The following is a 50,957-nucleotide window of genomic DNA, read 5'->3' as shown; positions in this document are numbered from 1 at the left end:
CGAGGTCCGTCGCCCCGGGCGCGTAGATGCCCCAGCCCTGGTTGTGGTCGGCGACGTTGTCCTGCAGCGACGTGCCCCGATCCTGGCGGTTGTGCTGAAAGTGCTGCCTCCGGTGCGATGGGTCTGGGCACTTGAGGTGCGGCGAGGACGGTCGTGAGCCCGACCTCACTGCCCGCACACCGATAAGGAATGACCCGTTCACAGATCACATTCCATGGAGCGAGCGTAAGTCTGCATTTTCGACGAAATTCACCCAAATCTCCTGCGTCAAGCCGCCGCGATAAATACTCCCAGGCTCGCCACCTTTCCACGGTTCACAATCGCCTTATCGCAAAAAGGACGATGGTACGGGTTCGTATGCAAAACGTGGGCCGTCGCCTAGCCGAAGCAGGGCCGATGCCGGGCGCTCCGACACCCCTGCGCTCACCCCGCACGAGTTAAAGCTACAGTCGCTAAACGAAGCGCCCGGGCCAATTAGTTCGCCTTTTCGGATCGAAAAGAGCAGTCCGTTCGCGAAGATCTCTCCCCGGGTTACCCGCAGAGCACCTTCCTCGAACACAATCTCCATCCCGATGCCCCTCGAGCCCGACCACATTTTCAAACGGTTGGCTTCAAATGTAACGTCCCACCCGTCCGCCGCGTGACGCAATTCGTTATCACGAATGAGCAAGACCGGCCGATTATCCCGATCTCGTATCGCGGCACGCACGACGATCTCGTTGTCTCGCAGGCGGGCGGCCAAGACTGGTCCCCCGTCGACAGAAAGCGCAGCACCCTCTGAGTACCCTTGATGCACACGTGTTTTTACATGGTTCGACCCTAGGTAGAATGCGAACTCTTCTCCGTAGAAGGTGGTTAGTGGATAGACGCCTGTCAGCATGGCGCCCTGGTTATGGGGTTTCGCGTTGGCTTGAGCCACCTTCGCCAGCGGCAATCGGTCTCTCGACTTTGCGTCGTGGTGCGCGGGGCAGAGAAGTGTGATATTGCTCTCCTCGTGTGCGAGCCTCGAAGAGTACTCGACCATATGGTCGTAGTGATAGATGGGCATCCCGCAGAGAACACATCCAAACCAACACCGCTGCCGCACTGCTCGTTTCATGGCATCCGGGATTTCGTCGCGCTTTTGCATATGGCAACACGCTCCTTTGCAGAGTCTGGGGCCGAGCACGCTTTGGTGGCGAATCAGGACTGCGGGCGCGACCCGCAGACGACGCCGACGCACTGCGGCTCGTTGCCGTTGCCGCGGGCCTGGTTGCCGCCGAGGTCCGTCGCCCCGGGCGCGTAGATGCCCCAGCCCTGGTTGTGGTCGGCGACGTTGTCCTGCAGCGACGTGCCCGGCTGCTCGACGACGACCGCGTCGACGTTGCGCACGAACCGGTTGCCGACGAGCGTCGAGGCGAAGTCCGGCGCACCGCCGTCCGAGGTGAAGGCCAGGGTGTTGCCGCGGAAGACGTTGCCCGTCAGCGTCGCGTTGCTGATCGACAGCGTCACGGCGGTGCCGTTGTCCTTGAACGTGTTGCGCTCGAGGTTGCTCAGGCCCCAGACGAGGAACGACGAGAACGCCGTGTCGTTGCCCTGCAGGACGCTGTCCGCGATGTCGGCGCCGAACTGGCGCGCGTCGACCCCGACGCCGTTGTCGACGATGCGCGAGCGCAGGATCCGGCACCCCGACTCGTCGCAGCTGACGCCCGTGCCGTTGCCCTCGAGCCGCGAATCCTCGAGCAGGAAGCCACCCGTGATGAAGCCGAGCGCCGTGCCGTTGTCGGTGAACGTCGACCGCACGACGTGCGCCCCGCCGTAGATCCCGCCGACGCCCGTGCCGTTGCCGGTGAAGGTCGACCGGCTGATCTCGTGCACCTTGCCGGTGCTGCCGAGCTTGCCCGACGTGTTGACGCCCTCGCCGTTGCCGCTGAACGTCACTCTGCTGACGGTCACGGTGCCGCCCACCTCGTCCCAGGTGTCGAAGGTCCGCATGCCCTCGCCCCAGCCGGCGATGGTGCCGTTGCGGATCGTGACGTCGCCCAGCGAGGGCAGGACGACCGCGACGGCCCCCGACGACCCGCTCAGCGTGTGGCCACGCAGGTCGAGCGTCACGCCCTCGGCCAGGACCAGCCCGTCGCCCTCGGGGCACGTGAGGTCCGCGGTGAGCCGCGCGTCGGCGGTCAGGACGGCGCCGCAGCCGGGCACCGGTGCCGGAGCGGCGTGGGCCGGAGCGGCGACCAGCACGCTCCCGCCGACGAGTGCGATGACGCTGAGGACCGCGGACCTGCGCATGTCTCTTCCCCCTGCCGGCGCTCGGGGCGCCGTCCGGACGCCTCGGGCGGGCGTCGTCGGCGCAAGCCTGCCCAGCGTCAGCGGTGCTCCGCTGCCCTGTTTGCCCGAAGATGCAGGGATTTTCGTCCGCTCCGGCCGCGGACGGTCTCAGGCGAGCGGTGGCGCGAGCAGGTGGACCGCCACGACCGGGGGCGTGGTCCCGTCGACGGCGACGAGGGCGACCTCGTGGGACCCGGCGGCCACCGGCAGGTCGACCGACCGCAGCCCGCCATCGGCGTCACCGACCTCCAGGACGCCCACCTCGGCGCCGTCGCGCAGCACGCGCGCGCGCCCCGGCTCCGCGAGGTAGGTGACCCGCAGGACCGCGCCACGACCCTCCGGGTCGGCGAGCCGGTAGGAGAAGCGGTCACGCGTGGCCCGCCAGTGCCGTCCGTCCCCCGCGCCCGTCCACGTCGCGGAGCCCGCGTAGCCGTGGTCCGTCTCGGGCTGCTGCTGCCCGCACGCCACGGCGTCGAGGGTGCGGGCCGCGAGACCGAGCTGCGCGTCGTCGGCGGCGGCGAGCACCGCGCGGCGGCGCGCGACGTCGGACACGTCGGCGACGACCGGGAAGTAGAGCGTGTACCGGGCGTCGTGCAGACCGTGCAGCGGCTCGAGGACCAGCGGGTCGGCGGCGGGGCGGTCGAGGCGGAACGTCCCGTCACCGCGCGGGCGCAGCGCAGCGGCGAGGTCGTCGTCCGACCCGACGAGCAGGGGCGCGTCGGTCAGCGGCCGCAACGGGCCGTGCGCGACGTGCCCCATGCGCGCGTCGTCGGCCCGCAGCCCGTCGAGGTCGTCGGCGTCGCCGCGGGCCACGAGCGCGACCGGGCCCCACAGGAGCGCGACCCAGCCGTCGTCCCCGGGCAGGCGCTCCGCCGACGGGCCGGCGACGAGCCGCCAGGCGACCGTCTCGCCGCCCCGCCACGTGCGCCGCACGGTCAGGTAGCCCTCGCGCTCGTCCGTGGGCGCCACCTCGACGCCGTCGACCGTGAGCACGACCTGCCCGCGCGCCCAGGCGGGGCGCCGCACGTGCAGGCCGAACGCCGTCGGTTCGTCGACCTCGACCGTCAGCGCCACGTCGGTCACGGGCGCCGGGACGGGGTACGTCGACGCGAGCCGCACCCGCACGCCGCGCTCGGGCCAGTGCAGCCGCGACGGCACGGGCAGGTTGACGAGCAGGTCGGCGTCGTCGTGCGCGTACGCGAGCTCGCCCAGCCGGGCGTAGGTCTCCAGCGCGGTGCCCACGCAGCACCACATGCCCTCGTCGCGCGTCGAGTAGACGCGGTAGTGGCCGGGCCGCGCGGGCGTGAAGTAGACGAAGCCGCCGTCGGGGTGCTGCGCGGACAGCACGTGGTTGACGAGCTGACGCTCGGCGGCGTCGAGCAGGCCCGCGTCGCCCGTGGCGGCGTAGAGGCGCCGCTCGACCTCGAGCATGTTGGCGGTGTTGCACGACTCGGGGCCCTCACGGTGCAGGACGTGCGCCTGCGGGTCGGGCGTGAAGTGCTCCGCGACCGAGTTGCCGCCGAAGACCAGGGTGCGACGGTCCAGCACGGTCGCGACGAACGCGGCCGCCGCCGGCGTCTCGCCGATCCCCGGCCAGCCGACGACCTTGGCGATCTGCGTGTTGGCGTGCAGACCGTCGAGCGCGTCGCGCCCCGCACGCAGCGGGGCGAGCAGCGAGGCGTCGGCGAACCGGCGCGCGAGCCTCGCGTACCGCGCGTCGCCGGTGAGCTCGGCGAGGTCGCCGTACGCCTCGCACATGCCGCCGAACTCGGTGCGCAGCATGCGGGCGAAGGCCTCGTCGTCGAGCCGGTCGGACAGCGCGACGCCCCAGTCCCCCAGGCGCACGACGGCGGCCCGCGCGCGCGACGCGACGTCGGCCGGCGCGTGGCGGGCCGCGTCGAGGAGGCCCGCGTACGTCTTGTGGACGTTGTACCAGGGCACCCACGCACCGCCGAGGTCGAACGAGCCCGCCTCGGCGCCGCCGGACGCGACCGACTCCCACAGCGCGACGCCGCCCGGGACGCCGCCGACGTAGCCCGTACCGAGCGCGTCCTGGCACTCCACGAGCCCGTCGACGAGCGCGCGCGCCAGCACGGCCGCACGCTCGTCGCCCGTCGCGGCCCACTGCAGCGCCGCAGCCGACAGCGCGTGGCCGCCGATGTGCCCGTCCAGCCCGATCGACTCCCAGCTGCCGTAGGGCTCGGCCACGGGCGGCAGACCGGCCTCGCGGCGGAACGGCGCCAGGAGGCGCTCGCGTCGCAGCCCGAGCAGGTACTCCAGGGCGGTGCGCTGCGCCGCCGCGAAAGGACCGTCGGTGAGCCGCACGGCCGACAGGCCGAACGGGACGGCGACGGACGACGAGGGGGTGGCGACGGTGCTCACACGGTCAGCCTCGCATCCGGCGGCGCGTTCGTCACGTCCCGCAGAGATCGATCTCCGATCCGTCCCGGAGGGCTCGCGCGTGGCAGCATGCCCCCATGGCCCGGTCCGCACGTCCCACGCTGCTCGACGTCGCGCGCGCCGCCGGCGTGTCGCGTGCGACCGCGTCGCGCGCGCTGGCCGGGCTCCCGAGCGTGGACGGCGACCTCGTCCGGCGCGTGCGCGCCGCGGCCGCCGACCTCGACTACCGCACCAACACCGCGGCGCGCGCCCTGCGCAGCGGCGCGACGGGGTCGGTCGCGCTCGTCGCGCCGAGCAGCGAGCTCGAGGGCCAGGGCGGGCCGTTCGTCGGCGCGCCCCTGCGCGGCGCCACCGCGGTGCTGTTCGCCCGGTCCGTGCAGCCGGTGCTCCTGCTCGACGACGGGCGCGACCGCGCGCCGCTGCTGCGCTACCTGACGTCGGGCCACGTGGACGCCGCGGTCGTCGTGCTGCAGCGCGAGTCGGAGCCGCTGTTCGCCGAGCTCGGCGACCTGCCCCTGCCGGTCGTGTTCGTCGGACGGCCCCGCGCCACCATGGACGAGGCGCTGACCTCGGTGGACAGCGACCACTACGGCGGTGGACGCCTCGCGGCCCGCGCGCTGCTCGAGGCGGGCCGCCGCCGGATCGCCTCGGTCGCGGGCCCCGCGGGCTACGCACCTGCCGACGCGCGCACGCGCGGCTTCCGCGACGAGCTGGCGGCGTGGGACGTGGCGCCGGGGCCCGTGGTGCACGGGTCGTTCTCGATGTCGTCGGGTGCGTCGGCCGCGGCGTCCGTGCTGCGCCGGGACCCCGCGGTCGACGGCCTGTTCGCAGGGTCGGACCTCATGGCCCTCGGCGCGCTGCGGGTGCTGGAGGCCGGCGGCCGCCGCGTCCCGGACGACGTGTCGGTCGTCGGGTTCGACGACACCGTGGTCGCCGAGACGTGCGACCCGCCGCTCACGTCGGTGCGCCAGCCGCTGCGCGAGCTGGGGGCGCGCGCGGCCGAGCTCGTGCTGGAGGTCCTGGCCGACCCGCGCGTCGAGCCGCAGCACGTGGTGCTGCCCACGACGCTCACTGCACGCGAGTCCGTCTGAGCCCCTGGCCTTCCCGGCGCTCCCCGGGTAGCGTCCGAGAGATCGATCTCTCACCGGTGCGAGATCCCCACGGAAGGCTCCACGTGAAGCAGGCTCTGGTGGTCCGGGGCGGCTGGGACGGGCACGCACCCGTCGCCGCGACGGACATGTTCCTCCCCCACCTCGAGGCGACGGGCCACACGGTCCGCATCGTCGACACCCCCGAGGTCTACGCCGACGACGCGATGTCGGACGTCGACCTGATCGTGCAGTGCTACACGATGGGCGAGGCGTCCGGCGCGGCCGTCGCCGGGCTGCGCAGGGCCGTCGCGGCCGGCACGGGCCTGGTCGGCTGGCACGGCGGCATCGCCGACTCGTTCCGCAACAGCTCCGACTACCTGCAGCTCATCGGCGGACAGTTCGCCACGCACCCGTCCAAGCACCCCGACGAGTGCCACGGCGACCAGTCCGACAACTACCTGCCGTACACGGTCGACATGCTGCCTGCGGCCGCCGACCACCCGGTCACCGCCGGCATCGCGTCGTTCGAGCTCACGACCGAGCAGTACTGGGTGCTCACGGACGACCTCAACGACGTCCTGGCCACCACGACGCACCCCGCACCGCCGTGGCATCCCTGGCACCGCACGATCACCTGCCCGGCCGTCTGGACGCGCCAGTGGGGCGAGGGACGCATCTGCGTCGTCACGCCCGGCCACAGCCTCGACGTCCTCGAGCACCCCAGCGTCCGCACGATGATCGAGAGGAGCATGGTGTGGGCGAGCCGCTGAGGGTCGGGATCGTCGGCTGCGGCGTCATCTCCGAGGCCTACCTGACGACCGCCGCGAGCACGTCGGAGCTCGAGGTCGTCGCCGTCGCGGACCTGGACCGCACGCGCGCCGACGCCACGGCCGCGCGCCACGGCGTCCGCGCGCTCGACCTGCCGGCGCTGCTCGCGCACGACGACGTCGAGTGGGTCCTCGACCTGACGACGCCCGCCGCGCACGAGGAGGTCGCCCTGGCGGCGATCGCGCACGGCCGCTCGGTCTACAACGAGAAGCCGCTGTGCGCCACGGTCGAGGAGGCCCACCGGGTGGTCGAGGCCGCCCGGGCCGCCGGCGTCGCGGTCGGCGGTGCACCGGACACGGTGCTCGGCACGGGTGTGCAGACCGCGCGCGCGGCCGTCGCGTCGGGCGCGATCGGACGACCGGTGGCCGCGACCGCGACCATGGCGTGCGGCGGCCACGAGGCGTGGCACCCGCAGCCCGACTTCTACTACGCGCCGGGCGGCGGGCCGCTGCTCGACATGGGCCCGTACTACCTGACGACCCTCGTGCACCTGCTCGGGCCGGTCACGGCCGTGCAGGGCCTCGCGACGCGGCCGCGCACCCACCGCACGATCGGCCAGGGCCCGCGGGCCGGCGAGCAGGTCCCCGTCGGCGTCGCGACGCACGTGACGGCCCTCGTCGAGCACGCGTCGGGCGCCGTCACGACGCTCCTCATGAGCTTCGACGCCCCCGCGTCGCTCGCGCGGCCCATCGAGGTGCACGGCGAGGAGGGCTCGCTGCTGGTCCCCGACCCCAACCGGTTCGACGGCGAGGTGCGCGTGCACGCGCGCGGCGACGAGTGGCGCACGCTGCCGCCGTCGGCGGGCTACCGGGACGCCGGGCGGGGGGTCGGGCTCGTCGACGCCGCCCGCAGCGCGGACCGGCGCACCACGCGCGCGTCCGCGGACGTCGCGCTGCACGTGCTCGACACCATGGAGACGGTGCTGCGCGCCGCCGACGCGGGCACCAGGCTGGAGGTCGCCAGCACGTGCGACGTCCCGCCGCCCGTACCGCTGACCGACCTCGACGCCCCCGGGAGGCCCGACATGGCCCGCACCACCCCGCCGACGCGGATCGCGTCGTGAGCGCCCCCCGCCTGGGCGTCGGCATGATCGGCCACGCGTTCATGGGCCTGGCCCACTCGCACGCCTGGCAGACCGCGCCCCGCTTCTTCGACCTGCCGCTGCGTCCCGACCTCGCGGTCGTCGCGGGGCGCGACGCGCAGCGCACGGCCGCGGCGGCGGACCGGCTGGGCTGGCGGTCGTCGACGACCGACTGGCGCGAGCTGCTCGACCGCGACGACGTCGATCTGGTCGACATCTGCACGCCGGGCGACACGCACGCCGAGATCGCGATCGCGGCGCTGCAGGCCGGCAAGCACGTGCTGTGCGAGAAGCCGCTCGCCAACTCCGTGGCGGAGGCCCGCGCGATGGTCGCGGCCGCCGAGGCCGCGCCCGACCAGGTCGCGATGGTCGGCTACTCCTACCGCCGCGTCCCCGCGATCGCGCTCGCGCGCCGGCTCGTGGCCGAGGGGCGCATCGGGACCGTGCGGCACGCGCGCGGCCTGTACCTGCAGGACTGGCTGTCGGACCCGGCGACGCCGCTGTCGTGGCGGCTCGACAAGGCCGTGGCCGGGTCGGGGTCGCTCGGCGACATCGGTGCGCACGTCATCGACCTCGTGCAGCACATCACCGGCGAGCACCTGACGGGCGTGTCGGCGCAGCTCGCGACGTTCGTCGAGGAGCGCCCCGTGGCGTCGTCGTTCGGCGGCCTGTCGGGCGTCGGGGACGCGGGCGGGGCGACCGGGCCCGTGACCGTCGACGACGCGGCGGTGTTCACGTCGCGCCTCTCGGGCGGCGGGCTCGCGCTGTTCGAGGCCACCCGGTTCGCGCTCGGCCGCCGCAACGCGATCCGCGTCGAGATCAACGGCACCGACGGGTCGCTCGCGTTCGACTTCGAGGACATGAACGTCCTGCACGTCTACGACGCGCACGACCCCGCGGACCTGCAGGGCTTCCGCCGCGTCTACGTCACGGAGCCCGAGCACCCGTACACGGGCAGCTGGTGGCCCACCGGCCACGGGCTGGGCTACGAGCACGCGTTCACGCACCAGGTCGTCGACCTGGTCGAGGGCATCGCGGCCGGCACGCACCCGGCCCCGACGTTCGCCGACGGGCTGCAGGTCCAGCAGGTGCTCGACGCGGTCGAGCGCTCGGCGGCCGACGACTCGCGGTGGACGCCCGTCGCGACGTGACGCGACCCTGACGGCCGCGGGGGCGGGCGTCGACCGGTCAGCGACCGGCGCCCGCCCCCGCGCGCACGTCGTCGACGCCGCGGTTGGCCAGCGCGTCGGCGCGCTCGTTGCCCGGGTCACCGGCGTGGCCCTTCACCCAGACCCACGTCACGTGGTGCCGCTCGACCTCGGCCTCGAGCGCCTGCCAGAGCTCCTTGTTCTTCACGGGCTTCTTCTCCCCCGTGCGCCAGCCGTTGCGCTTCCAGTTCGGCAGCCACTTGGTGAGCCCGTTCATGACGTACGTCGAGTCCACGTGCAGCGTCACGCGGCAGGGCCGGCGCAGCGCGCGCAGCCCCTCGATGACGGCCGACAGCTCCATGCGGTTGTTGGTGGTGACGGCCTCACCGCCCCACAGCTCCTTCTCCTGGTCGCCGAAGCGCATCCAGGCACCCCACCCCCCGACGCCGGGGTTGCCCTTGCAGGCGCCGTCGGTCCACATCTCCACGGGGGGCATGTCGTCGGTCTCGCTCACGCGGACACGGTACTTCGGTCCGTCACCGGCTCGTCGCGCGCGGCGGGGCGCAGGCGGGTCAGGACTTCTTGGCGGACTTCTCGAGCACCTGCTCGCGCACGACCCGGCGCAGCACCTTGCCGACCTGCGAGCGCGGCAGGTCCTTGAGCACGACGACCCGGCGGGGCAGCGCGTACCGCGCGAGGCGCGTCTCGCACCACTCGCGCACTGCCGCCAGGTCGATGCCGGCACCGGACCCGTCCTCCTGCAGGACGACGGCGGCCACGACGTGCTCGCCCATGTCGCCGGCGGGCTCGCCCACGACGGCGACGTCGAACACGCCCGGCATGCCGCGCAGGTGGTCCTCGACCTGCGACGGGTACACCTTGAAGCCGCCGGTGACGATCATCTCCTTCATCCGGTCGACCAGGACGACCATGCCGTCCTCGTCCACGCGGACCACGTCGCCGGTGCGCAGCCAGCCGCCGTCGAGCAGCTGGTGCGCCGTCTCCTCCGGCCGCTTCCAGTAGCCCTGGAACACCTGCGGCCCGGAGATGAGCAGCTCGCCCTGCTCCCCCGTCGGCACGTCGCGCGAGGGGTCCTCCTGGTCGACCACGCGGATGCGGGTCGAGGGGAAGGGCAGTCCGAGCGAACCGGGCCGCCGGTCGGGGCTCAGCGGGTTGCCGAGCGCGACGGGCGAGGTCTCGGTCATGCCGTAGCCCTCGGAGACGATCCCGCCGGTGACCCGCTCCCAGCGCTCGGCGGTCGCCCGCGGCAGGGCCATCGCGCCGCTGATCGAGTAGCGGAACGACGTGAGGTCCGCCCCGGCCTCCTCCGCGGCGACGGCGAGACGGTCGAGCATGGGCGGCACGGCAGGCAGGAACGTGCCGGGCCGGCGGCGCTGCGCGGCGAGCACGCGCGCGGGGTCGAACGACGGCAGCACGACGAGCGTCGCGGCGATCCGCACCGAGTAGGTGAGGCACAGCGTCAGGCCGAACGCATGGAAGAACGGCAGGACGCCGTAGACGACCTCGGTGCCGGACCGGTGCTGCGTCCACGTCTGGCCCTGGAGCGCGTTGGCGACGAGGTTGCGGTGGGTCAGCACGGCGGCCTTCGGGGTGCCCGTGGTGCCGCCGGTGTACTGCAGGAGCGCGACGTCCGACGCCTCGGGTGCGTCCGACGGCCGCAGGGGCTCGGCCGCGTCGAGGAGGCGGTGCCAGTGCGGCACGCCGGCGGGCACCGGTCCGCGCATCGCCGCGCGCGTCGCACGCGCCTTGGCCACGGGCAGCCGCAGCGCCCAGCGCGACGTGCGCGGCAGGTCGGCGGACAGGTCGACGGCCACCACGTGCCGCAGGTCGGTGCGGTCGCGGGCCTCCAGCACGCGCGGGACGGTCTGCTCCCAGACGATCGCGACGGTCGCGCCGGAGTCGGCCAGCTGGTGCGCGAGCTCGTCGGCGGTGTACGTCGGGTTGTGCTCGACGACGACCGCGCCGAGGCGCAGGACCGACCAGAACGCGACGACGTGCGACGTGCAGTTCGGCATGACCAGCGCCACGCGGTCGCCCGCGCGCACGCCCAGGTCGCGCAGGACGCGGGTGCCGCGCTCGACGCGCGCACCGAGCTCGCGGTAGGTGGTGGGCCGGCCCAGGAAGTCGACGGCGACACGGTCCGGGTGGTCGCGCACCGCCCGGTCGAGGGTGGCGGTGAGCGGCTCGTCCGGGATCTCGATGTCGCGAGGCACGCCCTGCGGCCAGGCGGCGGGAAGATCGGCAGGCACGGGGAGCATCACTACGCCAGCGTAACCTACGTGACCGTAGGTTACTGGTCCGTACGTCCTAGGGGCGACCCCTCCCCACGCCCCGCGTACGCTGCCAGGGCCGACCGCCGGGACGGTGGCGCCGACCCGGTCGGCACCGTCCCGCGCACGACGTGAGGAGGCGGCATGCCGGACCACACCGACGCCACGGCGACCGCGGAGGGCTCGCCCGCGCTGCGGGACCTGCGCGCACGCATGGCCACCCTCGACGTGCCGGAGGTCGTCCACGAGCTGGGCCGGCTCGGGGCCACCGACCGCGCCGTGGCCTTCCGCCTGCTCGCCAAGGACCGTGCCGTCGAGGTCTTCGAGGACCTCGACCCGTCGCTGCAGGGCGAGCTCGTCGCGTCGCTGCACGGCCACGTCGCGTCGATCTTCGCCGCGCTCGACCCCGACGACCGTGCCGCGCTGCTCGACGAGGTCCCCGCCGGCCTCGCACGGCGCCTGCTGGCGGCCCTGCCCCCGGACGAGCACGCCGCGACGACGGCCCTGCTCGGCTACCCCGAGGACAGCGCCGGGCGGCGCATGTCGCCCGAGGTCGTCGCCGTCCCCGTCGGCACCACGGTCGGCGCGACCATCGACCTGGTGCGCGCCGCGGGCGACGACGCCGAGACCGTCTACGTCGTCCCCGTGGTCGCCGACGGGCGGCGCGTGCGCGGCGTCGTGTCGCTGCGCCGGCTCGTGCTGACCGACCCGGCTGCACCGGTCGACGCCGTCATGTCACCCGCCACGACGGTCCGCGCCACCGACGACGCCGAGCACGCCGCGAACGTCCTGCGCGACGGCGGCTTCGTCGGCGTGCCCGTCGTGGACGCCGAGGACCGCCTCGTGGGCGTGCTCACCGTGGACGACGCCATGCGCGTGCTCGAGGCCGAGGACGACGAGGACTCCGCCCGCACCGGTGGCACCGAGCCGCTGCGCCGGCCGTACCTGTCGGTCTCCGTGCTCGGCCTGGTGCGGTCGCGCGTCGTGTGGCTGCTCATGCTCATCGTCGCGGCCTCGCTGACCGTCGGCGTGCAGTCCTACTACGAGGACGAGCTCGCGCAGGTCGTCGCCCTGGCCCTGTTCGTGCCCCTGCTCATCGGCACGGGCGGCAACGCCGGCTCCCAGGCCGCGACGACGGTGGTTCGCGCGAGCGCCGTGGGCGACGTGCGCACGGGCGACGTCGCGCGCGTCGTCGGCCGCGAGATGGTCACGGGTCTCCTGCTGGGCCTCACGCTGGCGACCGTGGGCGTGGGCCCGGCGATGCTCGTGGCCGGGCCCGCGATCGGCCTGGTTCTCGCGCTCACCGTCGTGGCCGTGTGCACGCTCGCCACGACGGTCGGGTCCAGCGTCCCGCTGCTCGCCAAGCGGGTCGGCATCGACCCGGCCATCGTGTCCGCACCGTTCATCTCGACCTTCGTCGACACGACCGGCCTGATCGTCTACTTCTCGATCGCCAAGGCGGTGCTCGGGATCTGAGCGGGTGGCAGGATCGGCCCGTGCCGCCCGAGACCCCCGCGCCCCGTGAGATCCGAGGCCTGCCCGAGGGGCCGGTCCCCGTCCCGGCGGCGGTGGCCGACCTCGCCGCCGGTGTGCCGCTGGAGCCGGTGTGGGTCAACAGCCTGGGTGGCCGCACCTTCCGGCTCGGCACCTCCCGCTACGTCAAGTGGGCCCCCGCGGACGTCCCCGAGATCGACCTGCCCGGCGAGGCCGCTCGGCTGCTGTGGGCGCGCCCGTTTACGCCCGTCCCGGAGGTCCTCGACGGCGGCGCCGACGAGGAGGGGACGTGGCTCGTGACGGCCGCGCTGCCGGGACGCAGCGCCGTCGTGCCGCCGTGGGTGGACCGCCCCGCCGAGGCCGCCGCCGCGATCGGGGCGGGCCTGCGCGCCCTGCACGACGCCCTGCCGGTCGGCGAGTGCCCCTTCGACTGGTCGCTCGACGCACGGCTGGCGACCGCGCTGGAGCACCTCGACGCCGGTGACACCCCGGCCGCGTGGTCGCCCGAGCACCGTGAGCTCACGGCGGCCGACGCCCGTGCCCGGCTGCTCGACCCGCCGCCCCTGGACCAGCTCGTCGTGTGCCACGGCGACGCGTGCGCACCGAACACCCTCGTCGGCACCGACGGGCGCTGGTCCGCGCACGTCGACCTGGGCCGCCTCGGCGTCGCGGACCGCTGGGCGGACCTCGCGGTCGCGACCTGGAGCACGGTGTGGAACTACGGCCCGGGCTACGAGGACCACGTGTACGCCGGGTACGGCGTGACACCGGACGACGAGCGCGTCACGTACTACCGGCTGCTCTGGGACGCCACCTGACCTGACGGCCTCCGGCCCGACGGCCGGGCCGCGGCCGCCCCGGCACCACGTGGGAGGATCGCCCGGTGCCCGACGCTGCGAACCTGACCGACCGCCTGCCGACAGGGGACGCCGCGCACGACCCCGACGCGCTGTACGAGGTCTTCTCCTCGTGGGCGGCGGACCAGGGCCTGACGCTCTATCCGCACCAGGAGGAGGCGCTGCTCGAGCTCCTCACCGGCGCCCACGTGATCCTGTCCACGCCCACGGGCTCCGGCAAGTCCCTCGCAGGCGTCGCCGCGCACGCCGTGGCGATGGCGCAGGGCCGCCGCTCGTACTACACCGCGCCGATCAAGGCGCTGGTCAGCGAGAAGTTCTTCGCGCTCGTCGACGTCTTCGGCTCGGCCAACGTCGGCATGGTGACGGGCGACTCGGCGATCAACTCCGACGCCCCGATCGTCTGCTGCACGTCCGAGATCTTGGCCAACCAGGCGCTGCGCGAGGGCCCCGACGCCGACGTCGGCCTCGTCGTCATGGACGAGTTCCACTACTACGCCGACCCCCAGCGCGGGTGGGCGTGGCAGGTGCCGCTGCTCGAGCTGACGCGCACGCAGTTCCTGCTGATGTCGGCCACGCTCGGCGACGTGTCGTTCTTCGTCGAGGACCTCGCGCGCCGCACGGGCCGTGACGTGGCCGTCGTCGCGAACACCGAGCGGCCCGTGCCGCTGACGTTCACGTACTCGGTCGAGCCGCTGCACGAGCTGCTCGACGAGCTCGTCAGCACCCGCCGCGCACCGGTGTACGTCGTGCACTTCACGCAGAAGGAGGCCGTCGAACGCGCGCAGTCGCTGCTCTCGACGCCCCTGGCCAGCCGCGAGCAGCGCGACGCGATCGCCGCGGAGCTGGGCGGGTTCCGGTTCGGTCCCGGGTTCGGCAAGACGCTCTCGCGCCTGCTGCGGCACGGCGTCGGCGTGCACCACGCGGGCATGCTGCCCAAGTACCGCCGCGTCGTGGAGCGCCTCACGCAGCGCGGGCTGCTGCCGGTCGTCTGCGGCACCGACACCCTGGGCGTCGGCATCAACGTGCCGATCCGCACGGTGGTCCTGACGAGCCTCGTCAAGTACGACGGGGTCCGCATGCGGCACCTGAGCGCGCGCGAGTTCCACCAGATCGCGGGCCGCGCCGGACGCGCCGGCTACGACACCGTCGGCGAGGTCGTCGTGCAGGCGCCCGACCACGTCATCGAGAACCGCAAGGCGCTCGCCAAGGCCGGCGACGACCCGAAGAAGCAGAAGAAGATCGTCCGCAAGCAGGCGCCGTCGGGCCACGTCAACTGGACGGACAAGACGTTCGAGCGCCTGCGGGACGCCCCGCCGGAGCCGCTCACGTCGAGCTTCCAGGTGTCGCACGCGATGGTGCTGCACGTCCTGCAGCGCGGCCGCGACGGCCGCGCGGACCCCGTGGCGGTCATGACGCACCTGCTGACCGACAACCACGAGCCCGCGCGCGCGCGCGCGCGCCACGTGCGGCGTGCCGTCGACGTGTACCGGTCCCTGCGCGCGGGCGGCGTCGTGGAGCGCCCGTGGGTCGACGACCCGTCGGCGCTGGGCGGCCGACGCCGGACCGTGCAGCTCGTCGCCGACCTGCCGTTCAACTTCGCGCTCGACCAGGCCCTCTCGCCGTTCGCGTACGCGGCGCTCGACCTGCTGGACCCCCAGGACCCCGGTTACGCGCACGACGTCGTCTCGGTCATCGAGGCCACGCTCGACGACCCGCGCCAGGTGCTCGCGGCCCAGGAGAACAAGGCCCGCGGCGAGGCCGTGGCCCGCATGAAGTCCGAGGGGCTGGAGTACGACGAGCGCATGGCGCTGCTCGAGGGCGTCACGTACCCGCGTCCGCTGAGCGAGCTGCTCGAGGCCACGTTCGCGACGTACCGCCGCACCAACCCGTGGGTCGCGGACCTCACGCTGTCGCCCAAGTCCGTGGTGCGCGAGATGCACGAGCGTGCCGCGACGTTCGCCGAGTACGTGCAGCTCTACTCCCTGGACCGCACCGAGGGCGTCCTGCTGCGCTACCTCGCCGACGCGTACCGCGCCCTGCGCCGCACGGTCCCCGAGGACCGCCGCACCGAGGAGCTCGAGGAGCTCATCGCGTGGCTGGGCGACCTCGTGCGGCGCACCGACTCGAGCCTGCTCGACGAGTGGGAGCGGCTGTCCGACCCGACGGCCGCCCTCGAGGACGACGCCGACGTGCCCGGCGAGGACGCTCCCCCGCCGCCCGTCACGGCCGACCCGCGCGTCTTCCGCGCGCTCGTGCGCGGCGCGATGTTCCGGCGCGTCGAGCTCGTCGCGCGCGAGCGCTGGGGAGCCCTGGCGGCGCTGGGCGACGTGGACGCCGAGGGTGAGCCGTGGACCGCCGACCGCTGGGCCGACGCGGTCGAGCCGTACTTCGACGACCACGACGACATGGGCACCGGCGCCGCCGCGCGCGGGCCCGCCCTGTTCCAGGTGACGCCCGGGACGGCCGCCGACGCGCACGGGCCCGCGGCCGGCACCTGGCACGTCCGGCAGGTCCTCGACGACCCGGCGGGCGACCACGACTGGCGCATCGACGCCCTCGTGGACCTCGCGGCGTCGGACGAGGCCGGCGAGGTCCGCCTGCGCATCCTCGACGTCGGCCCCCTGTGACCCGAGACCCCGGCTGACCGGATCGCTCTCTCACGCACAAGAGCGCAGCCCCCTCAGGCGCGAGAGAGCAATCCAGTCACCCCCCTCAGGCGCGAGAGAGCGATCCGGTCCCCTCGGTGGGGGCACCCGCCGGGGCGCGGCTCAGGGTAGGCACACCTGCGTCGTCGCAGGTCAGGCCAGCCTTTCCTGCGGTGACAGGACCGCGCGCGGGTGCCTACGGTGGCCTATGACCACGACCAGCGACCGCATCGTCGGGCTCGGGGCGCTGCTGCGCCGCACGCCGGGACGCGCGTCCGCGGCGTCGAACGCGGGCCTCAACCGGCTGCGCGCCGGGGTCCTCGGCGCCAACGACGGCATCGTGTCCGTCGGCGCGACCGTCGTCGGTGTCGCAGGCGCGGCCGCGTCCACGTCGACGGTCGCCCTGGCCGGCGGCGCCGCGCTGCTCGCCGGTGCCCTGTCCATGGCGTCGGGCGAGTACGTGTCGGTCTCCAGCCAGCGGGACGCCGAGCGCGTCGCCGCCGCGGCCGGCCGGCCGATCACCGACGCCGACGAGGACTTCACCAACCCGTGGCAGGCCGCGCTGGCGTCCATGCTGGCGTTCACGGCGGGCGCGCTGATCCCCCTGCTGGTCGTGCTGGCCCCGTGGCCCACGGCCGCGCGGGTCCCCGCGACGTTCGCGGCGGTGCTCGTCGCGCTCGTCCTGACCGGCTCGGCGTCGGCGCGCTTCACGGGTGCGTCGCACGGCCGCTCGGTCCTGCGCAACGTCCTGGGCGGCTCGCTCGCGATGGCCGTCACCTACGGCATCGGCGCGCTGGTCGGCGTCGCGCTCTGACGTCCTACCCTGGGCGGGTGGCCAGGAAGGACGCACGCACCAGCAGCGGCACCCCCGCCCTCGTCGCGCTCGCGGAGGCCGGCGTGCCGCACACGCCCCGCACCTACGAGCACGACCCCGCGAGCGACCTCGGCTACGGCCTGGAGGCCGCGCACGTGCTGGGTGTGCCGCCCGAGCAGGTGTTCAAGACCCTCGTCGCCGAGGTCGACGGCGTCCTGACCGTGGCCGTCGTGCCCGTGACGGGCCGGCTCGACCTCAAGGCGCTCGCCGCGGCGGTCGGGGGCAAGCGGGCCGCGATGGCGGATCCGCACGCCGCCGAGCGCGCCACCGGCTACGTCCTGGGCGGCATCTCGCCGCTGGGCCAGCGCACGACGCTGCGCACCGTGGTGGACGAGACCGTGTGGCTCTTCGACACCGTGCTCGTGTCCGGCGGGCGGCGCGGGCTGGACGTCGAGCTCGCGCCCGACGACCTCGTGCGCCTCACCGACGCGGTGGTGGCGGACGTCGCGCGGGACTGAGCCGCACCACCCGCGCGCAGGTCAGTGCCCGTACGCCGCGAACGGGCTGTCGGTCGGCACGATCTGCTTGCCCAGCGGCACGAGCGACACCGGGATGAGCTTGAGGTTCGCGATGCCCATCGGGATGCCGATGATCGAGACGAACAGCGGGATCGCTGTGGCGACGTGCCCGATCGCGAGCCAGATGCCGGCGACCAGCACCCAGATGACGTTGCCGATCGTGGACAGGGCGCCGGCGGTCGGCTTCTCGACGATCGTGCGCCCGAACGGCCACAGCACGTAGCTCGCGATCCGGAACGACGCGATGCCGAACGGGATCGTCACGATGAGCACGCAGCAGACGACACCGGCGGCCACGTAGCCCAGGGCGAGCCACGCACCGGCGAACACGAGCCAGATGACGTTCAGCAGGGTCTTCACGGGTCCACGGTCCCACGGCGGCGCGCGGGACGACATCGGGGATCCCCCGGACCCGACCCTCAGTTGAGCGACGCGTCGTCCGGCGCCGTCGACAGCAGCGCCAGGTCGCCGGGCTGACGGCGCAGCACGCGCCGCCACAGGCCGCGCGGGTCGGCGCTGAACACGTCCCCCGGCTCGGCGTCGACGACGAACCAGCCGCCCACCTCGATCTCGTGGTCCAGCTGCCCCGCGGACCACCCGGCGTACCCGATGAAGACGCGCAGCGCCCGGACGGCGTCGACCACGAGCGCGGGCGGCGCCTCGAGGTCGACGACCCCGAGCCGCGGCGACAGGTGCCGGACGCCGGGCGGCGCGTCCGCGTCGGGCAGGTCGGCGAGCGCGAGGGCCGTGTCGCGCGCCACGGGGCCGCCCTGGAAGAGCCGGCCGGGTGCGCTCAGGTGGTCCTGCCACTGCGGCAGCACGGCGCTCGCGTCGACGTCGAGCGGCCGGTCGAGGACGACCCCCAGCGCGCCCTCCTCGGTGTGCTCGAGGACGAGCACGACCGAGCGCCGGAAGCTGCCGTCCTGCAGCCCCGGTGTCGCGACGAGCAGCCGTCCCGTGCACCCCTCCATCCCGCCAGCATGCGACCCGGCGACACACGTGCGCCACAGGGACGGCCTCCGGCGCACGCGTTTCGCCCGCCCGGCGCGGGGGCACGCCGCGCGGGCGGGTACGGTCAGGCTTCGTGAGCAGCGAGGACGTGGCGCGCCGTCTGGCGCAGGTGCGTGACCGGGTCGCCACGGCGTGCACCGCGGCGGGGCGTGGTGCCGACGAGGTCCAGGTCCTGCTCGCCTCCAAGACGATGGACGTCGCCACCGTGCGCGCCGCGCTGCTGGCCGACGCGGCCGCGCGCGACGCCGGATCGACCGCGCCGCCGGTGCTGCTGGGCGAGAACCGGGTCCAGGAGCTCGTCGCGAAGGCGCCCGCGCTGGTCGACCTCTCGCCGACGTGGCACGTCATCGGGCCGCTGCAGTCCAACAAGGTCAACGCGGCGCTGCGGTGGGCGTCGGCGGTCGAGTCGGTCGCGGACGACGCGCTGGCGCGGCGCCTGTCCGACCGGGTGCGGGAGCGCGACGTGCCGCTCGACGTCTGGGTCCAGGTGAACGTGTCGGGCGAGGCCACCAAGCACGGCGCCGAACCTGCCGCAGCCGCGGACCTCGCGGCACGCGTCGCGGCACTGCCCGGGCTCCGACTCGCCGGGTTCATGACCGTGGGTGCGCGCAGCACCGACGAGCGCGTGGTGCGCGCCGGGTTCGCGCGCCTGCGGGACGTGCGCGACGAGGTCGTGCGGTCCGGCGCACCGGGCACGGGCGACGCGCACGGGCTGTCGATGGGGATGAGCGGCGACCTCGAGATGGCGGTCGCGGAGGGTGCGACGGTCGTCCGGGTCGGTACCGCCGTCTTCGGGTCACGCCCGGCCCCCGCCGCTCCTGCGGCCGGGTGACCGCGGCGGTGACCGGGCCGACGGGTGAGGAGGATGGGCGCATGGACCACGAGCGACCCGTGCCCGAGGGGCGCGCACCCGATGAGCGCACACCCGACCGGCGCTTCCCGCGCTGGGTGTACGGCGTCGGTACCGAGCCCGACGCGCGCTTCTCGCTCGCGAACGAGCGCACCTTCCTCGCGTGGGCGCGCACGGGTCTCGCGCTGCTCGCCGGCGGGGTGGCCCTCGAGGCCCTCGACCTGCCCGTGGAGCCCGCGCTGCGGCTCGCCGCGGCGGTCGTGCTCATCGCGCTCGGGACCCTCGCGCCCGCGGTCGCGTGGTGGGGGTGGTCGCGGGCCGAGCGGGCGATGCGGCGCAGTGACCCCCTGCCCGCTCCCGTCGGCTTCGGCCTGCTCGTCGGCGGCGTCGGCGTGGCCGGTGTGCTGGTCCTGCTCGGTCTGCTGCGCGCGTGACCGCGCCGGCGCACCCGTCGCTCGCCGCCGAGCGCACCGCCCTGGCGTGGCGCCGCACGGCGCTCGGCCTTGTCGGCGGCTCGGTGGCGGCCGGGCGCCTGCTCGTCGAGACCTGGGGGGTCGTGGCGTGGGCCGTCACCGCCGCCGGCACCGTCATCGCCGTGGTGCTGCTGCGCGCCGCACGCCGGCGCCGGACGGGCGTGCACGGACGGCAGCGGTCGCACCTGGACACGGCTGCGCAGCGGACCGTCGGCCGCGACCCGGGCGGTCGCCTGGTCACGGCGTGCGCCGCGGCCCTCGTGCTCCTGGGTGGCGCCGCGCTCGTCGTCGTGCTGACCTGGCACGGGTGACCGGACCGTCCCGCCGCCCGGGCCGCCTGGTCACGGCACGCGCGCGGTCCACGCCGGGTCGGTGAACCGGGTCGCCATGAGCTCGCGCGCGCGCTCCAGCTCGGCCGGGCGCAGCACGTCGTCGACCGTCCGGTAGCGGGACCGGAAGTGCGCCACGAAGGCCTCGACCACCTGCTCGCGGGGAAGCCGCGTCTGCGAGCGCACGGGGTCGACCCGCTTGTTCGCGGAGCGGGTGCCCTTGTCGGAGAGCTTCTCGCGGCCGATGCGCAGCACCTGCGTCATCTTGTCGGCGTCGATGTCGTACGCCATGGTCACGTGGTGCAGCACCGCCCCGTGCGCGAGGCGCTTCTGCGCGGACCCCGCGAGCTTGCCGGCGGCGGACGAGATGTCGTTGAGCCCCGTCGTCGTGGCCGTCACGCCCACGTCGGCGAGCGCCCCGAGGACCCAGGCGTTGAGGAACGCGTACGACTCCTCGAACGACATGCCGTCGACCAGCGACCCCGGCACCACCAGCGAGAACGTGATGCAGTTGCCCGCCTCCATGAACATCGCCCCGCCGCCGGAGATGCGCCGCACGACCGTGACGCCGTACCGCGCCGCCGCCTCGAGGTCCACCTCGTTGCGCAGGGACTGGAACGAGCCGATGACGACGGCGGGCTCGTCCCACTCCCAGAACCGCACGGTGGGGCCGCGGCGCCCCGCGTCGAGCTCCTCGGTGAGCACCTGGTCGAGCGCGACGTGCATCGCCGGGGGCAGGGGGCCGGTGTCCAGGAGCGCGAACTCGTGGTCCGCCCACGCGGTGGACAGCCCCAGGGCGCGGCGGACGGCGAGCGCGACCGCGCGGACGTCGAACCCGACCATCGTGACGGGCCCGGCGATGCGGCCCTGGTCGACCGCGAGCCGCAGACCGTCCTCCAGCACGCCGACGAGCTGCGTGACCCCCGCGTCGGCCGGCACGCCGTCCAGCGCGCGCGACAGCACCTCCAGCGCGTCGTCGGGCTCGAGGAAGAAGTCGCCCGACAGGCTCACGTCCCGCAGGCGTCCGTCACCGACCTCCAGGTCGACCACCACGAGCTTGCCACCGGGGACCTTGTACTCACCATGCACGCCGTCAGCCTAGGCGTCGACACCGAGGTGTCAGGGCAGACCGCGCACAGCGGCGAGAGCCCGCCGTTCCACCATCTTGCTGAGCTGGGCAGGATCGCCCAGCACGGCGCGGGCGTCCTGGCGGTCGCTCGCGTCGAGCGCGGTCGCGGTCCACGTGAGGATGGCGTTGCCGACCAGGACGTGGCCGGTCGTCTGCTGGTAGGTGTCGTCGTCGACCTGCGCCGTCAGGTCGTGCACGATCGCGGGGAAGACGCCCTGGCCCTCGAGCGCGGGCTCCGCCGTCCACCGCGTGCTCTCGGCGCCGGGCACGTCCTGCGTGTAGCGCGGGCACTCGTCCACCGTCGTGACCAGCGCGCGGAACGCTGCGCGCGCCGCCGCCGGGTCGAGCAGCACCACGACGTCCTGCTCGAACGTCAGCTCGTCGTTGACCCAGGAGGTCGCGTCGTGGACCGAGGGCGGCACCGACACGACCGTCACGGCCGTGGTGCAGGCCGCGGGGTCGATGCTCGCCCCCTCCGGCAGCCCCCACGGCCGGCTCCCGGGCTCCAGCCCGCGCGACACGCCGGCCGCCGCCCCGGGGACGTCCCGCTCGAGGTCCGCGCTCGTCGCGAACAGGCTGCCCGCCGTCGCCTGGTCGAAGATGGCGTCGGCCCCGGGTGCCGGCACCGCGCTCGCCGTCGGCGTCCGCGAGGGCTCGGGCGTCGCCGTGACCTCGGGCGTCGGCGTCGGCGTGGGCGTGGGCACGGGGACGGGGTCGCCGGCGTCCCACGGGCGCCACACGAGCACCGCCGCGAGCACGGCGACCACGACGGCGACGAGCCACCACCGGCTGCGCGGACGCGCCGGAGGCAGGCCGTCGCGGTCGTCGTCGGGCGTGGGCGGGCCGACGGGCGTCCTGGACGCGTCGAACGGCTCGGGGGCGGTGCCGGACACGCGGGGACTCCCTTCCGTCGGTCGGGCCTCGGGTGCATCCCCGAGGCTAGGTCGTGCGCGCGCCCCCTGCGCGACGACCCGCGGGACGTGCCCCCGTCAGCGTGGCGCGACCCCGTGGTGGCGCAGGCCCCAGATGGCGGAGTCGGTCAGGGCCTCCCACGAGGCCTCGATGAGGTTGGGACCCACGCCGACCGTGCTCCACGACGTCTGGCCGTCGGTGCTCTCGATGAGCACGCGGGTCACCGCGTCGGTCCCCTGCATCTGGTCGAGGATGCGCACCTTGAAGTCGATGAGCTCGAACTCCGCGAGCTCGGGGTACACGCGTCCGAGCGCCGTCCGCAGCGCGTGGTCCAGCGCGTTGACGGGTCCGTTGCCCTCGCCGGTGGTGACGATGCGCTCGCCGCCCGCGTGCAGCTTGACCGTCGCCTCGGCCGTCGCGGGCGTCCCGCGGCCGCCGTTGCGCTCGACGATCGCGCGCCACGACTCGACCCTGAAGTACGCCGGGCGCGCACCCTCGAGCTCCTCGACCAGCACGAGCTCGAACGACGCGTCCGCCGCCTCGTAGGTGTAGCCGCCGGCCTCGGCGTCCTTGATGCGGTGCATCACGCGCGACAGGACGTCCGGGTGCTCCGCGAGGTCGATGCCGAGCTGACGGCCCTTGAGCTCGATCGAGGCGCGGCCCGCCATGTCGGAGACGAGCATGCGCATGTCGTTGCCGACGAGCTCGGGGTCCGCGTGCTGGTAGAGGTCGGGGTCGACCTTGATCGCCGACGCGTGCAGGCCCGCCTTGTGCGCGAACGCGCTCGCACCCACGTACGGCTGGCGCGCGAACGGCGAGATGTTCGTGAGCTCGCTGATCGCGTGCGCGATGCGGGTCAGCTCGGGCAGGCCGCCCGGCGCGTCCGCGTGCCGCGCGAGCACCTGCCGGCCGAGCTTGAGCTCGAGGTTCGCGACGACCGAGAGCAGGTCGGCGTTGCCCGTGCGCTCGCCGTACCCGTTGACGGTGCCCTGCACGTGCATGCAGCCCGCGTCGACGGCGGCGAGGGTGTTGGCGACCGCGCACCCGGAGTCGTTGTGGGCGTGCATGCCCAGCAGCGCGTCGGGGCCGGCGGCCGCGCGGACCTCCTGCACGATCTCCCGCACCCAGTCCGGCAGCATGCCGCCGTTGGTGTCGCACAGCGCGACGACCTCGGCACCGGCCCCGAACGCGGTGAGCACGGCGCTGCGCGCGAAGGCGGCGTCGTACCGGTACCCGTCGAAGAAGTGCTCGGCGTCGACGAACACGCGCCGGCCCTCCTGCCGCAGGAGCGTCACGGTGTCCGCGATCATCGCCAGGCCCTCGTCCGGGGTGGTGCGCAGCGCACGTTCGACGTGCCGCACGTCGAACTTGGCGACGAGCGTCACGACGGGCGCCTCGGAGTCCAGGAGCGCCCGGACCTGCGGGTCGTCGGCCGCACGCACGCCGACCTTGCGCGTGGCGCCGAAGGCGGCCAGCTCCGCGTTGCGCAGGTCCAGCTCCTTCGCCGCGCGCCTGAAGAACTCCGTGTCCTTGGGCACGGCGCCCGGCCAGCCGCCCTCGATGAACCCCACGCCCAGCTCGTCGAGCATCGGCGCGATCGTCAGCTTGTCGGCGACCGACAGGTTGATGCCCTCCTGCTGGGCGCCGTCACGCAGCGTGGTGTCGTAGACGTGGAACGGCGACGACGCGGTGGGCGCGGTCGACGTGGGTGCCGTGGACTGTGTCACGGAGGGGCTCCTCGGGGCGGTGCGGGCGTGCGTCGGCGGGGCGGCAGGGGGTGCGCGTCCGGCGGGGGTGGTGCCGGTGCCTCGTCGACGTGTCGTGCGGGCGGGGGTGGTGCCCACGGACGTCTGGACCAACAAAAAGACCCCCCGGGGTACGGGAGGTCTGCGCGTCGGCTGGTCGGCCGACGCGCTACACGATGATGAGCGTGAAGCGGGTCACACGGCGATGGTGGCACAACGCGGCCGCGCACGGCACCCCGTCCATCATGCGGACGAGTGGTTCCTGCCCGACGCGGACCGGGCATCGGGGACCAACCGGTGCCGAACGGGCACCCGGTCGCTACCGTGTGCGCTGACGTCACGCGTGCGCGCGACCCGACGTCCCGTGCGAGACAGGAGCCGACGATGTCGATCCCCACCTCCGGCCGGCCGCAGGACGAGCCGACCCGCAGGTACGAGGCGGTCCCCCCGACCGCCGCACCCCCGACCGTGCCCGCGTCGGCGCCCGCGGTCGCCCCCGCGTCCACGGCGCCGCCGCGCACCGAGACCCGTCTCACCGTCGAGACGGGCCGGTTCTGGGCCGGCGCCGCCGCCACCGCCTTCGTCGCGGCCCTCGTGGGCGTCGTCGGCGTCATCGTCCTCGAGAGGATCCTGCGGATCGAGCTCGTGCTGCGCGACCCGTTCGGCACCGGTTCGGCGATGGGCGCGTACATCCTCGGGGGCATCCTCGTCGCCGTGGCCGCCGCCGCGCTGCTGCAGCTGCTGGTCCTGACGACACCGCGCCCCCGCGCCTTCTTCGGCTGGATCCTGGGGCTCGCGACGGTCGTGGCGACCCTGCTCCCGCTGACGTGGACCGACGAGGCCGGGTCGGCGATCGCGACCGGCATCGTCAACCTGCTCATCGGCATCGCGGTGTGGTCGCTGCTGACCGGCGTGCTCGGCTGGACCGTGCGGCGCGTCGCCGTCTGACACGCACCTGGACGACGCTCCCGGACGACGAGGGGCGGGCACCCGTACAGGTGCCCGCCCCTCGTCGTCGGTCCGCCGCTCAGACCAGGCGGTGCATCCACCCGTGCGGGTCGGACGCGCGCCCGTACTGGATGTCGGTGAGCTGCGCACGGATGCGCGTGGTCACGGGCCCGGCCGTCCCGTCGCCCACGACGAGGTCGAAGTCGTCGCTCGCGAGCCGGCCGATGGGCGTCATGACGGCCGCGGTGCCGCACGCGAACACCTCCGTGACGCTGCCGTCCGCGAGACCGGCGCGCAGGTCCTCGAGCAGCACGGGGCGCTCCGAGACCTCGTGGCCCGCCTCCTCGAGCAGCGTGAGGATCGACGCGCGCGTGACGCCCTCGAGGATCGTGCCGGACAGCGGCGGGGTCACCACGGACCCGTCGGCGTGCACGACGACGATGTTCATGCCGCCCAGCTCCTCGAGCTGCGTGCCCGTCCGGGCGTCGAGGAAGCACACCTGGTCGAAGCCCTGGGCATGGGCCTGCTGCTGCGGCAGGAGGCTCGCGGCGTAGTTGCCGCCGCACTTCGCGGCGCCCGTGCCGCCGCTCCCGGCGCGCGCGTACTCGCGCGACACCCAGATCGACACCGGCTTGACCCCGCCGGCGAAGTACGGGCCCACGGGCGAGGCGATGACGAGGAACTCGGCCTCGAGCGACGGCCGCACCCCCAGGAACGGCTCCGAGGCGTACATGAACGGACGCAGGTACAGGCTGGTCTCGTCCCCCGGCGGGATCCAGGCGCTGTCGACCTCCACGAGGGCCTTGATCGCTCCGAGGAAGTCCGCCTCGGGGAGCTCGGGCAGCGCGAGCCGGTACGCCGAGCGCGCGAAGCGTGCCGCGTTGGCCTCCGGTCGGAACGACCACACCGAGCCGTCCGGGTACCGGTACGCCTTGAGCCCCTCGAAGACCTCCTGCCCGTAGTGCAGGACGGCGGTCGCGGGGTCGAGCTGGAGGGGGCCGTACTTCTCGACCCGGCGGTGGGTCCAACCGGCGTCCTGCGACCAGGAGATGCGCGCCATGTGGTCGGTGAAGGCGACACCGAACCGCGGTGCGGCCAGGGCCGCCTCGCGCTCGGCGGTGGAGGCGGGGGTGTCGCTGAGGTGGATCTCGAAGGTCGGGGACGTGGGGGTCGTCACGGTGCTCATCAGGAGGCCTTTCACCAGGGTCGACGTCGACGGTACCGGTGCGGACGGCCGGGTGGACAGGTGCAGGCGCGCGCCTGCGGACCGACGGACGTGCCGTGCGCGTCGTCGTCGGCGTGCCCCCGCGAAGGGGCTCAGCCGGCGACGCGGGCGGCGAGGTCCTTGCCCACCTCGGCCGTCGACCGTACTCGCTCGGCGGAGCCGCGCTCGGCGAGGTCGGCCGCGACGGCCTCCTCCACCGCGCGGGCCGCGTCCGGCAGCCCGACGTGGTCGAGCAGCATGGCGACCGACAGCACCGTCGCGGTGGGGTCGGCCTTGCCCTGGCCCGCGATGTCGGGCGCGGAGCCGTGCACGGGCTCGAACATGCTCGGCGCCGTGCGGTCCGGGTTGATGTTCGCCGACGCCGCGAGGCCGATACCGCCCGTGATGGCCGCCGCCAGGTCGGTGAGGATGTCACCGAAGAGGTTGTCGGTGACGATCACGTCGAAGCGCGACGGGTTCGTCACGAGGAAGATGGTCGCGGCGTCGACGTGCAGGTAGTCCACCGTGACGTCCGGGAACTCGGCGTTGACGGCCTCGACCGTGCGGCGCCACAGGTGGCCCGCGTGGACCAGCACGTTGTGCTTGTGCACGAGCGTGAGCTTGCGACGGGGGCGCGCCGCGGCGCGGGCGAAGGCGTCGCGCACGACGCGCTCCACGCCGAAGGCGGTGTTGACGCTGACCTCGTTGGCCACCTCGTGCGGGGTGCCGACGCGGATGGCGCCGCCGTTGCCGACGTACGGACCCTCGGTGCCCTCCCGCACGACCACGAAGTCGACGTCTCCGGGGGCCGCGAGCGGGCTCGTCACGCCGGGGAAGAGCTTGCCGGGGCGCAGGTTCACGTAGTGGTCGAGCGCGAAGCGCAGCTTGAGCAGCAGCCCGCGCTCGAGCACGCCGGAGGGCACCCCCGGGTCGCCGATGGCGCCGAGGAGGATCGCGTCGTGCACGCGGATCGCGGCGAGGTCCTCGTCCGTGAGCGTCTCGCCCGTGGCGTGCCAGCGGCGTGCGCCGAGGTCGAAGTCCGTCGTGCGCACGGTGGTGCCCGTGCCGTGCAGCGCCTGCTCGAGCACGAGGAGACCCTGCTCGACGACCTCCGTGCCGATGCCGTCGCCGGCCACGACGGCCAGGTTCAGAGAAGAGGGGGAGGTCGCGTCAGCCATGGGGACAGCCTAGACCCGTGTCCACGCCTCGGAACGAGCGTCTCACGATCCGATCAGTCGACGGGCGGCGTCGGCCCCTGCGTCGGGTACACGAGCTCGAAGCGCTCGACGACCACGTCCATGGTCGGCGAGAACCCCTCGTCCCCCAGCACGCGCCGCCAGTACACCTCGTGCTCGCGCCGCCAGGACTCCAGCGTCCCGTCGTCCTCGCCCTCGGCGGCGGCGTGCGCCGCGTCCACCCGGTCGAACGGCACGACCTCGACCTCGGTCGTGCGCAGCAGCGCGCGGGGGTCGCCGGACGAGTCCAGCACGATCGAGACGCCGCCCACGCGCGGCAGCGGCTCGTCGCCCGACGTGAACTCCACGAGCGCGGTCGCCGTCGCCGTCTTGCGGCCGTCGAGGACCAGCGCCAGCAGCTCGTCCGCGAGGCGCGCGTCGTCACCGAACGACCAGGCGGGCGGCGGCACGGCACCGTCGACCGACTCCCCCAGCACGGTGTCGAGCTTGCCCCAGCCCAGGTGACCGCGAGCGGCGTCCCAGAAGTCCGCGATCCGCGTGTCCTGCGTACCGGTCCCGGCGTCCACCGTCGGCTGCTCGGTCATGGTCACCCCTCGTCGTCGTGCGCGATCGTCCACCCCGTCGGACGGGGCCGCGCGGCGATCCTCCCCCACACCCTGCGTCACCGCACCCCGCCCCACCCCGGCAGGGGCGCGAGAGAGCGATCCGGTGCGACCGGATCGCTCTCTCGCGACCTTCCTTCGGGCAGGTGGGTCAGCGCGCGGCCGAGCCCTCCTGGTAGTCCGTGTCGGACGGCTTGACCCACGCGAACAGCTTGCGCAGCTCGCGGCCGACCGGCTCGATCGGGTGGTTCTGGCCCTTGGTGCGCAGCTCGTCGAACTCCGGCGCGCCGGCGTCCTGGTCGGCGATGAAGCGCTCCGCGAACGCACCGTTCTGGATGTCCTTGAGGACGGCCTGCATGTTGGCCTTGACCTCGGGCGTGATGATGCGCGGGCCCGAGACGTAGTCGCCGTACTCAGCGGTGTCGGAGACCGACCAGCGCTGCTTGGTGATGCCGCCCTCCCAGATGAGGTCGACGATGAGCTTGAGCTCGTGCAGCACCTCGAAGTACGCGACCTCGGGCTGGTAGCCGGCCTCGGTCAGGGTCTCGAACCCGTACTGGATGAGCTGCGAGACGCCACCGCACAGGACGGCCTGCTCACCGAACAGGTCGGTCTCGGTCTCCTCGGTGAACGTCGTCTTGATGCCCGCGGCGCGCAGGCCGCCGATGGCCTTGGCGTACGAGAGCGCGAGCTCCCACGCCGTGCCCGACGCGTCCTGCTCGACCGCGACGATGACCGGCACGCCGCGCCCGTCGACGTACTCGCGGCGCACGAGGTGCCCCGGGCCCTTGGGCGCGACCATGAGGACGTCGTGGTCCGCGGCCGGCTTGATGTAGCCGTAGCGGATGTTGAAGCCGTGGCCGAAGACGAGCGCCGCGCCGTCCTTGAGGTTCGGCTCGATCTCGTCGCGGTAGATGATCCGCTGGACCTGGTCGGGCGCCAGGATGACGACGACGTCCGCGCCGGCGACGGCCTCGGTGACGGTCGCGACCTTCAGGCCCTCGTTCTCGGCCTTGGCCTGCGAGGACGAGCCCTCGCGCAGACCGACGGTGACGTCGACCCCGGAGTCGCGCAGGTTCAGCGCGTGCGCGTGCCCCTGGCTGCCGTAGCCGATGACGGCGACCTTCTTGGACTGGATGACGGACAGGTCGGCGTCGTCGTCGTAGAACAGCTCAGCCACGGTGGATCTCCTCGGTTGTGTCTTCGGTCGTGCGTACGGAGGTGGTGCGGGGGGAACGGGTGGGACGCAGGGTCACGCGGAGCGGCTCACGCGCTCGAGCGCGCGGTCGGTGATCGACCGCGAGCCGCGGCCGATGGCGACGGTGCCGGACTGCACGATCTCACGGATGCCGAACGGCTCCAGGGCCGCGAGCAGCGCGTCGAGCTTGCCGGGGCCGCCCGTCGCCTCGATGACGACGGTGTCCGGCACGACGTCGACGACGTGCGCGCGGAACAGCTGGACGACCTCGAGGACGTGGGTGCGCTGCGCGACGTCGGCCTTGACCTTGACGAGCAGCAGCTCGCGCTGGACCGACGCGGCGTCCTCGAGCTCGACGATCTTGATGACGTTGACCAGCTTGTTGAGCTGCTTGGTCACCTGCTCCAGCGGCAGCGCGTCGACGTCGACGACGACCGTGATGCGGCTGATCTCGTCGTGCTCGGTCGGGCCGACCGCCAGGGAGTGGATGTTGAAGGACCGCCGGGCGAACAGGCCGGCGACTCGCGTGAGCACGCCGGGCTTGTTCTCGACGAGGACGGACAGGGTGTGGCGGGTCATGGCTCGGCTACCTTCCTCAGTCCTCGCGGTCCCACGCGGGGCTGATGCCGCGCGCGTACTGGATGGCGTCGTTGCTGACGCCGGCGGCGACCATCGGCCACACCATGGCGTCGCGCGACACCGTGAAGTCGACGACGACGGGCTGGTCGTCGATCTCCATCGCGCGCTTGATCGTCGCGTCGACGTCCGCCTTGGTCTCGCACCGCAGGCCCACCGCGCCGTACGCGTCGGCCAGCTTGACGAAGTCGGGGACGCGCGCCGTGCCGTGACCCGTGTGCAGGTCGGTGTTGGAGTAGCGCGACTCGTAGAACAGCGTCTGCCACTGCCGGACCATGCCGAGCGAGCTGTTGTTGATGACCGCGACCTTGATCGGGATCTCGTTGATGGTGCAGGTGGCGAGCTCCTGGTTGGTCATCTGGAAGCAGCCGTCACCGTCGATGGACCACACCGTGCGGCTCGGGTCGCCGACCTTCGCGCCCATCGCCGCGGGCACCGAGAAGCCCATCGTCCCCAGGCCGCCGGAGTTGATCCAGGCGCCGGGCCGCTCGTACTTGATGAACTGCGCGGCCCACATCTGGTGCTGCCCGACGCCCGCCACGAAGATCGACTCCGGACCGGAGATGTCCCCGATGCGCGAGATCACGTGCTGGGGCGCCAGGTGGCCGTCCGACGGCTCGTCGAAGCCCAGGGGGAACGTCTCGCGCCAGGCGTCGAGCTGCTGCCACCACGCCTCGAGGTCGGGCAGGCCGTGCTGGCCGTGCTCGCGCTCGAGCTCGGGCAGCAGGTCGGCGATGACCTCGCGCAGGTCCCCGACGATCGGCACGTCGGTGCGCTTGTTCTTGCCGATCTCCGCCGGGTCGATGTCGGCGTGCACCACGGTCGCCAGCGGCGCGAACGACGACAGCAGGCCCGTCACGCGGTCGTCGAACCGCGCGCCGAGCGCGATGACGAGGTCGGCCTTCTGCAGCGCGGCGACCGCCGCGACGGTCCCGTGCATGCCGGGCATGCCGAGGTTCTGCGGGTGCGAGTCCGGCAGCGCACCGCGGGCCATGAGCGTCGTGACGACGGGCGCGCCCGAGGCGTCGGTGAGACGACGCAGGAGCTCGGAGGCCCCCGCACGCACCACGCCGCCGCCCACGTACAGCACCGGCCGGCGGGCCGTCGCGAGCAGGCGCGCGGCCTCACGGATCTGCTTGGCGTGCGGCTTGGTGACCGGGTGGTAGCCGGGCAGCGCGATGTCCTGCGGCCAGGAGAACGTGGTCTGCGCCTGCATCGCGGACTTCGCGATGTCGACCAGGACGGGACCCGGGCGGCCTGTCGAGGCGATGTGGAACGCCTCGGCGATCGTGCGCGGGATGTCGTCCGCGTCGGTCACCAGGTAGTTGTGCTTGGTGACCGGCAGCGTGATGCCGACGATGTCGGCCTCCTGGAACGCGTCCGTGCCGATCAGCGACGCGCCGACCTGGCCGGTGATCGCGACCATGGGCACCGAGTCCATGTTGGCGTCGGCGATGGCGGTCACCAGGTTGGTCGCACCCGGCCCGGACGTCGCCATCGTGACGCCGACCTTGCCCGAGGAGTACGCGTAGCCGGCCGCCGCGTGCCCGCCACCCTGCTCGTGCCGCACGAGGATGTGCCGGACCCGGGTCGAGTCCATGAGGGGGTCGTAGGTGGGCAGGATCGCGCCACCCGGGATGCCGAAGACGACCTCGACGCCCGCCTCCTCGAGCGAGCGGACGATCGACTGCGCGCCCGTGACCTTCTCGGGCCCGATGCGTCGCGGCGCGTCGGCCGGCGACTCGGCGGGGCGGGGCAGCCCGTCCGCTGCCGGGCGCACGGGGCGCACGGGGCTGCGGGGGGGTGCGGGATGGGGACCCTGGACCATGGTCGTCTCCTGCGGGTCGAGTGCGGGTGTGGTCGTCCGGTGCGAGGGGGCCGCGCCGGACGGACGTCGGGCACGAAAAAGCCCCTCGACCCGGGCACCGGGTTGGACGAGGGGCGAGCGCGCGCGACGTGCGACCTGGGCGGGTGGCGTCAGCCGGCGCGCTCAGGAAGTACTACGAGGATCATCTGCACGCCGTCACCCTACGCCCGGGACCGAGGGATGTCACGCGACCATCGGGTCGTCTCGCATCGTGGTTCACGAGTCCACGACCCGGACGGCGGCTGCGGTCACACGGCCGCGCCGCGCGCGCCGCCCGCGAGCAGCGCCACCACGCAGAGCGCCGCCACGACCATCGCCAGCCCGAAGGGCCACCTGCTGCGCTCCCGCAGCAGCCCCGCCGTGCCGGCGGCGAGCGCCACCCCGACGGCCACCACCCCGACGACGACCGACGCGGCACCGGGCGGCCCGGGCGGCCCCGCCACGGCGACGACCACGGCCGCGGCGAGCACGGCCGGTGCGAGCACGCCCGTCACCCGCCTGCCCCACCGGTGGGGCAGGCCGCGGACGCCCGTCGCGGCGTCGTCCTTCAGGTCGGGCAGGACGTTCGCGAGGTGGGCACCGACGCCGAGCAACGCGCCGACGGCCAGCAGCCAGCCGGCCGGGACCGCGTCGTCCGGCCTCGCGAGCACGACGAACGCGGGGAACAGCGCGAAGGCGACCGCGTACGGCAGCCACGACGCGGCCGTGCTCTTCAGCCCCAGGTTGTAGGCCCACCCCATCACCACCGCCGTGGCGTGGGCGAGCAGCGCGGCCGCGCCCGTCGGTACCGACAGCAGCACGCTCGCCCCCAGCGCGAGCAGGGCCGCGGTCCGCAGCTCCGGCGGCGTCACCGCGCCGGCCACGACCGGCTTGTCGGCCCGGCCCACGGCCTGGTCGCGCGCGGCGTCCAGCCAGTCGTTCGACCACCCGATCGAGAGCTGGCCCGCCAGCACGACGCCCAGCACGAGCAGCACCGTGCCGGCCGGCGCGTCGAGCGCCAGCGCGAGCGCCGTGCACAGCACCGTCACGACGACCGTCGGCCCGGGGTGGCACGCGCGCACCAGCGCCGCCGCACGCGTCCGTGCGCCCCGGACCGCGGGAGCGCGGCGCGCGGGACCGGTCGGGGCGTCGGGCACGGTCCGACCGTAGTCCCCCGTGCCGACACGGGCCGTGCGTGCCACGCTTTCGGGATGTCACGCGTGCTCGCCGTCGCACCGGCCCTCCCCGGCCCCCCGCGTGACCAGCGTGCCATCACGGACATCGTCGCCCCGATCGTCGCGGGCGCGGACGACCGCCGCGGAGCGCTGCTGCGACGCGTGCACCGCAGCAGCGGCGTGACGACCCGGCACCTCGCGCTCGCGCCCGACGAGTACGCGGGCGTCCGGGACTTCGGGCACGCGAACGACCTGTACCTCGCCATCGGCACCGACCTCGCGGCACGGGCGGCGCGCGACGCCCTGGACCGGGCCGGGGTCGACCCGCAGGACGTCGACTTCGTGCTGTTCACGTCCGTGACCGGCATCGGGGCGCCCTCGGTCGACGCCGCGCTCGTCGGTCTGCTCGGGCTGCGCGACGACGTCACGCGGCTGCCCTCGTTCGGCCTGGGGTGCGGCGGTGGCGCCGCCGGCCTCGCCCGCGTGCACGACTACCTGACGGGCCACCCGCAGGACACCGCGCTGCTCGTGTGCCTCGAGCTGTGCTCGCTCACGCTGCAGCACGGCGACGCGGACCCCGCCGCGCTGGTGGCCAACGGCCTGTTCGGCGACGGTGCCGCGGTCGCCGTCGTCGTCGGTGACGCCCACCCCGCCGCGGCCGGCGCGACGGGCCCGCGCGTCGTGGCGAGCCGCAGCAGGCTGTACCCCGGCACCGAGGGCGACCTCGGCTGGCGGATCGGCGCCTCCGGGTTCCGCATCGTCCTGTCGGCCCGGCTGCCCGACGTCGTGCGCGCCGGGCTCGCGCCGGACGTGGAGGGGCTCCTTGCGGCGCACGGCCTCAAGACGGGGGACGTGGGTCGCTGGGTCGTGCACGCCGGAGGGCCGCGGATCCTCGACGCCGTCGAGGAGGCGCTGTCCCTGCCGGACGGTGCCCTCGACGTCAGCCGGGCGTCGCTGTCCGCGGTCGGCAACCTCTCGTCGGCCTCCGTCCTGGACGTGCTGGACCGCACGCAGCGCGCCGGCGTGCCCGACGGCACGCCCGGTGTCCTGCTCGCGTTCGGGCCCGGGGTGACCGCAGAGGTGGTGCTCCTGCGGTGGTCCACGGCAGGCTGAGCCCATGCTGACCCTCTACCTGGTCGTCGTCGGCCTCACGGCCGTCGAGCGCCTCGCCGAGCTCGTGGTCTCGACGCGCAACGCCCGCTGGTCGTTCGCACGCGGCGGCGTCGAGAGCGGGCGCGGGCACTTCCCCCCCATGGTGCTGCTGCACACCGCCCTGCTCGTGGCGTGCGTCGTCGAGGTCCTCGTCGCGCACCGGCCCTTCCTGCCGTGGCTGGGGTGGCCCGCGCTGGCGCTCGTCGTGGCCAGCCAGGCACTGCGGTGGTGGTGCATCGCGACGCTCGGCCCGCGCTGGAACACCCGGGTGATCGTGGTGCCCGGGCTGCGTCTCGTGGGCGGCGGGCCCTACCGGTGGCTCCGGCACCCCAACTACGTCGCCGTGGTCGTCGAGGGCATCGCGCTCCCGCTCGTGCACACCGCGTGGGTCACCGCGCTCGTCTTCACGGTGCTCAACGCGGTCCTGCTGCTGCGCTTCCGCATCCCTGCGGAGGAGCGGGCGCTGCAGGCCGCGCCCGCCCCCGCGTAGGGCACGACGTGCCCGACACGGACGTCCTGGTCGTCGGTGGCGGGCCCGTGGGTCTCGCGGCGGCCGTCGAGGCACGCCGCCGCGGCCACGAGGTGGTCGTGCTCGAACCGCGCACGGGGACGGTCGACAAGGCCTGCGGCGAGGGCCTCATGCCGGGTGCGCTGCGCCTGCTGCACGCGTGGGACGTCGACCCCGCGGGCCACCCGATCGCGGGAATCAGCTACCGCTCGCCCGCCGGGCACGTCGACCACCGCTTCCGTGACGCCATCGGACGCGGGGTCCGCCGGACGGTCCTGCACGACGCGCTCCGCGAGCGTGCCGCGACGCTCGGCGCGGTCACCGTCACCGGACGCGCGGACGACGTGCGCGTGACGCCCGCCGGCGTCGAGGTGGCCGGGATCTCGGCGCGTCACCTGCTCGCGTGCGACGGCCTGCACTCGCCCGTCCGGCGCCTCGTCGGGCTGGAGGCCCCGGCCCGACGAGGCGCCGGCCGCGCGGACGGCCGTCGCTACGGCCTGCGCCGGCACCACCGCCTCGCGCCGTGGACGGACCTCGTCGAGGTGCACTGGTCGCCCGTGGCCGAGGTGTACGTGACGCCCGTCGCGCCGGACCTCGTCGGGGTCGCCCTGCTCGGACCGCGCGGCGCGTCGCTGGACGACGCCCTCGCGGCGCTGCCCGAGCTCGCGCAGCGCCTGGCGGGCGCGCCGGCGGGGCCCGTGCGCGGGGCCGGCCCCCTGCGGCAGCGCAGCACGCGGCGCACCGCGGGACCGGTACGGCTCGTCGGCGACGCCTCGGGCTACGTCGACGCGCTCACGGGTGAGGGCCTGCGCGTGGGCTTCGCGCAGGCCGTGGCCGCCGTGGCGACCCTCGACGACCCGGCCGCCTACGAGCGCGCCTGGTGGGCCGCCACGCGCGACTACCGCGTCCTGACGTCCGCCCTCGTGGCGTGGGCGGCCTCGCCCCTGCGGCCGACGATCGTGCCGCTCGCGCGCCGCTCCCCCGGTCTCTTCGCGGCCGTCGTGGAGCGACTCGCCGCGTGAGGCGGGCGTCGCGCCCGGTGACGGTGCCGGACCGTACGGTGGGGCCAGGCACTGCGACGACGGCAGAGGGACGGTGGACCGTGCGCACGACGACAGGCGGGCTCGGCACGGCGACCGGGGCGCTCGCGCTCGCGCTCGCGCTGGCGGCGTGCGGCAGCGGGTCCGGGACGCCCGCGGGGTCCGCGACGCCGACGTCCAGCCCGTCGCCCGCCGTGACGTCCGCCCGCCCGACCGCGTCGAGCACGCCCGCACCGACGTCCGCCGCGACGACCGCGGCCGCCGAGCCGACGGGCGACCTGGGCGGGTTCACCGCGCCGGGGACCGAGGCCGCCACCGACGGCGACGCGGCCGGCTACGTGGTGACCCAGGTGCGCACCGGCTCGCACGACGGGTACGACCGCGTCGTCTACGAGCTCACGGGCGGCCAGGGCACGCCGGGCTACCGCGTCGGCTACGTGGACCGCGCCGTGGAGGACCCCAGCGACGAGGTCCGCGACGTCGACGGGGACGCGGTGCTGCAGGTGTGGCTGGTCGGCACGACGTACCCGGTGGAGGGCGGCCCGCAGGAGTTCTCCGAGGACCTGCGCCCGGCCGACGGCGATGTCGAGCACGTCGTGCGGCCCCTGACCTTCGAGGGCATGACGCAGTCGTTCGTCGGGGTGGACGACGGACCGCGGCCGTTCCGGGTCCTCGTCCTGTCCGACCCCGTGCGCGTCGTCGTGGACCTGCAGGACGACTGACCCGTCGAGGACCGGACGACGTCAGGTCACGTCACGCAGCCGGAACGACAGCCAGCCCGCCAGGAGCGCGAGCGCGACGAGCACGCCGATGACCAGGGCACCCTGGCCGGCCCCGACGTAGTGGACCACCAGCTCGCACACCTCGCCGCCGGACGCCCGGGGGTCGGGGACGCACGCGGGCACCTCGTACATCGCCTCACCCGTGGTCCACGCGCGGACGTTGGTCGACAGCGGCAGCCAGCGCGCGGGCGGCAGCACGAGCGCGAGCGTGCTCTCGACCGCGGCGACCCACCACACGACGATGCCGGTCACCGCGGCCGCGTGCCGCACGGCGAACGCGAGCCCGACGCCGAGCGCGGTGGCACCGAGGCCGACCGCGAGCCACCGCGCCGCCCGCCCCGCGAGCTCGGCGGCCACGGCCGCCTCGACCGTGGTCCCGGTGCCGTGCAGCGCGCACACCGCGGCCAGGCCCGCGAGCGCGAGCACGGTGGGCACGACCGCGACCACGAGGGCGGCCACGCAGGCCGCGGCGAGCTTGCTGACGAAGACCCGCCCACGGCGCGGCGTGAAGGTCAGCCACGTGCTCATCGCACCCGTGGCGAACTCCGCGGACACGAGGCCCACGCCGGTCATGAGCATGCCGATGACCACCATCAGGCCCGTGGACGTGAGCCGCTGCTCGAGCAGGTCGGCCAGCGCGGGGCGGTGCGGGAGGAACTGCTCGAGGACCGGGCCCATCACGTCGCACCCGAGGTCGACCCCGTCCCCCTCGTCGGCCCGGACCTCGTCCTGCAGCTCGAGGCACCGCGCGACGAGTGCCGCGCCGTCCGCGTCCCACCGCTCCTCGGCCTCGGCGAGGGCGACGTGGGCCTCGTCGACCTGCGCGGACGTCGGTGGGCGCGTGTCCCACCACCCGATCAGCACGAGGCCCACCGCGCCGAGCGTGACGGCCGCGACGACGCCCCAGACGAAGGGCCGGGCACGCGCCCGCGCGAGCTCGGCGCGCAGCAGCCCGCTCACGCGGCACCCGCCGCGGAGGTGACCGTGGGCGCGGGAGCCGCGCCGGGATCCGGAGCCGTCAGCTCGAGGAACGCGGCCTCGAGGTCGCGGCGCACGAGGGCGACCTCGTGCGCGTACACGCCCCCGCGGGCGAGCGCCTCGTTGACCTGCGCCGCGCCCGGCGACCCCCCGACGAGCAGCGTGACGCCGGCTCGGCGCACGGTCCAGCCCGCGGCGCCGAGCAGCGCCTGCGCCCGCGCCGCGTCGGCGACGCCGACCCGCACGTCGGCAGCGGCACCCCCGCCGAGCAGGTCCGCCACCGTGCCCTCGGCGACCAGCCGGCCGCGCGCCACGACCGACACCGTGTCCGCGACCTGCTCGACCTCCGCGAGCATGTGGCTCGAGACCAGGACGGTGCGGCCCTCGTCGGCGAGGCCCCGCATCGTGGCGCGCACGTCGCGGATCCCGGCGGGGTCGAGCCCGTTGGTGGGCTCGTCGAAGATCAGCAGGTCCGGGTCCTTGAGCAGCGTCGCCGCGACGGCCAGCCGCTGCTTCATGCCCAGCGAGTAGCGGCGGAACTGGTCCTGCCCGCGGTCGCGCAGCCCGACGCGTTCGAGGACCTCCTCGACCCGCGTGTGCGGCACGTCCACCGCGGTCGCGAGCAGCCGCAGGTTGCGCCGGCCGGAGAAGCCCGGCACGAACTTGGGGTTCTCGACGATCGCACCGACGCGTGCCACGACGTCGGGCAGCCGGGACGGCACGGGCGTGCCGAACAGGTGCACGGTGCCGGCGTCCGGACGGACCAGCCCCAGGAGCATGCGGATCGTCGTGGTCTTGCCCGACCCGTTGGGACCGAGGAAGGCGTGCACGCCGCCCGAGGGCACCGTGAGGTCGAGCCGGTCGACGGCGACGACCTCCCGCAGCGTGAACGTCCGGTAGCTCTTGCGCAGCCCCCGGACCCTCACGGCGGGCTCACCGGCGGCCGTCCGTGCAGCAGTCATCCCCCCGGGCTACGGCACGCCCGGCGCCGCGCACGAGGGGACGCGCGCGGTTTCACCCGTCCGCGGGGTCCATGTCGAACGCGGGCAGACCGTCGATGCTCGTGCGGTTCTTCAGCCGGCGGTAGGCCGCTCGCCCCTCGACCCCCTTGCGGGCCATGTACGCGGGCAGCAGGTCGCGCTCGCCGCGGTGCTCCATGAGGGGCACGCCGTACCCGCAGGAGTCGGAGACGCGCTCGACGTCGACGACGACGACCGCGCGCGCACCACGGGCCTCGTCGACGCCGCCGTCGAAGCGCGCGAGCAGGTCGTCGAACCCGTCGTCGTACAGGGTGACGAACCGGCCGCGGCCGTGCAGGCGCACGATGTCCGGCGGGCCCTCGAAGGCGCAGAACATCAGCGTGATGCGGCCGTTCTCGCGCAGGTGCGCGATGGTCTCCGACCCCGACGCGGTGAGGTCCACGTAGGCGACCGTGCGCTCGTCGAGCACCGCGAACGTGCCGCCGACGCCCTTCGGCGACACGTTGACGTGCCCGTCCGGCCCGCTCGGCGCCGTCGCGACGAAGAAGACGTGCTGCGCGAGGAGCCACGCGCGCATGCGTTCACCGATGTGCTCGTGGACCTTCGCCATCGGTGCATCGTGCCAGCAGCCGCCCGCCCGCGCCCGGCACGTCCGTCACCCGGTCGGCGTGCCGGCCCGCAGCACCACGGCCTCCCACGGACGCAGCGTGACCGCGCCGGCCGCCGGCCGGGCCGGCTCGGCGTGGTTCCCCAGGACGACCTCGGCGTCGTCCCACCCCGGACCGACCTCGACCGTCTGCTCGTCACCGGTGAAGCTGCCCAGCACGAGCAGCCGCACGCCGCCGAGCGCGCGCGTGAACGCGTAGACGTGCTCGTGGTCCGGCAGCAGCATCGTGAAGTCCCCGAGCCGCACGACCGGGTCGTCGTGCCGCAGGGCGATCAGGCGGCGGTAGTGGTGGAACACCGAGGACGGGTCGGCGCGCTCCGCCTCGGCGTTGACGTGCCGGTGGTTGGGGTTGACCGGCAGCCACGGCCGGCCCGTCGTGAAGCCCGCGTGCGGCGAGGCGTCCCACTGCACGGGGGTGCGCGCGTTGTCGCGGCTCATCGCCGCGAGACCCGCGAGGATGCGCTCCTCGGGGACGTGGCCCAGGGTGCGCGCCTCCGCGGCGTAGCGCAGCGCCTCGATGTCCCGGTAGTCGTCGAGCGACGTCAGGTGCGCGTTCGTCATCCCGAGCTCCTCGCCCTGGTAGACGTACGGCGTGCCCCGGTGCAGGTGCAGCACGGTCGCGAGCATGCTGGCTGACTCGCGGCGGTACTCGCCGTCGTCGCCGAAGCGCGACACGATGCGCGGCTGGTCGTGGTTGTCCCAGTAGAGCGAGTTCCAGCCCACGTCGGCGAGGCCCGCCTGCCAGCGGCCGAGCACGGCCTTGAGGTCCCGCAGGTCCAGGGGCCGCGGGTCGTACTTGCCGCCGGGGCCGTGGTCGAGGCCGACGTGCTCGAACGTGAACACCATGTCGAGCTCGCGGCGCGCGGGGTCGGTGAACAGGACGCCGTCCTCGACGGTCGCACCGGGCGTCTCCCCCACGAGCAGCAGGCCGTCACGACGCCCGTCGAACACCTCGTGGTGCATCTCCTGCAGGTACTCGTGGAGCCGGGGGCCGTGCATGTACTGCGCGGAGCCGTCGCCGAGCGCGCCCGTCGTCGCCGGGCCGTCGGCGAGCGAGCCGTCCTCGGCGACGACCTTCGAGATGAGGTTGATGACGTCCATGCGGAACCCGTCGACCCCGCGGTCGAGCCACCAGCGCATCATCGCGTAGACGGCCTGGCGGACCTGCGGGTTCTCCCAGTTGAGGTCGGGCTGCTTGCGGCTGAACAGGTGCAGGTAGTACTCGCCCGTCGCCTCGTCGTACTCCCAGGTCGGCCCGGAGAAGAACGAGCCCCAGTTGGTCGGCTCGGCGCCGGGCGTGCCGGGCGCCATGCCGGGGCGGGCCGGGCGCCACCAGTACCAGTCGCGCTTGGGCGAGTCGACGGACGACCGCGACTCGACGAACCACGGGTGCTCGTCGCTCGTGTGGTTGACGACCAGGTCCATGACGACCTTGATGCCGCGGTCGTGCAGCGCGCCGATCACCTCGTCGAGGTCGGCGAGCGTCCCGAACAGCGGGTCCACGTCCTGGTAGTCGCTGATGTCGTAGCCGTTGTCGTCCTGCGGGCTGCGGTAGATCGGTGAGAACCACACGACGTCGACGCCGAGCTCGACCAGGTGGTCGATGCGCTGCAGGACGCCGCGCAGGTCGCCGATCCCGTCGCCGTCGGAGTCCTGGAAGGACCGCGGGTAGATCTGGTACACGACCGCACCGGTCCACCAGGGGGCGTCGTCGGGCGTGAGGTCCACATGTGCTCCTCGGGGTCGTCGGCCTCGGGAACTCGACCCTCGCACGCGGTCGCCGTCCGCACATCCCGAGGTCGGGCAGATCGGGACGTTCGGCCCATTGTCCCGTTGACACTCTGTCAATAGCGTGGAGCCATGACCAGCACGCAGCGCCGGAGCGTCAAGGCACCGGCGGTCCGCCTCGAGGAGATCGTGCGCGCCGCACGCGACCTGTTCGCCGAGCAGGGGGTGCGCGCGACGACCTTCCAGCACGTCGCGGACCGCGTGGGCGTCACCCGCGGGCTGGTGTACCACTACGTCGGGGACATGGGCACGCTCGTCGACCGCGTCCTCGACTCCTACGTCGAGGACTTCGTCGCGGACCTGCGCCGGTGGGACGCCGCGCGGCAGCCCGGCGACATCGACGGCGCCGTCGTCGACTACGTCGCCCTGCTGCGCCGGCACGTGCCGACGAGCCACGCGGGCGCGGCACCCGTCCTCGACGACGCGGCACTGTCCGTGCGGTTCGTCGACGCCGCCGTCGAGGCGCTCGTCGACACCCTCGAGACGACCACGATCCCGGCGTACGCCGCCCGGCACACGATCGAGATCGCACACGTGCGCACGACGTTCGTCGTGCTCACGCACGGGCTCATCGCCCTGCTCCGCACCCGGCCGGAGACCGACGACGACGTGCTCGTCACGATCGTGCGCCAGACCCTGCGGCTGGCCCCCACCACCCCTGCCGCCGCCTGACGACAGGGCTCACCTCAAGGAGAGAGATGTTCCTGTTCGAGAGCATCACACCCGCAGCGGCGGTGATGTTCGTCGTGGTGCTCGCGGCCCTCATCGGGCTCAACGAGCTCTCGCGGCGCAGCAAGGCCGCGGGCCTGACGTTCTTCGTCGCGATCCCCCTGCTGCTCACCCTGTTCGTCTGGCCGCACACCGCCGGGTCCGGGTCGTCCACGGGCACCTGGTTCCACTGGGTCAAGGTCTACTCGGCGCTGGCCGGGTGCCTCGGCTTCATGGCCATCCGCTACGTCCCCCGGCTGGCGTCGAACCGCTGGGCGCTGATGTTCCCGCCCGTGATCCTGTCGATCAACATCCTCGAGGCCGTCATCCGCGACTTCCAGGTCGCCGGCATGGAGCAGGGCGTCGTGGACGGCGTCATGATGGTGCCCGGCCCGTGGAACGTCATGAACGGCGTCGCCGGCATCCTCAACATCGTCACGATCTGCGGCTGGGCGGGCATCTACGTCAGCCGTGACAAGACCCAGGACATGATCTGGCCGGACATGCTGTGGTTCTGGATCGTCGCGTACGACCTGTGGAACTTCGCCTACGTCTACAACTGCGTCGGCGACCACGCCTTCTACGCGGGCCTCGCGCTCCTGCTGTCGTGCACCATCCCGGCGTTCTGGCTGCGCCGCGGCGCCTGGCTGCAGCACCGCGCCCACACGCTGGCGTTCTGGATGATGTTCACGATGGCCGTCCCGGCCTTCGTCTCCGACTCGCCGTTCGCGGTGCAGTCCTCGCACTCGCCGGCCGCGCTCATGACCGTGTCGGCGCTCTCGCTGATCGCGAACGTCGCGGTCCTCGTCTACCAGGCGCACCGCATCGTGACCCGGCGGCTGAACCCGCTGCGTGACGAGCTGTGGACCGACCTGCCGACGTACCGCCGCGTGGTCGAGACGATCCCGGGGCACCGCGACCGGACCCCCGTGTCCCTCCCGGAGCCGGTCCCGGCTCTGAGCGGCGCACGCTGACCCCACGGTCACCCCGCCCCCTCGGCGACGCCCGGACCCCGTCCGGGCCGAGCCGGGGGGCTTCGCCGTTCCCGGGCCGGGCACGTGCCCCGCGCACGAGCGGTCAGCCGGTGCGGTCCGCCAGCCGCGGCGAGCGCGGCACCGGTGCCGTCGACCGGCCCACGCTGAAGACCGCGAGCGCGACCTGCGAACGCCGCAGCCCCAGACGGCGGCGCAGCCCGGCGACCGCGTGCGGCGAGTCGACCACCTCGGAGTGGGGTGCGACGGCGAGCCCCGCACGTCCCGCGTGCAGCCACGTGCGCTGCAGCGCCCGCCCCGCCTCGACGACGTCCGCCGGCGGCAGCCCGAGCCGCGCGTCCAGCGCCTCCGTGGCCCCGAGCACCCCGGGCGTGCGAGCGACGAGCACCAGGTGCTGCGGGCCCTCGAGCGGCTCGCCGGGTCCGGGCGCGGGCGGCAGCGGCCGCGAGCGGAGCACGGCCTCGACGGCCCGGCCCGCCCATCCCGCCACCGTCAGCGCCGCGTCGTGCAGCGCCGGGCGACGCGTGAGCGGTGCGGCCACGCGGGCCACCACGGGCGGCAGCCGCAGCATGCGGTCCGTCATGCCGTCGCGTGCGTACCGCGGGTGGGTCGGGCTCAGGCGCAGCCACCGGACGAGCTCGGCGGCCACGGCGCGCCGCGACGCGGTCCACGCGGTGCCCAGCCGCACGAGGTGGCGCATGGCCGGGTCGTCCACCTGGAGCAGCACGAGCCACGGCGGCAGCGCGGGGAGGTCGGCCCGCAGGTCCGGTGCGGGGTCGAGCCGTCCGCGGTCCGTCCGGCGCTCGTCCACGTCGCGGGGCGAGAAGGGCGTCGCGTACGCCGTCGCGTGGGGTCGCAGCACGAGGACCGGTGCCGCCGGGTCCGCCGGGCCGCGCACGGGCAGGTCCTCGAGGCGGTCGAGGTGGGGCGTCGGCTCGACCGTCACGCCCCGACCGTCGGCCGCCGCGGCGACCGCGACGCACTCGACCCAGGCCCCGAGCGACAGCAGCAGGTCGCGGAAGGACGGGTCCCCCGCGGCCAGCACCCGGTCGGGGACGACCGCGACCTCGATGCGGTCGTCGAGCACGCGCACCGACCACGGCTGCGTGTTGTGCGCGGACGGTGCCCGCCCCGCGGTCCGGACCCAGGCGTGCAGGTCGTGGTCGTGCGTCGAGCTCATGGTGTCTCCTCCGCCGCCGCGCGGGCGGTCGTGGCGTCGTGCCGCGGGAGCGGCCGACGGTAGAACGTCACGCCGTGCAGGGGCCGCCCGCCGACGCGTTCGAGCTGCCGCGCGGAGGCGGGGTTGTCCCGCCCGACGAACGTCGAGCGCAGCCGGGCGTAGCCGCCCGTCGCGAGGTGCGCGTGCAGCGTGCGCGTCAGCAGCGTGAGGACGCCCCGCCCCTGCCGGTCGGGGTCGGTGCCCTGGATGATGAGGACGGCCTCGCGCCGGTAGCGGCCCCGCGTCGCGAGCAGCAGCAGCTGCTGCAGCAGCCCCAGGCGGCCGCCGACGCGCTGCACGTAGGCCGTGATGTCGGGGACCACCAGCACGAACGCCACGAGCGCGCCGGTCGCGGCGTCGCGCGCGAGCAGCAGCAGGTCCTCGTCGACGAGGTGGCCGAGCCCGTCGGTGGCCGCCGCCATCTCCTGGTCGGTGATGGGCGTGTAGTACGGCAGCGCGGCGAACGAGCGGTTGAGCACCGCGAGCACCTCGGGCACGAGTCGAGCGAGCTGCGAGCGCCGCCCGCGCTCCAGGCGCAGGCCAGCGGCGCGCCACTCGTCCGGCGACGGGAGGCCGGCGGCGGACGACGCGGCGACGTCGACCACCCACGTGTCGGACTCGCCCCAGCGCGCGAACCCCAGGCCCTCGTACGTCGCGGGGACCCACGACGGGTTCCACGGCGAGTCGACGAAGCCGCGGTGCTCGGCGCCCGACGTGACGACCCCGCCGGACTGGTTCGGCAGCAGCGCCACCGGGCCGAACAGCTGCTCGTGGCCGTCGGCGCGCGCCTCGAGCGCCGCGACGAGCGCGGCGGCGGCGGCGTCGTCGGCGAACTCGGTCGCACCGAACAGCAGGGACCGGGCCCCGAGGCGCGCGTCGAGCCGCGCGTCGGTGTGGACCGTCGTGCGGCCCACCGCGCGCCCGGCCGCGTCGCGCACGAGCAGCAGCTCGACCGGCTCGGGGTGCGGCGACGTCCCGCGCCACCAGGACTCCACGGTCGACGCGAGCAGGGGCACCGCCAGGTGCCGCGGGTGCATCCGCAGGGGCAGGTCGAGGAAGTCGCGCAGGTCCGCGCGCGAGGCGACCGGCACGACGGCGAGGCCGCTCACGGCGCCCCGCCCGGGCGGCCCGCGTCGGCGAGGTGCACGCGGATGTACCCCCCGGTCCCGTGCCTGCGGTCGCGCGTGATCCACGTCATGAGGCGCCGGTGGGCCGGGATGCGCGCGAACAGCATCAGCGCGTCCCGGTCCGTGAAGAACGCGAGCGTCCCGAGCGTGAACGGGGGCTCCCAGTACACGCGGTGCCACACGTAGCCCGTCATGCGCCGCATGGCGGCGACCATGGGGTACCACTCGCGCGCGAGGACCGCCCACGAGTGCGGCCCGCGGTAGCGCGTGGCACCGAGGAACATCGCGCCGGCGCCGGCCGGGGTGCCGCGCGGGCCCACCGCCGGCGCGGCCGCCGACGCGGGCCGCGGGGTGCGGGCGCGACGCCCGCGGCGCGGCGGGGCCGGCGCGACGTCGGGCGGCACGCGCCCCTGAGCGCGCTCGGTGCTCGTCGGGGAGAACCGCTCGACGTGCGCCATGACGTCGCCCTCGGCGCGCCACACCCCGTTGGCGTAGCCGTCGGGGTCGGCGCGGAACGTGCGGACCCGGTCCCGCGCGAGGTCGAGACCCGCCGCGAAGCGCTCCGCGTCCGCCGGCGTCGCGAAGCACACCACCCGGCCGCGCACCGCACCCGCACCGTCGCGCGCCCGCAGCCCGACGCTCCAGACGTGGCCGTCGGCGGCGCGCGCCGCACGCCGGGTCGCTCGCACCCACGCCGCACCCGCGCGCGGTCGCTCCACGACCACGAGCGCGTCCGCCCGGGCCGGGGCGGGCGCCCGGGAGAAGTCGCGCGTGCGCATCAGGCCGTGCGCCCCGGGTGCGTCGTCGACGGGTCCCGGTCGCCGGCGTCGACGAGGTACACGTTCTTGATCTTCGAGCTGCCGCCCGCGAAGGGACCCGTGCCGTGGTCGTGGACGTGCACCCGCAGGTCGCCCGACGTCGGGTCCTCCTCGAGCGACTGCGCGACGTCGCGCGACACCGACGCGAGGTGCGCCAGCACGCCCGCCGCGGCCCGCTCGGCGAGGTCCGTCCGGTCGTCGGCGGTCACGTCCGCGTCCGCCCGCAGCTGCAGGTGGATCGCCGGGCGCTGCTCGTGGTCACCCACGTCGACGAGCGCCAGCTTGAACGACTCGATGACGGCCGCGTGCGGGTTGTCGAGGTACAGGCCGTTCTCGACGTCGAGGGGGTAGAGGTTGGCGCCCATGTAGGAGACGGTGGAGTCCTTGCGGCCGTACAGCAGCAGGAACGGCAGGCGCATCCGCTGGATCGCGTACGCGCGCTCGAAGCCGAACGCGAGCCGGTGGCGCTGCGGCTCGGGCAGCGCCGCGATCGCGGCCTTCATGGCGTCGAACGTGACGATCTGCGCCTCGTCGCCGATGTCGTACCGCAGCTTGGGGCTCATGATGTCGGCCGAGTTGAGCGTCACCAGCAGGTGCCGGTCCGCCGTGGTCTCCATGTACGTCTCGAGCGGGTTGTACTGGAAGACCATCGGCGTGCGCGTCTCGTCCGGCCCGAGCAGGGCGTCGCGCAGCGGGCCGCCGGCGGCGAGCGTGCGGCGCACCCACACGGCGAGGTCGCTCTCCCCCGCCATCCCGATGGTCAGGTCGGACGCGCCGTAGCCCGAGTAGACGCGGCCGAACCTGTCCTCCAGGTAGTCGCGCAGGCCCTCGGTCAGCGCCTCGCCGCCGACGAACCCGTTGAGGTCGTAGGCGTCCCAGTCGAAGCCGTCGGCGTCGAGCCGGTCGCGCAGGTGCTTGAGGAAGGGCGGGTAGGCGCAGACCAGGTAGGTGTACCGGGGGCCGAAGTGCCGCAGCGTGTCGACGATCTTGTCGATGTCCGGGCCGGTGTTCTTCACCATCGCGATGCGCGACATCGCGATGCCGGTGTTGGTGCCGGTGGCCCACGCGCCCATCGAGAACGCGTTGACCGCGAACAGCCGCCGCGTGCCGAACAGCGACGTCACGTACCCGGCGACGTTCTTGTGCACGGTCGCGAGCTCGCGCCGCGAGCGCATCCAGTTGTAGGGCGTGCCGGACGAGCCGCTGGACTCGTCGACCACGGTCCCGACCGTCTCGATGAACCCGTCCCAGCAGCGCACGTCCTCGGGGTACCGGTCGACGTACTCGTGCTTCGACGTCGGCCGGTAGGCCGTCAGGTCCCACCACCGGAACCGGAACCCCGCCTCGTCCACGTAGTGCCGGTAGGCCGGGACGTCGAGGTACGCGTGCTGGCAGATCATCCAGGCGTTGAGCCGGGCGAACCGCTCCATCGCCGGGTGGTAGTTGCGGGCCGTGAACCGCCACAGCGCCGGGTGCAGACGGTAGGCGCGGTACACCGTGGTCACGCCCCACGTGGCGATCCGCAGCGCGGCCTGCCGCAGCGCGCTCGTGCGCGGCGACGGCCCCGGCCGGGCGAGGGGGTCGCGTCGGTCGGTGGTCATGCGCACACCTTCGCCGATCGCGGACGCACCGGGGAGGGCGGGCGCACCATGCGGACACGTTTCACCCGGTCAGCCGCACGCCCGCCTCTCCCGCACCCCTCCGGCGGCGCGGTGTCCTGCTCAGCGCGGCGGCCACCCGCCCCAGCCGCCCGGCGCCGGCGCGGTGCCCGCAGTGGCGGTCGCGACGACGGTCGCCGCGGACGCGTCGCCCGGCGTCTCGTAGTACCCGCCCAGCACGGGCCCCGCGGCGGCACCGCCGACGGCGAGCCGGTACTGCGCCCCCGCGACGAGGGCGCTGCTGGACACCAGGACGTTGCCCTGGACCTTCATGGTCCGGAACGAGACGACGACCGTGCCGTCGGGCGCGAGCACGTGCATCAGCGTGCCGGCGGGCTGCTGCGAGCTGAGCGAGACCCACGTCTGGGGCGACGTGGTCGCCGGCGTGGCCACGTGCCCGCCGTGGCTCGTCCCGACGACGGTCCCGCCGGTGACCCGGAAGTCCCCGGTGACGTCCAGCGCGGAGTTCACCCACTCGGTCGAGCCGTCGACGTACACGGTGCCGCCCGAGATCGCGCCCGTCCCGTTGGAGTCCAGGCCGTCGCCGACGGCCGAGTGCAGCACGAGCCGGCCGCCGCTGACGGCGACGTGCACCCCGGGCAGGACGTCCATCGAGTCGGGCGCCGCGGGGTCGGCCGCGTTGACCGCGTCGTCGGTCGCCGTGACCTCGACCAGTCCGCCCGAGATCTCGACGACCTTCGACTCCAGCCCCTCGACGGACGTCCTGACGACCAGCGCACCGCCCGAGACCGCGAGCCGCTCGCCGGCGTCGATGCCGTCCTCCCCGGTCGCGAGCGTCGCGCTGCCGGACGCGACGCGGATCGTCCCGTCGGAGTGGACGGCGTCGTCGATCGCGTCCACCACGAGCGCGCCGCCGCCCAGCACGACCGACACGTCGCCCACGAGGCCCTTCGCGCCCTGTCCCGTCCCCGCGGCACCGCCGCCGGCGGTCACCCCGAGGTCCCCGCCCGAGACGACCACGTCGGACGCGGCCGTGACGCCGTCGTCCCCGGACGTCACGGTCGTCGTGCCGCCGGCGACGTGCACGAACCCGCCCTCGGGTGCGTCGTCGTCGGACTTCAGGCCGTCGCCGGTCGCCGTGACGTCGAGGACGCCGCCCGTCACCTGGAGGTAGTCCTTGCCGCGCACGCCGTCGTCGGCGGCGCGCACCGTGATCCTCCCGCCGGCGACCACCAGGCCGTCCTTGGACGCGATCCCGTCGTTGGCGTTGCCGACCACGGTCAGGGCACCGCCCCCGGCGATCGTGAGGTCCGCCGAGGAGAACAGCGCCGCGTTCGGCTCGTCCACGCCCTCGGGGTAGGTGTACGTCGCGGGGTCGGTCAGGGCGTTCGTCGAGCCGTCGGCGAGGACCACGGCCACCTCGCCCGCGTCGTGCACCTGCAGCGGCGACGTCGTGGTGGACGTGATCGAGGCGCCGTCGAGCACCACCCGGACGACGCCGTCGCCCGCCGACGCCACCACGAGCGCGCCGTCCGCGAGCGTGCCGCTGACGCGGTACGTGCCCGGCGCGGTGATGGTGACCGTGCCGCCGTCGGCGGTCGCACCGTCACCGGTCACGACCGCCGACGAGCCCGTCAGCTCGATCGTCGTCTCGCTGTCCGCGTCCCAGTCCAGCACGTGCGCGGTGTCGTGCACCGGCAGGTTGCCGGCGAGCGCGTCCTCCACCGCCGGCTCCGCCGCGCCCGCTGCGGGGGCGGTCCCGACCAGGCTCGTCACGATCAGCCCGGCGACCGCTGCGGCCGTGGTTCCTCGTCGCATCGTTGCTCCCTCGTCCCGTGTGCTGCCCGCACACGTGACCAGGGAAGCGGCTGACGCCCGTCGGCGTCTGGACCACGAAACGTTCAGGCTGTGCACCGAAAGTCCGGAGCGCGCCCGCGCAGCGTGCTCGGGGGCGCCGCTCAGTACAGGACGGCGCCCTTCGACGCCGACTGCACGAGCTTCTGGTACTTGCCGAGGACGCCGCGCGTGTACCGCGGCGGCAGCGGCGACCACCCGGCACGGCGCTGCGCGAGCTCGGCCTCGTCGACCAGCAGGTCGAGCGTCGCGTGGGCGACGTCGAGGCGGATGCGGTCACCGTCGCGGACGAACGCGATCGGGCCGGCGTCGACGGCCTCGGGCGCGATGTGACCGACGCACAGGCCCGTCGTGCCGCCCGAGAAGCGGCCGTCGGTCACGAGCAGGACGTCCTTGCCGAGGCCGGCGCCCTTGATCGCGCCCGTGATCGCGAGCATCTCGCGCATCCCCGGCCCGCCCTTGGGGCCCTCGTACCGGATGACGACGACGTCACCGGCCTGGATCGTGCCGTCCTCGAGCGCGTCGAGCGCGGCCCGCTCGCGCTCGAAGACGCGCGCGGTCCCCTCGAAGACGTCGGAGTCGAAGCCCGCGGACTTCACGACCGACCCCTCCGGGGCGAGCGACCCGGACAGGATCGTGATGCCGCCCGTGCGGTGGATCGGGTTGTCCAGCGCGCGCAGGATCTTGCCGTCGGGGTCCGGCGGGGCGATCTCGGCGAGGTTCTCGGCGACCGTGCGGCCCGTGACGGTCAGGCAGTCGCCGTGCAGCAGCCCGGCGTCGAGCAGGGCCTTCATGATGACGGGCACGCCGCCGACCCGGTCGACGTCGTTCATGACGTACCGGCCGAACGGCTTGAGGTCACCCAGGTGCGGCACGCGCGACGCGACCCGGCTGAAGTCGTCGAGCGTGAGGTCGACCTCCGCCTCGTGCGCGATGGCCAGCAGGTGCAGCACCGCGTTGGTCGACCCGCCGAACGCCATGACGACCGCGATCGCGTTCTCGAACGCCTCCTTCGTCATGATCTGGCGGGCCGTGATGCCGCGGCGCAGCATCTCGACCACGGCCTCGCCGGACCGGTGCGCGAACTGGGCGCGGCGCCGGTCCGCCGAGGGCGGCGCGGCCGACCCCGGGATCGACATGCCGATCGCCTCGGCGACCGACGCCATCGTGTTCGCGGTGTACATGCCGCCGCACGCGCCCTCGCCCGGGCAGATCGCGCGCTCGATGCGGTCGACGTCCTCGCGCGACATCAGCCCGCGCGCGCACGCCCCGACGGCCTCGAACGCGTCGATGATCGTCACGTCCTTCTCGGTGCCGTCCGACAGCTTGACCCAGCCCGGCATGATCGAGCCGGCGTAGAGGAACACCGACGCCAGGTCCAGCCGCGCCGCCGCCATGAGCATGCCGGGCAGCGACTTGTCGCAGCCCGCCAGCAGGACCGACCCGTCGAGCCGCTCGGCCATCATCACGGTCTCGACGCTGTCGGCGATGATGTCGCGGCTGACCAGCGAGTAGTGCATGCCCTCGTGGCCCATCGAGATGCCGTCGGACACCGAGATCGTGCCGAACTCCAGCGGGTACCCGCCGGCCGCGTGCACACCGTTCTTGGCGGCCTTGGCCAGCCGGTCGAGCGACAGGTTGCACGGCGTGATCTCGTTCCACGAGCTCGCGACGCCGATCTGCGGCTTCGCGAAGTCGTCGTCCCCGAGGCCGACGGCCCGCAGCATGCCGCGTGCGGCCGTCGCCTCGAGCCCGTCCGTCACCTGCCGGGAGCGGGGCTTGATGTCGATGCCCGGTGCCGGCGCGTCGTGCGATGAAGTCATGTCGCGACACTAGTCACGCAGCGCGTCGGACGCCGCCCGCCGCGGCGGTGCCAGGATGAGCGGGTGACCACGCCCTTCACCGCCCGCCGTCCGTCGTGGCTGATCGCG

General features: G+C 74.2%; 46 protein-coding genes (1 of these 46 only partly in view). 20 read left to right on the top strand and 26 right to left on the bottom strand.

Features of this window, described 5'->3' with window-relative positions; translation table 11 throughout:
- Positions 1-1,182: 1,182 nt before the first annotated feature.
- Both H9657_RS04995 and H9657_RS04990 read right to left on the bottom strand, forming a co-directional pair.
- Positions 1,183-2,274 carry a right-handed parallel beta-helix repeat-containing protein gene (locus H9657_RS04995; protein ID WP_191780976.1) on the bottom strand — a complete coding sequence of 364 codons (1,092 nt, stop codon included), beginning with the start codon at positions 2,272-2,274 and terminating at the stop codon, positions 1,183-1,185.
- Positions 2,275-2,421: 147 nt separating this feature from the next.
- The gene (locus H9657_RS04990; protein WP_191780974.1) at positions 2,422-4,695 is read right to left on the bottom strand and encodes a beta-L-arabinofuranosidase domain-containing protein; all 2,274 of its coding nucleotides are present in this window, start codon (positions 4,693-4,695) and stop codon (positions 2,422-2,424) included.
- A 95-nt stretch (positions 4,696-4,790) separates the two neighbouring features.
- On the opposite strand from H9657_RS04990, the gene H9657_RS04985 reads away from it, so the two are divergent.
- The 4 genes from H9657_RS04985 to H9657_RS04970 all read left to right on the top strand — a co-directional run bounded on the left by H9657_RS04985 (position 4,791) and on the right by H9657_RS04970 (position 8,864).
- The gene (locus H9657_RS04985) at positions 4,791-5,804 is read left to right on the top strand and encodes a LacI family DNA-binding transcriptional regulator (RefSeq protein ID WP_191780972.1); all 1,014 of its coding nucleotides are present in this window, start codon (positions 4,791-4,793) and stop codon (positions 5,802-5,804) included.
- A gap of 83 nt (positions 5,805-5,887) precedes the next feature.
- The gene (locus H9657_RS04980; RefSeq protein ID WP_191780970.1) at positions 5,888-6,574 is read left to right on the top strand and encodes a ThuA domain-containing protein; all 687 of its coding nucleotides are present in this window, start codon (positions 5,888-5,890) and stop codon (positions 6,572-6,574) included.
- Positions 6,559-7,695: a Gfo/Idh/MocA family protein gene (locus H9657_RS04975; protein WP_191780968.1), complete on the top strand. Its 1,137-nt coding sequence runs from the start codon at positions 6,559-6,561 to the stop codon at positions 7,693-7,695. Before H9657_RS04980 ends, H9657_RS04975 begins: the two co-directional genes overlap by 16 nt.
- Positions 7,696-7,718: 23 nt before the next feature.
- Complete coding sequence (locus H9657_RS04970; protein ID WP_191781310.1) at positions 7,719-8,864, top strand: Gfo/Idh/MocA family protein; 1,146 nt, start codon at positions 7,719-7,721, stop codon at positions 8,862-8,864.
- Positions 8,865-8,901: 37 nt separating this feature from the next.
- Here the strand turns inward: H9657_RS04970 and rnhA are convergent, their stop codons facing one another.
- Together rnhA and H9657_RS04960 are read right to left on the bottom strand one after the other, a co-directional pair.
- A complete protein-coding gene (gene rnhA, locus H9657_RS04965) occupies positions 8,902-9,357 on the bottom strand; it encodes a ribonuclease HI (RefSeq protein WP_263598872.1) in 456 nt (151 codons plus the stop codon).
- 76 nt (positions 9,358-9,433) lie between these two features.
- The gene (locus H9657_RS04960) at positions 9,434-11,140 is read right to left on the bottom strand and encodes an AMP-binding protein (protein ID WP_191781306.1); all 1,707 of its coding nucleotides are present in this window, start codon (positions 11,138-11,140) and stop codon (positions 9,434-9,436) included.
- A 156-nt stretch (positions 11,141-11,296) separates the two neighbouring features.
- Between H9657_RS04960 and mgtE the strand changes: the two genes are divergently transcribed.
- From mgtE to ybaK, 5 genes are all read left to right on the top strand, one after another.
- Positions 11,297-12,628: a magnesium transporter gene (gene mgtE, locus H9657_RS04955; protein ID WP_191780966.1), complete on the top strand. Its 1,332-nt coding sequence runs from the start codon at positions 11,297-11,299 to the stop codon at positions 12,626-12,628.
- Positions 12,629-12,648: 20 nt separating this feature from the next.
- Complete coding sequence (locus H9657_RS04950) at positions 12,649-13,464, top strand: phosphotransferase (RefSeq protein ID WP_191780964.1); 816 nt, start codon at positions 12,649-12,651, stop codon at positions 13,462-13,464.
- A 65-nt stretch (positions 13,465-13,529) separates the two neighbouring features.
- Positions 13,530-16,130 (top strand): DEAD/DEAH box helicase, encoded by a 2,601-nt coding sequence (locus tag H9657_RS04945; protein WP_191780962.1) that lies wholly within the window; start codon positions 13,530-13,532, stop codon positions 16,128-16,130.
- Between the two features lie 226 nt (positions 16,131-16,356).
- Positions 16,357-16,962 (top strand): VIT1/CCC1 transporter family protein, encoded by a 606-nt coding sequence (locus H9657_RS04940; protein ID WP_191780960.1) that lies wholly within the window; start codon positions 16,357-16,359, stop codon positions 16,960-16,962.
- 17 nt (positions 16,963-16,979) lie between these two features.
- A complete protein-coding gene (gene ybaK, locus H9657_RS04935; protein ID WP_191780958.1) occupies positions 16,980-17,480 on the top strand; it encodes a Cys-tRNA(Pro) deacylase in 501 nt (166 codons plus the stop codon).
- Positions 17,481-17,501: 21 nt separating this feature from the next.
- Here ybaK and H9657_RS04930 read toward each other — a convergent pair whose 3' ends face one another.
- Positions 17,502-17,900: a YccF domain-containing protein gene (locus H9657_RS04930; RefSeq protein ID WP_191780956.1), complete on the bottom strand. Its 399-nt coding sequence runs from the start codon at positions 17,898-17,900 to the stop codon at positions 17,502-17,504.
- 59 nt (positions 17,901-17,959) lie between these two features.
- Positions 17,960-18,511, bottom strand: coding sequence for a YqgE/AlgH family protein (locus H9657_RS04925; protein ID WP_191780954.1), 552 nt, complete (start codon positions 18,509-18,511; stop codon positions 17,960-17,962).
- Between the two features lie 113 nt (positions 18,512-18,624).
- Between H9657_RS04925 and H9657_RS04920 the strand changes: the two genes are divergently transcribed.
- The 3 genes from H9657_RS04920 to H9657_RS04910 are packed head-to-tail and all read left to right on the top strand — an operon-like array spanning position 18,625 to position 20,185.
- On the top strand, positions 18,625-19,383 hold the full coding sequence (locus H9657_RS04920; protein WP_191780952.1) for a YggS family pyridoxal phosphate-dependent enzyme: 759 nt from the start codon (positions 18,625-18,627) through the stop codon (positions 19,381-19,383).
- A 41-nt stretch (positions 19,384-19,424) separates the two neighbouring features.
- Positions 19,425-19,835 carry a YidH family protein gene (locus H9657_RS04915; RefSeq protein WP_191780950.1) on the top strand — a complete coding sequence of 137 codons (411 nt, stop codon included), beginning with the start codon at positions 19,425-19,427 and terminating at the stop codon, positions 19,833-19,835.
- Complete coding sequence (locus H9657_RS04910) at positions 19,832-20,185, top strand: DUF202 domain-containing protein (protein WP_191780948.1); 354 nt, start codon at positions 19,832-19,834, stop codon at positions 20,183-20,185. The genes H9657_RS04915 and H9657_RS04910 overlap by 4 nt, the downstream gene beginning before the upstream one ends.
- 30 nt (positions 20,186-20,215) lie before the next feature.
- On the opposite strand, the gene H9657_RS04905 is transcribed toward H9657_RS04910, so the two are convergent.
- The 3 genes from H9657_RS04905 to cimA all read right to left on the bottom strand — a co-directional run bounded on the left by H9657_RS04905 (position 20,216) and on the right by cimA (position 23,971).
- Entirely contained in the window at positions 20,216-21,292 is a 1,077-nt protein-coding gene (locus H9657_RS04905; RefSeq protein ID WP_191780946.1) for a lipoate--protein ligase family protein, read from the bottom strand.
- Positions 21,293-21,322: 30 nt separating this feature from the next.
- A complete protein-coding gene (locus H9657_RS04900; protein WP_191780944.1) occupies positions 21,323-22,225 on the bottom strand; it encodes a hypothetical protein in 903 nt (300 codons plus the stop codon).
- A gap of 96 nt (positions 22,226-22,321) precedes the next feature.
- Complete coding sequence (cimA, locus tag H9657_RS04895; protein ID WP_191780942.1) at positions 22,322-23,971, bottom strand: citramalate synthase; 1,650 nt, start codon at positions 23,969-23,971, stop codon at positions 22,322-22,324.
- Positions 23,972-24,373: 402 nt separating this feature from the next.
- On the opposite strand from cimA, the gene H9657_RS04890 reads away from it, so the two are divergent.
- Positions 24,374-24,937 carry a hypothetical protein gene (locus tag H9657_RS04890; protein WP_191780940.1) on the top strand — a complete coding sequence of 188 codons (564 nt, stop codon included), beginning with the start codon at positions 24,374-24,376 and terminating at the stop codon, positions 24,935-24,937.
- 79 nt (positions 24,938-25,016) lie between these two features.
- On the opposite strand, the gene H9657_RS04885 is transcribed toward H9657_RS04890, so the two are convergent.
- The 7 genes from H9657_RS04885 to H9657_RS04855 all read right to left on the bottom strand — a co-directional run bounded on the left by H9657_RS04885 (position 25,017) and on the right by H9657_RS04855 (position 32,776).
- On the bottom strand, positions 25,017-26,123 hold the full coding sequence (locus tag H9657_RS04885) for a branched-chain amino acid aminotransferase (protein WP_191780938.1): 1,107 nt from the start codon (positions 26,121-26,123) through the stop codon (positions 25,017-25,019).
- A 131-nt stretch (positions 26,124-26,254) separates the two neighbouring features.
- Positions 26,255-27,319 carry a 3-isopropylmalate dehydrogenase gene (locus tag H9657_RS04880; RefSeq protein ID WP_191780936.1) on the bottom strand — a complete coding sequence of 355 codons (1,065 nt, stop codon included), beginning with the start codon at positions 27,317-27,319 and terminating at the stop codon, positions 26,255-26,257.
- Positions 27,320-27,372: 53 nt separating this feature from the next.
- A complete protein-coding gene (locus tag H9657_RS04875) occupies positions 27,373-27,921 on the bottom strand; it encodes an ASCH domain-containing protein (protein ID WP_191780934.1) in 549 nt (182 codons plus the stop codon).
- A 169-nt stretch (positions 27,922-28,090) separates the two neighbouring features.
- A complete protein-coding gene (gene ilvC / locus H9657_RS04870; RefSeq protein WP_191780932.1) occupies positions 28,091-29,119 on the bottom strand; it encodes a ketol-acid reductoisomerase in 1,029 nt (342 codons plus the stop codon).
- 72 nt (positions 29,120-29,191) lie between these two features.
- Positions 29,192-29,716: an acetolactate synthase small subunit gene (ilvN, locus tag H9657_RS04865; protein ID WP_191780930.1), complete on the bottom strand. Its 525-nt coding sequence runs from the start codon at positions 29,714-29,716 to the stop codon at positions 29,192-29,194.
- A gap of 16 nt (positions 29,717-29,732) precedes the next feature.
- Positions 29,733-31,601, bottom strand: coding sequence for an acetolactate synthase large subunit (locus H9657_RS04860; protein WP_191780928.1), 1,869 nt, complete (start codon positions 31,599-31,601; stop codon positions 29,733-29,735).
- A 287-nt stretch (positions 31,602-31,888) separates the two neighbouring features.
- Complete coding sequence (locus tag H9657_RS04855) at positions 31,889-32,776, bottom strand: UbiA family prenyltransferase (RefSeq protein ID WP_318241296.1); 888 nt, start codon at positions 32,774-32,776, stop codon at positions 31,889-31,891.
- On the opposite strand from H9657_RS04855, the gene H9657_RS19545 reads away from it, so the two are divergent.
- The 4 genes from H9657_RS19545 (at position 32,687) to H9657_RS04835 (ending at position 36,216) form a co-directional block, all read left to right on the top strand.
- The gene (locus H9657_RS19545) at positions 32,687-33,907 is read left to right on the top strand and encodes a type III polyketide synthase (protein WP_318241295.1); all 1,221 of its coding nucleotides are present in this window, start codon (positions 32,687-32,689) and stop codon (positions 33,905-33,907) included. The genes H9657_RS04855 and H9657_RS19545 overlap by 90 nt on opposite strands.
- Positions 33,908-33,911: 4 nt before the next feature.
- On the top strand, positions 33,912-34,436 hold the full coding sequence (locus tag H9657_RS04845; RefSeq protein ID WP_191780924.1) for an isoprenylcysteine carboxyl methyltransferase family protein: 525 nt from the start codon (positions 33,912-33,914) through the stop codon (positions 34,434-34,436).
- Between the two features lie 8 nt (positions 34,437-34,444).
- On the top strand, positions 34,445-35,476 hold the full coding sequence (locus H9657_RS04840; RefSeq protein ID WP_191780922.1) for an NAD(P)/FAD-dependent oxidoreductase: 1,032 nt from the start codon (positions 34,445-34,447) through the stop codon (positions 35,474-35,476).
- Between the two features lie 80 nt (positions 35,477-35,556).
- Positions 35,557-36,216, top strand: coding sequence for an AMIN-like domain-containing (lipo)protein (locus tag H9657_RS04835; RefSeq protein ID WP_191780921.1), 660 nt, complete (start codon positions 35,557-35,559; stop codon positions 36,214-36,216).
- A 21-nt stretch (positions 36,217-36,237) separates the two neighbouring features.
- Here the strand turns inward: H9657_RS04835 and H9657_RS04830 are convergent, their stop codons facing one another.
- Genes H9657_RS04830 through H9657_RS04815 form a run of 4 tightly spaced genes read right to left on the bottom strand, consistent with a single transcriptional unit; the run spans position 36,238 to position 40,629 of the window.
- A complete protein-coding gene (locus H9657_RS04830) occupies positions 36,238-37,236 on the bottom strand; it encodes a hypothetical protein (protein WP_191780919.1) in 999 nt (332 codons plus the stop codon).
- On the bottom strand, positions 37,233-38,216 hold the full coding sequence (locus H9657_RS04825) for an ABC transporter ATP-binding protein (RefSeq protein WP_191780917.1): 984 nt from the start codon (positions 38,214-38,216) through the stop codon (positions 37,233-37,235). Before H9657_RS04825 ends, H9657_RS04830 begins: the two co-directional genes overlap by 4 nt.
- 52 nt (positions 38,217-38,268) lie before the next feature.
- Positions 38,269-38,844 (bottom strand): pyridoxamine 5'-phosphate oxidase family protein, encoded by a 576-nt coding sequence (locus tag H9657_RS04820; RefSeq protein ID WP_191780915.1) that lies wholly within the window; start codon positions 38,842-38,844, stop codon positions 38,269-38,271.
- A gap of 45 nt (positions 38,845-38,889) precedes the next feature.
- Positions 38,890-40,629, bottom strand: coding sequence for a glycoside hydrolase family 13 protein (locus tag H9657_RS04815; protein WP_191780913.1), 1,740 nt, complete (start codon positions 40,627-40,629; stop codon positions 38,890-38,892).
- 132 nt (positions 40,630-40,761) lie between these two features.
- Between H9657_RS04815 and H9657_RS04810 the strand changes: the two genes are divergently transcribed.
- A complete protein-coding gene (locus tag H9657_RS04810; protein WP_191780911.1) occupies positions 40,762-41,361 on the top strand; it encodes a TetR/AcrR family transcriptional regulator in 600 nt (199 codons plus the stop codon).
- Between the two features lie 26 nt (positions 41,362-41,387).
- Positions 41,388-42,371, top strand: a complete 984-nt coding sequence (locus tag H9657_RS04805; RefSeq protein ID WP_191780909.1) for a DUF5692 family protein — start codon at positions 41,388-41,390, stop codon at positions 42,369-42,371.
- A 103-nt stretch (positions 42,372-42,474) separates the two neighbouring features.
- Here H9657_RS04805 and H9657_RS04800 read toward each other — a convergent pair whose 3' ends face one another.
- The 6 genes from H9657_RS04800 to ilvD all read right to left on the bottom strand — a co-directional run bounded on the left by H9657_RS04800 (position 42,475) and on the right by ilvD (position 50,849).
- Positions 42,475-43,569, bottom strand: coding sequence for a nitroreductase family protein (locus H9657_RS04800; RefSeq protein ID WP_191780907.1), 1,095 nt, complete (start codon positions 43,567-43,569; stop codon positions 42,475-42,477).
- On the bottom strand, positions 43,566-44,717 hold the full coding sequence (locus tag H9657_RS04795) for a GNAT family N-acetyltransferase (RefSeq protein ID WP_191780905.1): 1,152 nt from the start codon (positions 44,715-44,717) through the stop codon (positions 43,566-43,568). The genes H9657_RS04800 and H9657_RS04795 overlap by 4 nt, the downstream gene beginning before the upstream one ends.
- Positions 44,714-45,514 carry a hypothetical protein gene (locus tag H9657_RS04790; RefSeq protein ID WP_191780903.1) on the bottom strand — a complete coding sequence of 267 codons (801 nt, stop codon included), beginning with the start codon at positions 45,512-45,514 and terminating at the stop codon, positions 44,714-44,716. Before H9657_RS04790 ends, H9657_RS04795 begins: the two co-directional genes overlap by 4 nt.
- On the bottom strand, positions 45,514-47,154 hold the full coding sequence (locus H9657_RS04785; protein ID WP_191780901.1) for a phenylacetate--CoA ligase family protein: 1,641 nt from the start codon (positions 47,152-47,154) through the stop codon (positions 45,514-45,516). The genes H9657_RS04790 and H9657_RS04785 overlap by 1 nt, the downstream gene beginning before the upstream one ends.
- A 120-nt stretch (positions 47,155-47,274) precedes the next feature.
- The gene (locus tag H9657_RS04780) at positions 47,275-48,990 is read right to left on the bottom strand and encodes a carbohydrate-binding domain-containing protein (RefSeq protein ID WP_191780898.1); all 1,716 of its coding nucleotides are present in this window, start codon (positions 48,988-48,990) and stop codon (positions 47,275-47,277) included.
- Positions 48,991-49,130: 140 nt separating this feature from the next.
- Entirely contained in the window at positions 49,131-50,849 is a 1,719-nt protein-coding gene (gene ilvD / locus H9657_RS04775) for a dihydroxy-acid dehydratase (protein ID WP_191780896.1), read from the bottom strand.
- A gap of 63 nt (positions 50,850-50,912) precedes the next feature.
- On the opposite strand from ilvD, the gene H9657_RS04770 reads away from it, so the two are divergent.
- Positions 50,913-50,957, top strand: partial view of a hypothetical protein gene (locus H9657_RS04770; protein ID WP_191780894.1) — the 5' end (the start) only. Its footprint extends 501 nt past the window's final position; the window shows 45 of its 546 coding nt (coding positions 1-45); the start codon lies at positions 50,913-50,915; its stop codon lies beyond the right edge, outside the window.

It is taken from the genome of Cellulomonas avistercoris (genome assembly GCF_014836445.1).
Taxonomy (GTDB): Bacteria; Actinomycetota; Actinomycetes; order Actinomycetales; family Cellulomonadaceae; genus Cellulomonas; species Cellulomonas avistercoris.
The sequence above is the reverse complement of the archived record's forward strand: the minus strand, read 5'-3'. Positions and strand labels throughout refer to the sequence as shown.

Coding starts and splice junctions, on each gene's coding strand:
- H9657_RS04995 (WP_191780976.1), bottom strand. CDS start 2,274: ATGCGCAGGTCCGCGGTCCTCAGCGTCATCGCACTCGTCGGCGGGAGC.
- H9657_RS04985 (WP_191780972.1), top strand. CDS start 4,791: ATGGCCCGGTCCGCACGTCCCACGCTGCTCGACGTCGCGCGCGCCGCC.
- H9657_RS04970 (WP_191781310.1), top strand. CDS start 7,719: ATGATCGGCCACGCGTTCATGGGCCTGGCCCACTCGCACGCCTGGCAG.
- rnhA (WP_263598872.1), bottom strand. CDS start 9,357: ATGCCCCCCGTGGAGATGTGGACCGACGGCGCCTGCAAGGGCAACCCC.
- H9657_RS04960 (WP_191781306.1), bottom strand. CDS start 11,140: ATGCTCCCCGTGCCTGCCGATCTTCCCGCCGCCTGGCCGCAGGGCGTG.
- mgtE (WP_191780966.1), top strand. CDS start 11,297: ATGCCGGACCACACCGACGCCACGGCGACCGCGGAGGGCTCGCCCGCG.
- H9657_RS04940 (WP_191780960.1), top strand. CDS start 16,357: ATGACCACGACCAGCGACCGCATCGTCGGGCTCGGGGCGCTGCTGCGC.
- H9657_RS04925 (WP_191780954.1), bottom strand. CDS start 18,511: ATGGAGGGGTGCACGGGACGGCTGCTCGTCGCGACACCGGGGCTGCAG.
- H9657_RS04915 (WP_191780950.1), top strand. CDS start 19,425: ATGGACCACGAGCGACCCGTGCCCGAGGGGCGCGCACCCGATGAGCGC.
- H9657_RS04890 (WP_191780940.1), top strand. CDS start 24,374: ATGTCGATCCCCACCTCCGGCCGGCCGCAGGACGAGCCGACCCGCAGG.
- H9657_RS04885 (WP_191780938.1), bottom strand. CDS start 26,123: ATGAGCACCGTGACGACCCCCACGTCCCCGACCTTCGAGATCCACCTC.
- H9657_RS04880 (WP_191780936.1), bottom strand. CDS start 27,319: ATGGCTGACGCGACCTCCCCCTCTTCTCTGAACCTGGCCGTCGTGGCC.
- H9657_RS04875 (WP_191780934.1), bottom strand. CDS start 27,921: ATGACCGAGCAGCCGACGGTGGACGCCGGGACCGGTACGCAGGACACG.
- ilvN (WP_191780930.1), bottom strand. CDS start 29,716: ATGACCCGCCACACCCTGTCCGTCCTCGTCGAGAACAAGCCCGGCGTG.
- H9657_RS04860 (WP_191780928.1), bottom strand. CDS start 31,601: ATGGTCCAGGGTCCCCATCCCGCACCCCCCCGCAGCCCCGTGCGCCCC.
- H9657_RS04845 (WP_191780924.1), top strand. CDS start 33,912: ATGCTGACCCTCTACCTGGTCGTCGTCGGCCTCACGGCCGTCGAGCGC.
- H9657_RS04825 (WP_191780917.1), bottom strand. CDS start 38,216: ATGACTGCTGCACGGACGGCCGCCGGTGAGCCCGCCGTGAGGGTCCGG.
- H9657_RS04820 (WP_191780915.1), bottom strand. CDS start 38,844: ATGGCGAAGGTCCACGAGCACATCGGTGAACGCATGCGCGCGTGGCTC.
- H9657_RS04810 (WP_191780911.1), top strand. CDS start 40,762: ATGACCAGCACGCAGCGCCGGAGCGTCAAGGCACCGGCGGTCCGCCTC.
- H9657_RS04805 (WP_191780909.1), top strand. CDS start 41,388: ATGTTCCTGTTCGAGAGCATCACACCCGCAGCGGCGGTGATGTTCGTC.
- H9657_RS04800 (WP_191780907.1), bottom strand. CDS start 43,569: ATGAGCTCGACGCACGACCACGACCTGCACGCCTGGGTCCGGACCGCG.
- H9657_RS04790 (WP_191780903.1), bottom strand. CDS start 45,514: ATGCGCACGCGCGACTTCTCCCGGGCGCCCGCCCCGGCCCGGGCGGAC.
- H9657_RS04785 (WP_191780901.1), bottom strand. CDS start 47,154: ATGACCACCGACCGACGCGACCCCCTCGCCCGGCCGGGGCCGTCGCCG.
- H9657_RS04780 (WP_191780898.1), bottom strand. CDS start 48,990: ATGCGACGAGGAACCACGGCCGCAGCGGTCGCCGGGCTGATCGTGACG.
- ilvD (WP_191780896.1), bottom strand. CDS start 50,849: ATGACTTCATCGCACGACGCGCCGGCACCGGGCATCGACATCAAGCCC.